Here is a 57,671-nt window from a genome sequence, read left to right on the forward strand (position 1 = left end):
CGGCACCGCCGAGCCCGGCAAGGACTACACCCCGGTCACCGGCACCGTCACCTTCCCGGCGGGCACCCCCTCCGGCACCACCCGCACGGTCGCCGTCCGCACGATCGAGGACAAGCGGGCCGAGTCCGCCGAGACCGTCCCGCTCCGGCTGACCGTCACCGGCGCCAAGCCTCCGTCCGAGACCCCGCAGGTCGTGGTCGACGCGCACGGACTGCCGTATCTGAACGCCGAGTTGCCGGTGAAGAAGCGCGTCGCCGATCTCCTGTCGCGGATGAGTCTCGCGGAGAAGGCCGGCCAGATGACCCAGGCGGAGCGCGGCGCGATCACCGCTCCCGGTGACATCGCCGCGTACGACCTCGGCTCGCTGCTCTCCGGCGGCGGCTCGACCCCGACGCCCAACACCCCCGAGGCGTGGGCGAAGATGATCGACGCGTTCCAGCTCCGGACGCAGGCCACCCGCTACCAGATCCCGCTGATCTACGGCGTCGACGCCGTGCACGGCCACAACAACCTGGTCGGCGCGACCGTCATGCCGCACAACATCGGCATCGGGGCGACCCGGGACCCCGGGCTCGCCGAGCGGACCGGCGCGGTGACCGCCGCCGAGGTCCGGGCCACCGGGATCCCCTGGGACTTCGCCCCCTGCCTGTGCGTCACCCGCGACGAACGCTGGGGCCGCTCCTACGAGGCGTACGGCGAGGACCCGGCACTGGTCGAGGCCATGGAGACGGTGATCCAGGGTCTCCAGGGCCGGGCGAGCGGCGCGGACCTGAAGGACGACGACAAGGTCCTCGCCACCGCCAAGCACTTCGTCGGGGACGGCGGCACCGGGTACGGCTCCTCCACGACCGGCTCGTACACCATCGACCAGGGCATCACCAAGGTCACCCGGCAGGAACTGGAGGCCGTCCACCTGGCGCCCTTCCGGACGGCCGTCGACCGCGGGGTCGGCACCGTCATGCCGTCCTACTCCTCGCTCGACATCGTGGGCGACGGCCACGGGCCGGTGAAGATGCACGCCCGCGCCGACCTGGTCAACGGCGTGCTGAAGGACCGTATGGGCTTCGACGGGTTCGTCATCAGCGACTGGGCGGCCATCGACCAACTCCCGGGCGACTACGCCTCCGACGTCCGTACGTCGGTCAACGCGGGCCTCGACATGATCATGGTTCCGTACGCGTACAAGGACTTCCACGCCACGCTGCTCGACGGGGTCGAGGCCGGCCGGGTCGGCGAGCGGCGGATCGACGACGCCGTGTCGCGCATCCTCACGCAGAAGTTCAAGCTGGGCCTCTTCGAGAAGCCGTACGCCGACACCGACGGCGCGTCCGACATCGGCTCCGCCGGGCACCGGGCCGTCGCGCGCAAGGCGGCCGCCGAGTCACAGGTGCTGCTGAAGAACTCCGGTGGGGTCCTGCCGCTGAAGAAGAACCAGAAGGTGTACGTCGCCGGCTCCAACGCCGACGACATCGGCAACCAGACCGGCGGCTGGACCATCACCTGGCAGGGCGCCTCCGGCGACATCACGCAGGGCACGACGATCCTGGAGGGGATGAAGAAGGCCGGCGGCGACGTCACCTACTCCAAGGACGCCTCGGCGTCGACGGACGGGTACGACGTGGGTGTCGTGGTCGTCGGCGAGACCCCGTACGCCGAGGGCGTCGGCGACGTCGGCAACGGCAACGACCTGGAGCTGACGGCCGCCGACCGGGCGGCCGTGGACAAGGTGTGCGCCGCGATGAGGTGCGCGGTGCTGATCGTCTCCGGACGGCCCCAGCTGATCGGCGACCGGCTCGGCGACATCGACGCGCTGGTGGCCTCCTGGCTGCCGGGCACGGAGGGCGACGGCGTGGCCGACGTCCTGTACGGCAGGCGGCCCTTCACCGGTCAGCTTCCGGTGACCTGGCCGAAGTCCCAGGCCCAGCTGCCGATCAACGTCGGCGACGCGGCGTACGACCCGCAGTTCCCCTACGGCTGGGGTCTGACGACGCTGAGCAGGGTGCCGGAGGGCGGCGTGGCGACCCTGAAGGGGCTGGCGGCCGCGGCCGCGGTGGCCGAGCGGGCCGGCGCCGACGAGGTGGGACGCACGCTGGTCGGGAAGGCCCGGCTCATCGTCCAGCAGAAGGTGGGCCAGGCCCTGACGGCGGCGGTCGCGAAGCCCTTCGCCGACGCGGACCACCTGCTGCTGACCGGCCGGTACGGAAAGGCGGTGGAGCAGCTGACGGCGGCGTACCGGGCGGCGTCCTGACCACCACGTTCCCGGCCATCCGAACAGACCGTTTTTGCTGGCTTTCGGGTAGTTTCGAAGTATGAAGGTCGCTCTATCGGCCCGAAGCTCTGCCGGATCGCTGATCGCACTGGCGCTCGCCGTCCTGACCGCTCTGGCGGTCCTGACGGCGGGCGCCCCGCGCGCCTCCGCGGCCACGAGCGTCTCGACGATCGCCGCGTCCCTCCGCGAGAGCCCCCTCTACGTCGATCCGGAGGCGAGCGCCCAGCTGTCCCAGGCGGAGGCGCACGCTCTCCAGAAGCAGATCGAGGGCGCCGACAAGCCCCTGTTCATCGCCGTCCTGCCCGCCGGCTACCCCACGGCGGACCTCTTCACGGACCTGCGCACCGCCACCGGCGTGACCGGCCTGTACGCGATCCGCCTCGGTGACCGCTTCGACGCCCGCGCCGACTCCTCGGTCCTGTCCCGCACGGCCGTCCGCAACCTGGTCGCCAGTGTCCAGGGTGAGGACGACGCCAAGACCCAGCTGACCGACTTCACCGACCGTGCCCTGGCCAACATGGGCGGCTCGGCTCCGAAGAGCTGGAGCTCCTCGGGCGGCGGCGACGGGATCTCCTCCACCGCGCTGATCACGGCGGGCGTGGTGCTGGTGGCGGGCGGGGCGGGCGCCTACACCCTCGTACGGCGCAACCGCCGGCGGCACGCGGCGGAGCAGCGGGCCGCCCTCGACCGGCTGCGGGTCGTCGTGGACGAGGACATCACGGCCTTCGGCGAGGAGCTCGACCGCCTGGACTTCCACCCGTCGGAGCCGGGCGCCGACGACCCCATGCGCGCCGACTACGAACGCGCCCTGGACGCCTACGAGCAGGCGAAGTCGCTCATGGCGGCGGCGGCGAGACCCGAGGACGTCCGGGCCGTCACCCAGGCGCTGGAGGACGGCCGCTTCTCCCTCGCTCAGCTGACCGCCCGCCGCGCGGGACGGCCGCTGCCCGAACGCCGGCCGCCGTGCTTCTTCGACCCCCGCCACGGCCCTTCGGTCACCGACGCCACCTGGACGCCGCCCGGCGGGGCCACCCGCGAGGTCCCGGTCTGCGCGGCGGACGCGACCCGCCTGGCCGACGGCCGCGACCCGGTGATCCGCGAGGTCGACAGCGACTACGGCCGCCGCCCGTACTGGGAGGCCGGCCCCGCCTACGGCCCCTGGGCGGGCGGCTACTTCGGCGGCGGCATCCTGCCCGGTCTCCTCGTCGGCACGATGCTCGGCGGCATCATGGCCGCCCCGTCCTACGCCTCCGACTACGGCAGCGGCTACGGCGACTTCGGCGGGGGCTACGAGGGCGGCGACGTCTCCGGCGCCGACTTCGACACCGGCGACTTCGGCGGCTTCGGCGGCGGGGGAGGGGACTTCGGCGGAGGCGGCGGGGGCGACTTCGGCGGCGGGTTCTGAAGCCCGGCCCGTTCCGGCCGGGCCCGCAAAGGCCACGGGCCCGCACGCGCCACGGGCCCGCACGCGCCACGGGCCCGCACGCGCCACGGGCCCGCACGCGCCACGGGCCCGCACGCGCCACGGGCCCGCACGCGCCACGGGCCCGGCGCGCAACGGCGCCGGGCCCGTGGACGTCGTACGACTCGCTCACGCCCGGTCCACAGGACCGGTGTGCGTCAGAGCGTGGCCGCCGCCGAGGCGATGGCCGAGGCGAAGGTGGAGACCTCGGAGTAGACGCCGGGGGCGTTGGCCCGGGCGCAGCCGATGCCCCAGCTCACGATGCCGACCTGGATCCAGGCGTTACTGGCGTCCCGGCGGAACATCGGGCCGCCCGAGTCGCCCTGGCAGGTGTCGGTGCCGCCGGCCGCGTATCCGGCGCAGATCTCGTCACTGGCGACGAGCCCGCTGTAGCCGCTGTACGTGCGACAGGTCGCGTCACTCACGAACGGCACGGTGGCCTTGAGCAGGTAGCGCTGCTGGGCGCCGCCCTCGGAGGCCGAGCCCCAGCCCGCGATGGTGAAGGTGCCGGTGTTGTACTGCGTGGTGGTGGCGATCTTCAGGGTGGACTGGGTGGTGATGGGCGAGGCGAGCTTGATGAGCGCCCAGTCCTTGCCGTTGCCGTTGTAGCCGGGGGCCCGGTACACGTAGGTCGACTTGACCTGGACCCGGCCGGTGGTGGACTGGAGGTCCACGACGCCGGCGGTGGCGGTGATGCTGGTGTTGGCGCCGGTCCCGCTGACGCAGTGCGCGGCGGTGAGCACGATCTGCTGGGTGTAGAGCGCTCCGCCGCAGCCCATCGAGAGCCGGACCATGAACGGGAACTCGCCCTGCGTGGCACGGGTTCCGCCGACGACGGGGGAGGGGGCGGCCTGTGCGGAGGAGAGGGGCTGAAGGCTGGCGATCGCGAGGGCGGCCGCGCCGACGGCGGCGAATCTCTTGAGCGCTGTGAGGAGCTTCTTCAAGGTGCTGCCTTCCGTGGGGGGTTGGCTTGACGTGGGCATGTCAACGCAAGTTGCGCACCGCAAAGAAATGTCCATGCGCTGGCATGGTCAGGTCAAATCTGTTGCTGGATTATGAGAACTCCGCAAGCCCTCACACAAGGGGGCTGATTCAGCCACATCCGTCCACCGGCGGCCGCGCCGCTCCACTGGGGCCGCACCCGTCCGCCGGGGGCCACGCCCGCCCACCGGCGGCTCCGCCCGTCCGACCGGCGGCCGCGCTCGCCGGGGCGCAGCCGGCCGCCAGTACGTCGTCAGCCGATGTCAGTCCTGGACCGCCGCCTTCGCGAAGCCGAGCAGCCCCTCGAAGTCGAGCGCCCCGGGATCCCCGTGCGCGTTCTCCGGCACGTGCATGTGCCCGCACACTCCCTTGAACGCGTTCCACCGCTCCCCGCTCATCCGCTGACCGCCCCCGTTCCCGGCGGACTTCGGGTACGCGGGCCAGAGTGCCGGTCCGCGCAGTGGGACACGGTGGTGGATGTGCATCCACGCCAGGTACTCGGCGACGGCGCGCAGCGCCCACTCCGGCGCTTTCGGCCAGTAGACGTGGGCCTGGTCGCGGGCCTTCCACTTGGCGTGCAGGTCGGGGTCGCAGGTGCCGACGAGTTCCGCCTGGCAGACGTTCAGCGTGTTCGTCTCGACGCCGCCGCGCTTGTTGACCAGCGCGCGCGAGGAGACGTCGATCTCGAAGTGCTGGTACCACTTCAGCTTCCTGGCGGCGAAGTCCGGCACGGCCGTCAGGTTGGGCGCGGCGGAGCCGCCCTGGTAGTCGGGCAGCGAACGTCCTTCAGTGGTGTGCAGGACGACGACGTTGACCTCCATGCGGTCACCGCCGAAGTCGTCCTGGTACCAGTGGTCGCGGTTCGCGCCGGGGTAGTGCTGGGGTCCGGTCCTGGTGCTCATGCCTCGCGACTGTGACACGGAACGCGGAAAGGGGCCGGGAGCTCTTCGCTTCCGACCCCTATTCGCCGTTTTCCACCGTATTCAGCCGACCGCTTACGCGTTCTTGATCGCCGAGATGTCGAAGTTCAGCTTGATCTTGTCCGAGACCAGAACGCCACCCGTCTCCAGTGCCGCGTTCCAGGTCAGGCCCCACGCCGAGCGCAGGATCTCGGCCTTGCCCTCGAAGCCGACACGCTCGTTGCCGAACGGGTCCTTGGCGGCGCCGTTGAACTCCAGGTCGATGCTGAGCGGCTTGGTGACGCCGAGGATGGTCAGGTCGCCGGTGATCCGGTAGTCGTCGCCGCCCAGCGCTTCCGCCGAGGTGGAGCGGAAGGTCATCGTCGGGAACTCGTCGGTCTTGAAGAAGTCGGCGGTCTTCAGGTGGCCGTCACGGTCGGCGGACCCGGTGTCGATGCTTTCCATCGTGATGTCGAGGGTGGCGCTGGACTTCGACGGGTCGGTGCCGTCCAGGTGCAGCGAGCCGGTGAAGTCGTTGAACTTGCCCTTGACGTTCGTGACCATCGCGTGGCGCGCGACGAAGCCCAGCGTCGAGTGAGCGGGGTCGATCGAGTAGTCGCCGGTCAGGGCGGCGAGCTCGGGGCTCACCGTGGCGTCGGCGCCGGCGGTGACGGTCTCGTCGGTGGTCTTGCGGCCGAAGATACCCATGACGTGCTCCTTGGGGACGGGAAGATCGATGATGTTTAATCTTCAACGAGGTCAACAAGGACGACCGTAGACCTATTCCGTTCAATGTTCAACATTAACCGGAACGTGTTCACTCGATTGCTCGACGTGATCGGCTTCCCTCATGCTGTTGACCCGTGGGGACTGCGACAGCGCGACCGCCGACCGTGTTCCATCTCTTCACCGTGCCGGTCCGGAAGGAGACCGAGGCAGCGCGGGAAGTCCTGCGCGCCGCGGGCGTGGACCACACCGCCCTGCACCCGTCGGGCGGCGCGTCCCGGACCGAGGTCGTACTGACCGGGACCGCCGGGACCGACATCCTCGCCGAGGTCGTCGCGGCGCTGCGGCACCGGCTGCGCCATGGTGTGGTGGTGCACAGGGCGGGACCCGCGGACATCGTCGTCCGGTCCGATCCCGGTGTCGCGCACGGGGTGATCGTGATCCGCGGACCGCACCGGGACGTGGAGGCACGGGACGCCGCCGGACTGCGTCGCGCGCTGAACATCGTTCTCGCGGAAGAGCCGGGACGACCGCCGGGCGGGTCGTCGGACGGGTCGTGGGATCGGTCGCCGGGCGGGGCGGATGGGCCGGATGGGCCGGGAGGGCCGGGCAGGTCGGGCGGGCCGGGCGGGGCGGATGGGCCGGACGGGCCGGGAGGGCCGGGCAGGTCGGATGGGCCGGGCAGGTCGGATGGGCCGGATGGGCCGGATGGGCCGGGAGGGCCGGGCAGGTCGGGCAGGTCGGGCGGGCCGGGCAGGTCGGGCAGGTCGGGCAGGTCGGGCGGGGCGGGCGGGGCGGGTGAGCTGGGGTCCGGCCCGTACGCGCCGAGCGTGCTGTTCCGGGAGAGCCAGGACCCGGCGCTGGCCGCCGAGGCGATCCGGCTGTCGCGTGTCTTCGCCGATCCGGACTTCGTCCGGGGCGCGCAGCCCGGCCGCGACCTGCTCGAGGACCTGTCCGCGCTGGCCGAGATCGCCGCGAAGCCGCGCGTCCTGCTCGACCTCCTCCTGCTCGCCCACGCCTTCTCCCGGACCGACGGCGGCGACCACCGCGTGAGCGAACTCCGGCTGCCGGGCATGGACGACGCCCGCCGGCTCGCCTCGACCGTGGAGGTCTTCGTCCAGCCGTCCACCGACCCGGAGGCCAGGACACTGACCCGGCCGCTGCCGGACGGCCGCCGGGGATTCCTCATCGGAGTGCCTCCGCAGACCGGTGAGTTGATGGCCAACCTCTCCTGGGTCCTGCCCACCCTCTTCCAGGTCGCGGAGGACGGCGGTGGCGGATCCGCCGCGCCGGACCGGGAGCGGGTCTGGGCCGATGTGGACGGCTCGGTCGCCTCCTACCTCCGGTCCTGGCGCCCGGGAAGAGGAGCCACCCTGCTGCCGCCCCAGCCCCTCATCCCGATGACCATGCCCGACGGAGAGGTCCGCCACGGTCCCGGGGACCCCTTCATGGTCTTCGACGCGTGCACCCTCTTCCTGATGGCCCGCGAGCTCGTCCCGATCCTGAACGGCAACCTCGGCGGCGAAGCCGCAGCCGGATTCCCGCTGCCGCCGTTCACCGCAGGCCTCCCGCGTGAGGTACGCCGTGAACTGGCCGCCGACTGCGGGGCGTACACGCTCACCATGAACGCCCTCCTGCTCGGCACCGGCGAGGACGGGCCCTTCCCGCCGGACATCGGCAATGTCAAACGCCACTTCCACGCCGGCCGGCTCAGCCGCTTCGGGCGGACCAGACGGCTGGAGGAGCAGGCGCGACACGACGCGGGGCTGCTGCTGCGGAGCGTGCACCGGACGACGGAGGCGGTCCTGTCCTACTACGCCGTCGTCGACATGTTCGCCGCGCTCGCCCGGGCGCGGGGCGACGGCCTCCTCGCCCGGCACCTGGAGGCGATCGCCGACCGTCGTGAGGCGGTCTGCGCGTACATGCTCTTCGTCAAGCGGACGGAGCTGCTCGCGGACTGGGGCGTGCGCACCTGGCGCGACGGGGAGGAGGAGGGGTGGGAGCGCCTGTGGGAGTACGTGCGTCACGCGCAGCGGCACCTGGTGCCCCTGCTCGTCGAAGAGTGAGCCGCCGATCCCTGTGCCGCAAGGGAGTCACGCCGTTACGGTGGGTGCATGAACGACATCACGGTCGGGGACGCCATCGACCACCTGCGCGCCGAGCTGACCGCGGCACGGGACCGTGCCGCGGAGGGCGGGATGCGTTTCGAACTCGGCGACATATCACTGGAGTTGACCGTCGAGCTGCGCCGGGAGAGCACGGGCAAGGGGTCCATCAAGGCCTGGGTGGTGTCGGGAGAGGCGGGCGCCACCCGCTCCGAGACGGCGACCCACCGGCTCGCGTTCACCCTGCGCGCGGTGGACCCGGACGGCCAGGGGGTCAGGATCGCCAACTCGGCCGCCCCGACAGGCGGTCTGGCGGGCGGCGGAACGCTGACGCGATAGCCGCGCCGCCCTTCGGCGCGATGCCGGCGGGGGATGACGGGGTGACCGGGGGACGGGGGTCCTTGGATGGAACTGGGCCGGATCGTGGCGGTCCTGCTGCCCGGCGTTTCGGGGTACGCGGGCAATGGAAGCGGCTATCTCCTCGGCCGCAGACTGGTGTTGACGGCCCGTCATGTCCTGGCCGGGCGCGACTCCTGCGAGGTTCAGGTGCCGGGCGGCGTCCCGGTCCGCTGCACGATCGTCTGGCGGGGCGGGACGCTCGACGGTGCCGATGTGGACGCGGCGTTGCTGCTCGCCGAGGCGGACGTGCGCGAGTCGGTGGCCCCGGTCCGCTGGGGTCGGCTCGTCACCGCCCGGCACCAGCCCTGCGACGTGGCCGGTTACCCCGAGGTGGGTCGGCGGGCCGACGGCAGCCTGGATCTCCAGCAGCCGCGTGCCACCCTCGCCCCCGGCACCGGCGCGCTCTCGCACCGCTACACGGCGGAGCTGGCCGGCGCGCCACCCCGTGACCCGGGCGGACGGACCCCGTCGCCCTGGAGCGGTCAGTCGGGCGCCGCGCTGTTCTGCGGCGCCCCGACCCGCGGGCTGTCGCTGCTGACCGGCGTGGTCGTGACCGACGTGACAGGCTGGGGGCTGCCGCGCTGGGAGGCCGTACCGGTGTACGCGCTGCTGGCCGACCGGGCGTTCACGGACCTCGTGACCCGGCACACGGGAGCCGCGCCCGTGTGGGAGCCGGTCGACCTCCAGGGCCTTGTCACCCCCGCCACCGGATGGCAGGTCCGCTCACCGGCCACGCTGCTGGACCAGCGCGCGGAAGTGGTCCGCTTCCACGGCCGTGCGGACCTGCTGCGGGAACTCGTCGAGGACTGGTGCGAGGGCGAGGGCGACGGCGGTGCGGGCGGTGGAGTCCGGCTGGCCGTGGTCACCGGCCCGGGCGGCGCGGGCAAGTCCCGGCTCGCCCGGGAACTGTCCGCCCGGATGCGGGACCGGCACGGCTGGGTCTGCGGCTGGCTGGACGACCGCGGTCCGGACGCGGACCACGCGGTGCTGGCCGAGGTCGACCGACCCCTGATCCTGGTGGCGGACTACGCCGAGCTCCGCATTCCGCAACTGACCGCCGTGCTCGGGGTCCTGGACCGGCGTCCCGAAGGCCGCCCCGCCGTACGACTGCTGCTGACCGCCCGTGGCCTGGGCGACGAGACGGGCGGCTGGTGGGACCAGCTCAGGACCCGCACCCGTGAGACCCGGGCCCTGACCTACGACGCCGTTCGCCATGAACTGCCGCCGCTGACGGACTTACCGGACCGCGCCGCCCACTACCGGGCCGCGCTGAGCGACCTGGCCCGACGGCTCCCGGAGGCCCTGCCCAGGGCGCTGCGCGAAGCGACCGGGGACTGGTCGGGGCGGGTCGGGCTCGTCGCCCCGCGGGATGTCGACGCACCCGGGTACGGCTCCGCCCTCACCCTGCACATGACGGCCCTCACCGACCTCCTGGCGACGCACCCCGCGACCCGCCCCCCGCACGACGCGAACCTCCTCGTGGAGGAGCAACTCCTGCTGCACGAGCGCGCCTACTGGGAGGACAGCGCGGCGGGCCGCCCGGCGCTCGCGTCCGCGGGACCCGTGGCGCTGGCCGACGCGGTCGGCACGGCCGTCCTCACCGCCGGGGCCGAACCCGCCCTGGCACGCCCGCTGTTGCGCTCCTCGCCGGGGTTCGCCACCGCGGACGAGGCCATGGTGGGGGAGGGCACCACCTGGCTGGCCGGCATGTACCCGGGGCCCGCCGGCAGTTGCTGGGGCGCGCTCCAGCCGGACCGGCTCGGCGAGTACCACGTCGGGGAACGGACCGGGATCGACGCGGAACTCGTCTCGTCGCCCCTGGTCACCCTCGCCGCCGGTGCCGGGCAGGACGTGCGGGGCGGAACGGACACGCTGCTCCTCGCCGCCCTGGTCACCGTCTCACGCGCGGGCGACCTGCCCCGCCACTGGGAGCCGGTGGCCCGCGCACTCGACAGGGCGTTCGCCCGTGCACCGTCCCTCGCCGCACGGGTCATGCAGGCCGCCACCCTGACGGACTGCCCGGAGCCCCTGGTGGAAGCCCTCCACCGGCTCACGGACGCCCCCGCCACCGACCCCGGGCTGCTGCTGGAACTGCTCGACCGGCTGGGCGCGGGCCGGAGCCGGGTGCTGGCCGGCTGGGCCACCCGTACCGCCGCCATCGCGGCGCGGGCCCTCCCGCCCTCGCAGCGGGCGGCCGCGCTCGTGCATGAGGCGGTCTGGCGTCAGACGGCCGGAGACCACCTGGCGGCCGTCCGCCGCTGTGAGGAGGCGCTCCGACTGCTGGAGTCCGGGCAGAGCGCCGCCCCGCCCACGACCCTCGTCGAGATCCTGACCCTGAAGGCCCGTTCGCAGCACTGGACGGCCGACTTCGACCCGGCCCTCGAAACCCTGCGTGCGGCCGAGGACCTGGTGGAGCGGCTTCCGGCCGCACCCGACCGGGACCGGGCGAGCGCGGAGATCCTCGGCGAGCGCGCCCGGATCCTCTTCAGGCGCGACGATCACGACGCCGCGCGCCCGCTCCAGGAGCGCAGGGTCACCCTGCTCCGGTCCCTCGCCGACACGGGCGACGCGGCCCTGCTCGAACGGCTCGCGGACGCCGAGGCGGAGCTCGCCCTCACCCTCGACCACCAGGGCAGGTTCCGGGAGGCCGTCGACGTCCTCTCGGAGACGACGGCCCGGTCGCTGAGCCGACTGGCCGAGGAGAGTCCCGACGCGGTGGACCTCGATGTTCTCGGCAGCATCGTCGGCCGCGCCAACCGGCTCAGGGCGATGGACCGGCTGGAGGAGTCCCTGGAGGTCCAGCGCGTCGCCCTCGCCGTGGCCGACCGCCCGGAGAGCCTGGGCACCCCCGTCGCCGCGGCCGCTCTGGCGCTCGTACTGAACAACCTCGGCGCGACGCTTGTGGCCCTGGACCGGCCGCAGGAGGCGCTGGAACCGCTCCGGCGAGGACTCGACATCCGCCGTGAACAGGCCGCCGACGCCGGAGAGCCCACCGAGTCGTTGTGGAGATCGCTGCTCCAGTACTCGGGTGTGCTCCGGGAGCTCGGGCGCCACGACGAGGCGCGGGAGGTCGCCGAGGAGTGTCTCGCCGTCGGCACGGAGCTGGCCCGTGTCGATCCGGCGCAGTGGCGGCTGGAGGCGGGGGCGCAGGTCGTCCTCGGCGAGATGCTGTACGTCACCGCCGCCGCGGAGCCCGAGCAGGACCATCGCGAGGACCTGCGCCGTGCGCTGAAGATGATCAACCAGGCGATCACCCGGTACCGCCGCCCCCTCAAGGACCAGCCCGGTGACCGACTGGTCGAGTTCACCCTCGCGCTGAGCGCGGGTGTGGAGATCCACCACATGCTCGGGCGAGACCGGTCGGCGCGCCACCTGTGCCGCATGTTGCTGGCCGCACGGCGGCTGCTCACCGAGCACGACCCCGAGCAGCACGGCGACGAGCTGGCTGCCGACCTGGCGGCCGCCGCCAGGCAGGAGCAGCGGAGCGGGCGCACAAGCCGCGCGGAGCGCCACCACGCGGAGGCCGTCGCGGTCCGGCGGATGCTGCTCTCCCTGCGCGGCGGGGGCGCTGACCGCATCCACCTGGCCGGAGCCCTCGCCGAGTACGCCGTATTGCTCTCCGCCGACGGGCGGCAGCGCGAGGCCCTGCCCCACCTGCGGGAGGCGCTGGAGCTGACCCATGAGGCGGAGCCGGACACCGAGCCGGGGCAGTACGCGCTCACCCTCGCCACCTGCCACTACAATCTCGCGGACACTCTTCCGTGGACCGGTGCCTTCGAGGAGGCGCTGCGGGAGGTCGACGTGTCCCGGAGCTGTCTGGCTCCGCTCGCCGACCTGGACCCGGAGCTGTACGCGCGGGAGACCGCCGACTGCGAGAGCCTGCGGGCGGAGATCGTCAAGGCGGCGGAGCACGGTCTGCCGGACCGGCCCGGACGGCGGCGGTGGCGCCGGTGAACCGCCGTCCGGACGCTCCGTTTCACTCCGGCGAGGGCATGTGCGCGCCCGGAATGTGAGGCGGGTCTCAGTCCCGGGGTTTGTGTGACCCCTACAAGCCCCGGCCCCTCTGAGCAGTCGGAACGGCTGCATGCCTGCCCGGTTCTGTTCAGGGCTACCAGGAAAACGCTCCGGAGACTGTACGGAGTCGACGTCCCTCTTTCCTTGGTGGGCTTCGTAAGGTCACTACATGACCGTTTTGGAAGAGACGACGGGCGAGCCGATCGCAGAGCCTTCGGAACCCACGGATGCGCGCGGCCGCGTGGCCGAGCTGCACGAGATCCGTGCCCAGGCGCTGGCCGGCCCGAGCGAGAAGGCGACCCAGGCGCAGCACGCCAAGGGCAAGCTGACCGCCCGGGAGCGGATCGAGCTGCTCCTCGACCCGGGGTCCTTCCAGGAGGTCGAGCAGCTGCGCCGGCACCGGGCGACCGGGTTCGGCCTGGAGGCCAAGAAGCCGTTCACCGACGGTGTGATCACCGGTTGGGGCACGGTGGAGGGCCGTACGGTCTTCGTCTACGCCCATGACTTCCGTATCTTCGGCGGCGCGCTGGGCGAGGCCCACGCCACGAAGATCCACAAGATCATGGACATGGCCATCGCGGCCGGTGCCCCGCTGGTCTCGCTCAACGACGGCGCCGGCGCCCGTATCCAGGAGGGCGTCTCCGCCCTCGCCGGCTACGGCGGCATCTTCCAGCGCAACACCAGGGCGAGCGGGGTGATCCCGCAGATCTCGGTCATGCTGGGCCCGTGCGCGGGCGGCGCGGCCTACAGCCCCGCCCTCACCGACTTCGTCTTCATGGTCCGCGAGACCTCGCAGATGTTCATCACCGGGCCGGACGTGGTCAAGGCCGTCACCGGCGAGGAGATCAGCCAGAACGGCCTCGGCGGCGCCGACGTGCACGCCGAGACCTCCGGCGTCTGCCACTTCGCGTACGACGACGAGGAGACCTGCATCGCGGAGGTCCGCTACCTCCTCTCGCTGCTCCCGCAGAACAACCGCGAGAACCCGCCGCGCGCCGAGTCCAGCGACCCGGCCGACCGTCGCGGCGACGTCCTGCTCGACCTGGTCCCGGCGGACGGCAACCGTCCGTACGACATGACCAAGGTCATCGAGGAGATCGTCGACGACGGCGAGTACGTGGAGATCCACGAGCGCTGGGCCCGCAACATCATCTGCGCGATGGCCCGGCTCGACGGCCAGGTCGTCGGCATCGTGGCCAACCAGCCGCAGGCCCTCGCCGGTGTCCTGGACATCGAGGCGTCGGAAAAAGCTGCGCGCTTTGTCCAGATGTGTGACGCTTTCAATATCCCGATCGTCACCTTCCTGGACGTCCCCGGATTCCTCCCGGGCGTCGACCAGGAGCACGGCGGAATCATCCGGCACGGAGCGAAGCTGCTCTACGCCTACTGCAACGCGACCGTGCCGCGGATCTCCCTGATCCTGCGCAAGGCCTACGGAGGTGCCTACATCGTCATGGACAGCCAGTCCATCGGCGCCGACCTCACCTACGCCTGGCCGACGAACGAGATCGCCGTGATGGGCGCCGAAGGTGCCGCCAACGTCATCTTCCGGCGTCAGATCGCCGAGGCCGAGGACCCCGAGGCCATGCGGGCCCGCATGGTCAAGGAGTACAAGTCCGAGCTGATGCACCCGTACTACGCGGCGGAACGCGGCCTGGTCGACGACGTCATCGACCCCGCCGAGACCCGCGAGGTACTCATCAAGTCGCTGGCCATGCTCCAGTCGAAGCACGCGGACCTGCCCTCGCGCAAGCACGGCAACCCCCCGCAGTAACCCGGCAGATCCAACGGGTAACCCACTGGATCCCCTGCGGAAACCTCATCCACGGAGACTTGCACCCATGAACGCTCCCGACATCCGCGTCGAGAAGGGCCACGCCGAGCCCGAGGAAGTCGCCGCCATCACGGCGATCCTCCTGGCCCGCGCGGCTGCCCAGTCGTCCCCCGTCGAGACCCACCGAGGCCGCCCCAAGGCCGGCTGGCGCCGCCTGGAGCGCGAGGGCGGCTTCCGCGCCCCGCACAGCTGGCACTGAACCCGTACGACGCGGAGAAGGGCCCCTCCACCCGGAGGGGCCCTTCTCTGTCGGTCGGCATTCCGGTCGGTCGGCACCCCGCCCGCCGCCCGGCAGCACCGCGCAACGGCGAAGGCCCCCTCCGGGTGGAGGGGGCCTTTCGGCTGTCTGCGGCCGGTGCTACCGGAGCCGGGCCATCAGCGCGTGCTCCACGAGCGTGATCAGCGCCGACTTGGCGTCCGCGCGGTGGCGGGCGTCGGTCGTGATGATCGGAGTGTCGGGGCCGATCTGAAGGGCCTCGCGGACCTCGTCCGGCTGGTACGGCTGCGAGCCGTCGAAGCCGTTGAGGGCGACGACGAACGGCAGGCCGCTGTTCTCGAAGTAGTCGACCGCAGGGAAGCAGTCGGCGAGACGGCGGGTGTCCACGAGCACGATCGCGCCGATCGCGCCGCGCACCAGGTCGTCCCACATGAACCAGAACCGGTCCTGACCCGGCGTACCGAAGAGGTACAGGATCAGGTCCTGGTCCAGGGTGATACGGCCGAAGTCCATGGCGACCGTGGTGGTCGTCTTGTCCCCCGTGTGGGTGAGGTCGTCGATCCCCGCCGACGCGGACGTCATGACGGCCTCGGTGCGCAGCGGATTGATCTCCGAAACAGCCCCGACGAACGTGGTCTTGCCCACGCCGAAGCCGCCCGCCACCACGATCTTCGCGGAAGTGGTGGAGCGGGACGGACCCCCGCTAGAGCTTGCGAAGTCCACTGAGCACCCTTTCGAGCAGTGTCACGTCTGGCTGGCCGCCGGCGCTCTCGTCGCCGCCGGGCTGATGGATGGCGACCAGTCCCGCCTCCGCCAAGTCGGCGACGAGGATCCTGGCCACGCCGAGAGGGATGGTCAGCAGTGCCGAGATCTCGGCGACCGACTTGATCTCTCGGCAGAGGTTGCAGATCCGCTGATGCTCGGGCAGTTGGCCCTGCATCTGGTGCGGCTGCGCAGTGGTGTGCACCAGCGCCTCGATGGCGAGCTGGTAACGCGGGCGGGTCCGGCCACCGGTCATGGCGTACGGACGCACCAGCGGGTTGTTCGACGCCCCCGCGGGCGCCGGCTCCGGGGTGCGGCGGTGCGGCTGTACGGGCTGGATGCGCGGGGCCGACGGCTGGTCGTACGGTGACGGCCCGGGACCCTGCGGACCCTGGGGCGTGTACGGCCGCTGCTGGCTGGGCGCGGAGGGGAAGTTGTAACGGTTCGGGTTCTGGGAACCGTCGCCCTGGCCCTGGGCAGGGCCGTACGACCAGTTGCCCGAATTCGATCCGCCTGGGGGTGTTGCCACTCTCTCTCCTCCTCCGATGTGCCTGGCACCCATCACGTGGAAGCCGCGTCCCGAAACCCTACGGCCTCGGGACGCCAATACGCACCGTTCGTTTGTTAGTTGAGAAGGCTCCCTTGGAGCTCCGCACGAAGGTCAGGGGTCAGGACCGAACCCGCTCGGTCCACCAGAAGGGCCATCTCGTACCCAATGAGGCCGATGTCCGCCTCGGGATGCGCAAGAACCGCGAGCGAGGAACCGTCGGAGATGGACATGAGGAAGAGGAATCCCCGCTCCATCTCCACAACCGTCTGGTTCACGCTGCCTCCCTCGAAGATCCGGGAGGCGCCTGCCGTCAGGGACGTCAGACCGGAGGCCACGGCCGCGAGCTGGTCGGCCCGGTCGCGGGGGAAGCCTTCGGACATCGCCAGAAGGAGTCCGTCGGCGGAGACCACCACCGTGTGGGACACCCCCGGGGTGTTGTCCACGAAGTTGGTGATCACCCAGTTCAGGTTCTGTGCCGCCTGGCTCATCGGGCTCACACTAACGCTCCTGGTTGTAGGTGCTGTCAGGACCGAGGCCCTGGCCGTTCGTTTCACTGCTGCCTGCGTTGCGTCCGCGCTGGACGCCCCGACGCAGGTTGCTCAACCTGCCTCGGACGTCCTCCGGGGCGCGGGAGACCTGAGGGCCTCCCTGGGGGGTGGTCTCGGCGGCGCCCTCGATCAGATTGGCCTTGGGCACCCGCCGCGGCAGGCCGGAGGAGGTGACCCCACCCGCCTTGGGCTTCTTCAGAGCGGAGGCCTGCTGCCAGCGCTCGTCGTTGGCCGAGCGCCAGGAGTCGCCGCCGCCGTTGCTCTCCGCGGGGGAGGCCGCCGGCTCCTGCTTCGCGGGCCGGGCGCCGTTCGCACCGCTTGCGGCGGAGCCGCGGCGGGGGAGACCGGCGTCGGTCAGCGCGTGGGAGGCGGAGGAGGTCGGTCCCGGACGGTCGAAGCCTACGCGGTTCTGCTCACCCGCGTCAGCGGCCTGCGCGGATTCCGCTTCCGGAGCGTACTGGTCCTGGTAGCCGTTCTGGTAACCGTTGGTGTGGCCGTTCTGCTGGGGCCAGTCGTCCTGGTAGGACTGCTGCTCCTGGTACGGCTGGAAGCCCTCGGACGCGGCGGCGGGGGCCGCCGTCCGCTCCTCCCGGCCGGGCTCCGCATACGCGGGGTCCGGGTAACCGCCGTTCGACGCGAATCCGTCGTTCTGCGGAAGGCCGCCGTTGCCGGAGAACGACTCGCCCTGCGGCATGCCACCGTTCGGCGCGAAGTACTGGTCGTCGTACGCCGGGCGCTGCTGCTCCTCGTACGACGTCTGCTGGTCGAACGCGGCGGGCTGCTCGGCGTACCCGGTCGCACTGTTGTCGTAGCCGGCCCCGGCACCCTGCTGGGCGGGGTCGTAGCCGTTCTGCCCGGCGTCGTACGACTGCTGCTGACGGGGTGCGTCGAAGCCCTCGGCGGACTGCTGCCCGGTCGGCTGACCCGGCTGGCCCGACTGGGTCTCCAGGGCCGCACGGCGTTCCTCGCGCATCAGCGAGCGGCCCACCGGGTCCAGGTCACGGATGTCGTCGGGGACCTCGTACTGGCTGTCGTCGAAGCCGAGCTCCGCGGCGGTGCGCATCGGCAGACCGTTGTTGAAGTCCTCGCCGCCACCGCCGTAGTTCTGCTCCGGGATGATCTGCGAGACGGTGAACTCGTCGCGCGGCTGCTGCTGTTCGCCGCCACCACCGTGGGTGATGGCGTCCGGCAGCATGACCAGCGAGGTGGTGCCGGCCTGCTCGCCCGAGGGGCGCAGCTGGACGCGGATACCGTGCCGGTCGGACAGCCGGCCGACCACGAACAGGCCCATGCGCTGCGAGATCGCGGCGTCCACCGTCGGCGGGTTGGCCAGCTTGTGGTTGATGTCCGCGAAGTCCTCGGCGGTGAGGCCGATGCCCTTGTCGTGGATCTCGATCATCACGCGGCCGTCGGGAAGACGGGTCGCGGTGACCCGGACCTTGGTCTGCGGGGAGGAGAACGTCGTCGCGTTCTCCAGAAGCTCGGCGAGCAGGTGCACGAGGTCGGTCACGGCGCGGCCGTGGATCTCGGCCTCCGGGACGCCCGACAGCTCGATGCGCTCGTACTGCTCCACCTCGGAGGAGGCGGCGCGCAGCACGTCGACCAGCGGGACCGGCTGGTCCCAGCGGCGGCCGGGCTCCTCGCCGGCGAGGACCAGGAGGTTCTCGCCGTTGCGGCGCATACGGGTGGCGAGGTGGTCCAGGCGGAAGAGGTTCTCCAGCTGGTCCGGGTCGGCCTCGTTGTTCTCCAGCTCGGTGATCAGGGTCAGCTGGCCCTCGATCAGGGACTGGTTGCGGCGCGAGAGGTTGGTGAAGATCGCGTTGATGTTGCCCCGGAGCAGAGCCTGCTCGGCGGCCAGTCGGACGGCCTCGCGGTGGACCTGGTCGAAGGCGCGGGCGACTTCGCCGATCTCGTCCCTGGTGTTGATGGGGATCGGCTGGACGCGGGTGTCCACCCGGCCCGGGTCGGTGCGTGAGAGCTGGTCGACCAGCATCGGCAGCCGCTGCTCGGCGATGCCGAAGGCGGCGTTGCGCAGCTGGCGCATGGCCTGGCTCATCTGGCGGGCCATGAGACTGGCGACGATGAACGCGGCGAGCAGGGCGATGATGACGATGGCGCCGTTGATGATGGCGTCGCGCTGCGCGTCGGAGGCGATCTCACCGGCGTCGGTGACCGCCCGGTCGATGAGTTCGCTCTCGACCTGGCTGTAGCCCTCGAACTTCAGCGTCGCGGCCGTCATCCAGGCCTTGGCGGTGACGCCCTGCTCGGCGAGCTTCGACGGAGACTGACCGCTGGCGATCGCCTGGATCATCTTGTCCATGGTCGGCGGCGCGGTGAAGTCCTCACCCGCGGCGTCGGCCTTGGCCTTCGCGTCGGCGGCCTGCTGCGCGCCCTCCTCGGTCTTCTCCTTCATGACCTCGGTGAGCCGCGCGGCGTCCTCGGTGGTGCCACCGGAGACGTACTCCTGCTGGGCGATGCCCTCGAGATAGGCGTACGAGGTGAAGGCGGTGAGCTGCTGGCGGAAGACCGTCTCGTCGGGGCTGGGCCGGACCAGCAGGTGCATGCCGATCGAGCGCTGGAGCGACTCGGCGCCCTTGGCCAGGGCGACCGCGTAGACGGTGCGGCCGTAGGCGGTGATGTTGCCGGTGCCGAGGCCGAGTTCGTTGGAGAACTCCATCAGCAGGTGCTCGACCGCGACGTAGCCCTCTTCGGTCTTCACCGGGTCCAGGGCCTTGGTGTAGGCGGCGGCGCGAATCTTCGTCAGAGTCGGCTCGGCCTCCTCCACCAGCTTCAGACGGCGCTTGAGGCCTTCCTTGTCCGGCATCCCGACGACCTCGTCGTGGAAGGCGGTGGCCTTCGCGTCGGTGGTGGCGCGGGCCGCCTTGACGTCGGAGTCGTCCTTCTTGGACTGGAGCAGCGGCTGGGCGCTGATGTCCCGCTCGTTGAGCAGGGCCTCGGCGTACTCGCCGGCGGCGGCCACGATCTTCGCCGTCTTCTCGGCGTCGCGGGCCTCCTGCCAGGTGTCGATCGAGTTCTTCACCTGGAAGCCGCCCATGACCAGGCCGACCACCACGGGTATGAGCAGGATCGCGTTCAGCCGGGTGGGCACCCGCCAGTTCCGCGGGGAGAGGCGGCCGCCGCTCTTCGCGGGTGCGGACGCCGGCTCCGAACCGGGCACAGGGGCGGGCGCCGCTCCGCGCGGCGGCGGGGTGAAGTTGCCCCGGGCCGCCGGCTCGGGACTTTGCTTGCTTCGCCTCACTCGACCAACAACCTCTCGGCGGTCGGCACCTTCGTCGTGCCGCAGTGTCTCAGAGCCCGGTCAGCCATCGACCATGAGTACGTCATTGACTATTGGGCAGTTCAGGCATTCCAGCACGACGACCAGCGCTCTTCCAAACATGGGAAAGCGCTGGTTCGATGTGATGTAAGCCCCAGATAAAACGGTCAAAAAGAACGAGCCCCGCCAAAAGGCGGGGCTTTCGTACGCGCAGTGAGACCAAGCGACCGCGACGCGTGTCGGTTCCTGTGGATTCCACTGCCGAAACGTTATGAACACCGGAGCCGACCGTGTCAAAGGCCACAGTCGGCTCCAGAGCGTCTACGACAACCGCCGTACGGCACCGGGTGCTTGAAAGTTACCGCAGTCGCGCCATCAGCGCGTGCTCGACCAGCGTGATCAGGGCGCTCTTGGCGTCCGAGCGGTGCCGGGCGTCCGTCGTGATGATCGGGGTGTCCGGTCCGATCTGGAGCGCCTCGCGCACCTCTTCCGGCTGGTACGGCTGCGAGCCGTCGAAGCCGTTGAGGGCGACGACGAACGGCAGGCCGCTGTTCTCGAAGTAGTCGACCGCAGGGAAGCAGTCGGCGAGACGGCGGGTGTCCACCAGGACGATCGCGCCGATCGCGCCGCGCACCAGGTCGTCCCACATGAACCAGAACCGGTCCTGACCCGGCGTACCGAACAGGTAGAGGATCAGGTCCTGGTCGAGCGTGATACGGCCGAAGTCCATGGCCACCGTGGTGGTGGTCTTGTCCCCGGTGTGGGTGAGGTCGTCGATGCCCGCGCTCGCGGACGTCATCACGGCCTCCGTGCGCAGCGGGTTGATCTCGGAGACGGCGCCCACGAACGTGGTCTTGCCCACGCCGAAGCCGCCCGCCACCACGATCTTCGCGGAGGTGGTGGCCCGCCCCCCGTCAGAGCTTGCGAAGTCCACTGAGCACCCTTTCGAGCAGCGTCACGTCCGGAGCGCCGCCGTTGTTCTCGTCGCCGCCCGGCTGGTGGATGGCCACCAGTCCGGCCTCGGCGAGGTCCGCGACCAGGATCCGCGCCACCCCCAGCGGCATGGCCAGGAGAGCCGAGACCTCCGCGACCGACTTCACCTCGCGGCACAGATGGCAGATGCGCTGGTGCTCCGGGAGCAGCCCCATGAGCGCTGCCGGGTCGGCCGTGGTGCTGATCAGTGCCTCGATGGCGAGCTGATAGCGCGGCCGCGTCCGACCGCCGGTCATCGCGTACGGACGCACCAGCGGCTGGTCGCCCTCATCCCCGTACGGCTCCGCGTACGGATCATGATGGGCGGTGGGCGGGGTCATGGATCCTCCGGGCGGGACAGCATTCGCGGTCAGTCGTGCCGTCCGTCGAGGCCGGTGGGGGGATTGTGTCGGCCGGACGGTGATTTCGTGAGGCGGGTAGTGCTGGGGCGGGTCAGTGGAGCAGACTGCCCTGGAGTTCGGCGCGCAGGTCGGGCGTGAGGACCGCGCCCGCGCGGTCGACGAGGAGAGTCATCTCGTAGCCGACGAGGCCGATGTCGCACTCGGGGTGTGCGAGAACGGCGAGCGACGAGCCGTCCGAGACGGACATGAGGAAGAGGAACCCTCGTTCCATCTCGACGACGGTCTGCGCGACGCTGCCGCCTTCGAAGATCCGGGAGGCGCCGGCCGTCAGCGAGGTCAGCCCCGACGCGACGGCCGCCAACTGGTCGGCACGGTCGCGTGGGAAGCCCTCGGACATCGCGAGCAGGAGCCCGTCGGCGGACACGACAACGGTGTGGGACACCCCAGGGGTGTTGTCCACGAAGTTGGTGATCAACCAGTTCAGGTTCTGTGCCGCCTGGCTCATCTGACTCAACTAACGCTCCTGCTGGTGAGTGGGGCTCGGGAAACTGCCGGTCTGACCGTTGCCGGCCTGACGACCCTGCGCGATGCCCCGACGGAGATTGGTCAGTCGGCCGCGTACGTCGTCAGGCGCACGCGAGACCTGCGGACCGGGTTGGTGCTGTTGCTGCTGAGCCGTGCCCGGGACGAGGTTCGCCCTGGGCACCCGGCGCGGCAGGCCGGATGTGGTGACGCCGCCCGCGGCCGGCTGCCTGACCCGCTCGGCCTGCCGGACGAGTTCGTCGTTCGGCGAGGTGCGCCAGGAGGCATTGGCGGCGGCGGGACGCTGGGGGGCAGCCGGAGCCTGCGGCTCCTGGTGCTGCTGTTGCTGCGGAGCCTGGGCCGCACCGCCCGCCTGCTGACCGTGGAACCAGTTGGTCTCCAGCGTGTCGTAGAGCGGGGTACGGCCGTCACCGGGACCCGCCGGCGGCAGTGCCTCCGGCTCGGGACGCCCGACCGGACGCTGGGGGCCGGTCGGCTGCGCCGGGGTGCCGTAGCCACCCGACTGCGGAGCGGCGAACTGGCCGGTGGACGAGGGGTCCTGGCGGCCGGGCAGTGAGTGCTGACCGGTCGAGGAGCCGTCGTAGCCGGGTGCGGCGAACTGGCCGGTGGAGCCGTTGTCGTACGCCTGCGGAGCGAACTGGTTCGGAGCCGCCGGGGTGTTCTGGCCGCCCGGGGCACCGAAGACGTCGGACCGGGTGAAGCCGTTCTCGTCCTGCTGGCCGCTGGTACCGGGGCGCTGGAACTGACCCGTGTCCTGTCGGCCGTTCGTGCCCGGACGCTGGAACTGGCCGGCATCCTGCCGTCCGCCCGGACCCGTCTGGGGGTTGCCCACGGCCGGGAACTGGCTCGTGCTCTGGAGACCGTTCGCGACGGGACGGCCGAAGTCGGCGGGGCCCGCCGGGCTCTGGCGGTCGTCGCTGCGCGGGATCGCCGGTATCTCGGCGGTGGCGCCGGGACCCTGCCGGTCGTCGAAGCGCGGGATGCGCGACGTCTGAGCGACGTCCGGCTCCTCGTGACCGCGCGGGGCGTCCAGCGGGCTGCGCGGGACCGGAGGCTGGGCGTTCTCGTCGCCCCAGCTGGTCACCCGCGGCTGCGGGTTGCCGCCCGGCAGCTCGGCGCGCGGACCACCGCGCGGCGGCAGCTGCGGCTGACGGCCGCGGCCGCCCTGATCGGCCTTGTTGCCCCGCTGCGGCGTCTGACGTCCGCCGAACATGTCCACACCCTGGGAGGCCGTACCGGCCGCCTGGAGACCCTGCGGCGCGCCCGGCGCCTGGCCGCCGAAGCCGGAACCCGCACCGGCCGGAGCCGGTCGGCCCTGCTGGGGGGAGGCCGGAGGCTGCTGCGGTCCGCGCGGCGGCTGACCACCGGGACGGCCACCGCCGTCACGGCCGGGCAGCGCGGCCCGGGGGCCCTGACCGGCGGCGAGCCGGCCACCGGCGCCGGGACCGGAGCCGAGGGCACCGCCCTGCGAACCGTTCTGCGAGCCGTTCTGGCGACGCGCGGCGGCGACGCCCGCGGCGGCCTGCGCGGCGGCGGGACCGCCCGCGACGCTGCTCTGGCCGGGCTTGGGCTGAGGCTTCTTGCCGCCCTGGGCGACGTCCACCGGCAGCATGACCAGCGCGGTCGTGCCACCGGAGTCGGAGGGACGCAGCTGGATGCGGATGCCGTGCCGCTGCGACAGACGACCGACCACGAACAGACCCATGCGTCGGGAGACCGACACGTCCACGGTGGGCGGCGAGGCGAGCCGCTCGTTGATCGCGGCGAGGTCCTCGGGGGAGAGGCCGATACCGGTGTCGTGGATCTCGATCAGGACGCGGCCGTCGGGCAGCGCGTGACCGGTGACCTTGACCTTGGTCTGCGGGGAGGAGAACGAGGTGGCGTTCTCGAGCAGCTCGGCGAGGAGGTGCACGAGGTCGTTGACGACCCGGCCGGCCACTTCGGTGGTCGGCACGGAGGCCAGTTCGATGCGCTCGTACTGCTCCACCTCGGACGCGGCGGCACGCAGCACGTCGACCAGCGGGACCGGACGGGTCCAGCGACGGCCGGGCTCCTCACCCGCGAGGACGAGGAGGTTCTCACCGTTACGGCGCATGCGGGTCGCGAGGTGGTCGAGCTTGAAGAGCGAGGACAGCTGGTCCGGGTCGGCCTCGCGGGACTCCAGTTCGGAGATCAGCGACAGCTGGCGCTGGATCAGACCCTGGGAGCGGCGCGAGAGGTTGGTGAACATCGCGTTGACGTTGCCCCGCAGCAGGGCCTGCTCGGCGGCGAGGCGGACCGCCTCGCGGTGCACGTCGTCGAAGGCCGCGGCCACCTGGCCGATCTCGTCCCGGGAGTGCACACCGACCGACTCCACGGACGTGTCGACGTCCTGCGGGTCGGACTCGGACAGCTGCTTGACCAGCTCGGGCAGCCGGTCCTGGGCGACCTTGGTGGCGGTCTCCTGGAGGCGGCGCAGCGAACGGATCATGGACCGGGCGACGACGAACGCGCCGACCAGCGAGACACCGAGCACGAGCAGGATGAGCGCACCGGAGATGATCGCCTCGCGCTCCGACTCGGCGCGCAGCTCACGCGCCTTCTGCTCCATGTCCTCGAGCAGCGTGAGCTCGATGTTGTTCATCTGCTTGATCTTGGTGGAGCTGGCGTCGATCCAGTCCTGGTACGACTGCTTGTCCAGCGACTCCAGGCCGTTGGGCGAGCTGAGCGCCCGGTTGGCGTAGGTGTCGGCGTCCTCGATGACCGGGTTGCCCAGCTCGACCGGCTTCAGCAGCTCCTCCGCGTCGCCGTTGCCGTAGATGCTGCGGAAACTCGCGAGCTCGGACTCCTGGTTCTCGAGCGCGGCCTCGGCGTACTGCCGGTCGTTCTCGGAGAGGTCGCCGTAGACGGTGTTGCTCACCGGCAGCGCCGCCGCGAGCACGGCGCGCTGGACTGAGGCGTACTCCTTGGCGGAGGAGAAGGCGGCCAGCGCACGCGTGCGCTGGATCATCTCCGGGTTGCTCGTGGCCTGCGCCATGTCCTGCGAGAGGTCGAGCAGGCTGGTGATGAGGCGGTGGTAGGCCTCCACCGTCTGGGTGGAGTTGTCCTTCTCCGCGTAGGCCGTCGTACGGACCTTGGCGAGGTTGCCCAGGTCGCTCAGCAGGCCGACGAGGCTGTCCCGGACGCCCTGGAGGTTGCCGTCCGCGGTGGCGCCGTCGATCTCCTCCGACGAGTCCTGGAAGGCGCTCAGCGCGCGGTCCGTCTTCTCGCGGAAACCCTTGATACCGGGGTCGGTCGCCTTGCCGTTGTGTGCCAGCGGGCCGGCCGAGCGGTCGCGCTCGTCCTGGAGCGCGACGGCCAGGTCGGTGGCCTGCTTCGTCATGTCCGTCAGCAGCTTCATGTTGTCGAGCTGCTGGATGTCGTCCATCGACTGGTTGATGCGCAGCGCGCCCAGCGAGGTGGCCGCGACCACGGGCAGGGTCAGCAGCGCCACCAGACGCGTGGAGATGCGCCAGTTGCGCAGCGCCACCCGGGGGCCGGGGCCGCTGGGGCCGGTCGGTGGCTTCGTCGGAGCCGGGGGAGGAGAACTCGGTGACGCGGACGCACCGGGACGCCCGGAGCGCTCACCGCCGTCGCCGGACGGATTGGGGCCCGGGTTCTGGGCGTGCTGGGGCGAGGAGCCGACTGCCATCGGGCCAGTCCCGCCGTGCGGCTCCGGCTCGGCCGAAGCGCTGCCATCCCTCTTGAAACGTCCCTGCACTAGCGTCGCAACCTCTGGACCAGGCGCCCCTCCGCGTGAACGGAAGGACGGTGTCGGCGTGTTGAGGGGCGTCCTGAATACGCCCCCCAATTGGTCGTGAGTAACCGGCGCTGGCTCCCCCTGTCTCGCCGCCACCGGGCGCGCTGAGCGCCCTCTGTGCGCCGGCTCGATCCCGCGGCGGTCCGAGGAATTCCAGCACAGTGCAGGATCTCCAACAAGGCCCGTTGGCCAGGCTGTGACATCCGTGACACGACGTGAGGGTCAAGTTACGGGATGTAGAAACCGATCCCATATAAGGCGGACATAAGGGGGTGAAGGGGTGGCGGTCGACCCGTGTCCCAGTCGCCATGATCAGGAGCGGAATGAGCGCTTCAGGTGGCCTATGTCCGTTTCGTAATGGTCATCCGACAGTCGGAAATGACCGCTTTGCCCAGTGATTCGTGAGCAAACTCACACGCTGATCATGCGACCTTCACGTCTTCACCGGGAATCGCGTGTTTAGCCTGACGCTTTACAGGGATGGCACATCCGACAAACCGCGTCTGTGCGGAGGCCCTTGAGGGTTTCCCGGACGCCCGAAACGACAGGGTCACGTACAACAGTGAAGACGACGACGATGTTCCACAAGATCGCCAACCCTCGGCGTACGACCCTGGCGCACCTCACGGACGCCGACGAACTCCAGCTCCCGGAGCAGCAGGAGCACTCCGTCGAACTTCCCGCCCAGACTGCGAACCCCAAGCGCACCATCCTCATGGAGGTGCCGGTGGCAGCCTCCGTCGCGGAGTAGATCTTCACGCGGAGATACGGGCACCGGCCGCCGAATGCTCAAGGCGGCCACCCACGGATGTCAAGGGCGTCCCCGGCCGGGGGCGCCCTTCCGCGTTAGCCTGGGGCGTCACACTCCAGCCAGCTCAGTCAAGGGGCCAACCAACCCGTGCGCATCGCCAGGTTCTCCATCGACGGGAACGTCGCCTTCGGCGCGGTCGAGGGCGACAAGCCGGACGAGCTCGTCCTCGACATCATCAAGGGCATCCCGTTCACGGACTTCGAGCTCTCCGGCACCAAGGTGCCGCTGAGCAAGGTCCGGCTGCTCCCGCCCGTCCTGCCCAACAAGGTCGTGGCCTTCGGCCGCAACTACGCCGAACACGCGCGCGAGCTGGGCAACGAGGTGCCGGACGCCCCGTTCGCCTTCTTCAAGCCGTCCACCTCGGTGATCGGCCCCGGCGACGCCATCCAGTACCCGGCCTTCTCCGAGGAGGTCCATCACGAGGCCGAGCTCGCCGTGGTCATCGGCCGGCTCTGCCGCGAGGTCCCCCGCGAGCGCGTCAAGGACGTGATCTTCGGCTACACCTGCGCGAACGACGTCACCGCCCGCGACGTCCAGAAGCGCGAGAAACAGTGGGCCCGGGCCAAGGGCTTCGACACCTCGTGCCCGCTGGGCCCCTGGGTGGAGACCGGCCTGGACCTCGAGACCGCGGGCGACCTCACCGTCCAGTTGACGGTCAACGGGCAGCAACGGCAGCTCGGCCGCACCAGCGAGATGATCCACTCGATCGAGGATCTGATCGTCAACATCACCGAGGCCATGACGCTGCTCCCCGGCGACGTGATCCTCACGGGCACCCCGGCAGGGGTAGGCCCCCTGGTCGTCGGCGACGAGGTCGCCGTCACCATCGAAGGCATCGGCACTCTCACCAACAAGGTTGTCAAGCGTGGCTAGCGCACCCGGCTCCCCCGTACGCGTCCGTTTCTGTCCCTCGCCCACCGGTAACCCCCACGTGGGCCTGGTCCGCACCGCCCTGTTCAACTGGGCGTTCGCCAAGCACCACCAGGGCACGCTGGTCTTCCGCATCGAGGACACCGACGCGGCCCGTGACTCCGAGGAGTCCTACAACCAGCTCCTGGACTCGCTGCGCTGGCTGGGCTTCGACTGGGACGAGGGCCCCGAGGTCGGCGGCCCGCACGCGCCGTACCGCCAGTCGCAGCGCATGGACCTCTACGCCGACGTCGCCCGCAAGCTCCTCGACGCCGGCCACGCCTACCACTGCTACTGCTCCCAGGAGGAGCTGGACACCCGCCGCGACGCCGCCCGCGCCGCCGGCCGGCCCTCCGGCTACGACGGCCACTGCCGCGACCTCACCGAGGCGCAGGTGGCGGAGTACCGGGCCCAGGGCCGCACCCCGATCGTCCGCTTCCGCATGCCCGACGAGACGATCACCTTCACGGACCTGGTCCGCGGCGAGCTGACGTTCACCCCGGAGAACGTGCCCGACTTCGGCATCGTCCGCGCGAACGGCGCCCCGCTGTACACGCTGGTCAACCCGGTGGACGACGCACTGATGGAGATCACGCACGTCCTGCGCGGTGAGGACCTGCTCTCCTCGACCCCCCGCCAGATCGCCCTCTACAAGGCGCTGACCGAACTGGGCATCGCCCAGGGGACCCCGCACTTCGGTCACCTGCCGTACGTGATGGGCGAGGGCAACAAGAAGCTGTCGAAGCGGGACCCGGAGTCCTCGCTCAACCTCTACCGCGAGCGCGGCTTCCTCCCCGAGGGCCTGCTCAACTACCTCTCGCTGCTCGGCTGGTCGCTCTCGGCCGACCAGGACATCTTCACGATGGCCGAGATGACCGCGGCCTTCGACATCGCGGACGTCAACCCCAACCCGGCGCGCTTCGACCTGAAGAAGTGCGAGGCGATCAACGCCGACCACATCCGGCTGCTGGACGTGAAGGACTTCACGGAGCGCTGCCGCCCGTGGCTGAAGGCCCCCTTCGCCGCCTGGGCCCCGGAGGACTTCGACGAGACCAAGTGGCAGGCGATCGCCCCGCACGCCCAGACCCGTCTGAAGGTGCTGTCGGAGATCACCGACAACGTCGACTTCCTCTTCCTCCCGGAGCCGGTCTTCGACGAGGCCAGCTGGACGAAGGCGATGAAGGAGGGCAGCGACGCACTGCTCACGACGGCCCGCGAGAAGCTGGCGGCGGCCGACTGGACCTCGGCCGAGTCCCTGAAGGAGGCCGTTCTGGCCGCCGGCGAGGCGCACGGCCTCAAGCTCGGCAAGGCCCAGGCGCCGGTCCGCGTCGCCGTCACCGGCCGCACGGTCGGCCTGCCGCTCTTCGAGTCCCTGGAGATCCTGGGCAAGGAGAAGACGCTGGCCCGCGTCGACGCGGCCCTGGCGAAGCTCGCCGCGTAGCCTCAGCCGCGCCCGAGGGGCGGCGCCCGGTGTCCCGGGTGCCGCCCCTTCGGCATCTCCCGGACAGGGCGACCGCCTCCGCGTTACCGTTGGATCATGAGCATCCTCGCCGTGGTCTGGGACGTGGACGACACCCTCTTCGACTACACGACCGCCGACCGTGAGGGCATGCGGTCCTATCTGACGGCCGAGGGGCTGCTCGACCGGTTCGGTACCGCGGAGGAGGGGCTCGCGCGGTGGCGGGAGGTCACCGAAGAGCACTGGGCCCGGTTCTCGGCGGGCGGGATCACCTTCGAGGACCAGCGCCGGGACCGGGTACGGGCGTTCCTGGACCGAGAGATGGCCGACGCGGAGGCCGACGACTGGCTCCTGCGGTACCACGCGCACTACGAGGCGGCCTGGTCGCTCTTCCCGGACGTCCTGCCCGTGCTCGACGGCCTCGCCGCCAGCCACCGCCACGCCGTGCTCTCCAACTCCAGCATCCACGTCCAGGACCACAAGCTGCGCGCCCTCGGCGTCCACGACCGCTTCGAGGTCATCCTGTGCGCGGCGGAACTGGGCGTCTCCAAGCCGGAGGCCGGCGCCTTCCTCGCGGCCTGCGAGGCCCTGTCGCTGGCCCCGCACCAGGTGGCCTACGTCGGTGACCATCCGGAGATCGACGGACGGGGCGCCGCCGACGCCGGGCTGCTCTCCGTGTGGATCGATCGCTACGGCACGGCCACTGTCGAGCTCCCGTCCGGACGCCACCGGATCGTCTCGCTCGCCGAACTGCCCGCGATCCTCGGCCCCGATACCCGTTTTGGAGCCCGGTCCACCTTCGGGTAATGTTCTTCCTGCGCCGCCGGGGAGCGGGCCGAAAGGCCGGAAAACCGGAGGAGCAACGCTAGAACAAGAACCCCTACGGGGCTTGCGTTCCAGTGGCCTATGGTGTAATTGGCAGCACGACTGATTCTGGTTCAGTTAGTCTTGGTTCGAGTCCAGGTAGGCCAGCTCGCAGAGCTTATCTGCGCCTGTGGAGATCTACTCCACGAAGCCCCCGTTGTGTAGCGGCCTAGCACGCTGCCCTCTCAAGGCAGTAGCGCCGGTTCGAATCCGGTCGGGGGTACAGATCCTTCCCGCGAGGAGAGCTCGGGTAGCTCCCTCTCACCTCGATGCAGGATCGCTAGGGCCCCCGTTGTGTAGCGGCCTAGCACGCCGCCCTCTCAAGGCGGTAGCGCCGGTTCGAATCCGGTCGGGGGTACGCTTTTCATTGAATCACCTTGGTCTATGGTGTAATTGGCAACACTACGGTTTCTGGTACCGTCATTCTAGGTTCGAGTCCTGGTAGACCAGCTCTGATCTGCGGAAACGCATGATTTAGGCCCCCGTTGTGTAGCGGCCTAGCACGCCGCCCTCTCAAGGCGGTAGCGCCGGTTCGAATCCGGTCGGGGGTACGTGATCGGAAAGCCCCTCGCTTCGGCGGGGGGCTTTCCGCGTATCCGGACTCTTCTGGTGTGTCCGGCCTCATTCGAAGCCGTACCGCCGCGCCGACTCCTCCTCCTGCGCCAGCCGGTGCAGCGCCTGCATCATCGGCTCGACGAGGATCGCGCCCAGCACCGCCGCCTCGATCCGCTCCGGTTCCGACTCCCGGGTCTCCACGAAGTCCAGGTCCAGCACGGCGGCCCGGTGCATCAACCGGGCGTAGGACACGAGAAGTTCGGCGTTCCAGTCGTAGCCGAGCCGGCGCAGCGCGGCCACCGCCACCACCAGCGAGCGGTAGGCGGGGGAGATGGTCGTCAGCAGCCGGGCGTTCGACCAGCCCAGGGTGCCCAGCAGTTCGTCCGCCTCCAGGTGGGCGGCGCGCACGTACTCGTCCTCCGCGTCCGGCTCGGGGACCTGCGGCAGCGCCCACAGGGCCGCGCCGAGCCGGATCGTGCGGCCCAGGGACTCGTCGTCGACGTGGCCGAGCACATCGCGGACCGTGGCCACCGGCAGCCCGCCCACCTGGATCATCGCCCGCACCAGACGCAGCCGGCGCAGATGCTCGTCGTCGTACTCGGCGGTCCTGGCGTTCACCTGGCGGCCGGGCGGCACGAGCCCCTCGCGCAGGTAGTACTTGATCGTCGCGGTGGACACACCGCTGCGTTCGCTCAGTTCGGCCAGCCGCATGCCTTGTGCCCTTCATTGGTTAGCGGCACTATCCAAGCATGCCCTTCACAGCCAACCGCACCACCGCGGACGCCCGGGGAGACGTGGTCGTCCTGCTGATCGGGATGCGCGTCAACCACTTCTGGGCCGTGCACCAGTGGGTGCCGGTCATGCTGGCGATGTTCCGCATGCTGGCGGAGCTGAAGAAGGATCCGGGCCGCGGTCTGCTCTCCCGGGTGCTCCTGACGGCCTCGCCGCGGACGTACTACGTCGTCCAGTACTGGGAGTCGAAGGAGAAGCTGTACGCCTACGCGAGCGCGCCCGACGCGTTCCACCACGAGGCGTGGGCGAAAATCAACCGCATGGAGCGGGGCGGGAAGATGCGGGGGCACGTGGGGATCTGGCACGAGACGTATGTCGTGCCGGAGGGGTCGTACGAGGCGATCTACGGGGATATGCCGGCGTTCGGCCTCGCGGCCGCTCATGGGCAGGTGCCGTTGGAGCGGCGGGGGCGGTATGCGAAGGACCGATTCTCGTATCGGTCCGCGCCGTGAGGGCTTCTGCCGTGTGTCGGGTGCGGTCCGTCGTGGCTTGTCGCGCCCGCGCGGCGGAGCCGCACATCGGCACAGCCCCGCGCCCCTGGGGTGAGTGACCTTGCCGTACGGGAAAGGGCCGCCGCGGCGTTGAGGCTGCCCTTTCCTCCTGGCGTCAGCCGGTGCGGCGCAGGGCCTCGGAGAGGCGGCCCGCCGCGTCGATGACCGCCTGGGCGTGCATGCGGCCGGGGTGGCGGGTCAGGCGCTCGATGGGGCCCGAGACGGAGACGGCGGCCACCACGCGGTTGGAGGGGCCGCGGACGGGAGCCGACACGGACGCGACGCCCGGCTCGCGCTCACCGATGGACTGGGCCCAGCCGCGGCGCCGTACGCCCGACAGGGCCGTCGCCGTGAAGCGGGCGCCCTGGAGGCCGCGGTGCAGACGCTCGGGTTCCTCCCAGGCCATGAGGATCTGGGCCGAGGAACCGGCCTTCATCGTCAGCGTGGAACCGACCGGGACCGTGTCCCGAAGGCCGGACAGGCGTTCCGCCGCGGCCACGCAGATGCGCATGTCGCCCTGGCGGCGGTAGAGCTGCGCGCTCTCGCCCGTGATGTCACGCAGATGCGTCAGCACCGGGCCGGCGGTGGCGAGGAGGCGGTCCTCGCCGGCGGCCGCGGCCAGCTCGGCCAGGCGCGGGCCGAGGATGAAACGGCCCTGCATGTCGCGCGCCACCATACGGTGGTGTTCCAAAGCCACGGCCAGTCGGTGAGCCGTGGGTCGAGCGAGTCCGGTGGCAGCGACCAAGCCTGCGAGGGTGGCCGGACCGGACTCCAGGGCGCTCAGGACAAGGGCTGCCTTGTCCAGAACGCCGACGCCGCTACTGTTGTCCATGCAACGATACTCCCGTCTCACTCTGTGAAACGCAAGTTCATTTTTCCGTGAGACGCGCAACCCTTGGACGCATGGTGGCCCGCGGACCAACGGGCCTGGCGGCGGGTGCCCGGGAACAGGGGCAACGGGCGTCGCCTCCACAAGATCTCTAGTTGGGCCGGTGCGTCATTGCCGGCCGGAGGGAAAGCGATGGGTAGGACACTCGCGGAGAAGGTCTGGGACGACCACGTCGTCCGGCGCGCCGAGGGCGAGCCCGACCTCCTCTTCATCGATCTGCACCTCCTGCACGAGGTGACCAGCCCGCAGGCCTTCGACGGGCTGCGGCAGAACGGCCGCCCGGTGCGCCGTCTCGACCTCACCATCGCGACCGAGGACCACAACACCCCGACCCTCGACATCGACAAGCCGATCGCCGACCCGGTCTCGCGCGCCCAGCTGGAGACGCTGCGCAAGAACTGCGCCGATTTCGGCGTGCGGCTGCATCCGCTCGGCGATGTCGAGCAGGGCGTCGTGCACGTCGTCGGCCCGCAGCTGGGTCTGACCCAGCCCGGCACCACCGTCGTCTGCGGCGACTCCCACACCTCCACGCACGGCGCGTTCGGCGCGCTGGCGTTCGGCATCGGCACCTCGCAGGTCGAGCACGTGCTGGCCACCCAGACGCTGCCGCTGGCCCGCCCCAAGACCATGGCGATCACGGTCGAGGGTGAGCTGGCCGACGGCGTGACCGCCAAGGACCTGATCCTGGCGATCATCGCCAAGATCGGTACCGGCGGCGGCCAGGGCTACATTCTGGAGTACCGGGGCTCCGCCATCGAGAAGCTCTCGATGGAGGCCCGGATGACCATCTGCAACATGTCGATCGAGGCCGGCGCCCGCGCGGGCATGATCGCCCCCGACGAGACCACCTTCGCGTACATCGAGGGCCGCGACCACGCCCCCGAAGGCGCGGACTGGGACGCGGCGGTCGAGTACTGGAAGACGCTGAAGACGGACGAGGACGCCGAGTTCGACGCCGAGGTCGTCATCGACGGTGCCGCGCTGTCGCCGTTCGTCACCTGGGGCACCAACCCCGGTCAGGGCGCGCCGCTTTCGGCCGCCGTCCCCGACCCTGCTTCGTACGAAGACGCTTCGGAGCGCCACGCCGCCGAAAAGGCCCTGGAATACATGGGGTTGGAGGCCGGGCAGCCGCTGCGCTCCATCAACGTGGACACCGTCTTCGTAGGTTCGTGCACCAACGGTCGGATCGAGGACCTGCGGGCCGCCGCCGCCATCGTCGAGGGCCGCAAAGTCGCCGACGGCGTACGGATGCTGGTCGTCCCCGGCTCGGTGCGGGTCGGTCTCCAGGCCGTCTCCGAGGGTCTGGACGTCGTCTTCAAGGAGGCCGGCGCCGAATGGCGGCACGCGGGCTGCTCGATGTGCCTCGGCATGAACCCCGACCAGCTGGCGCCGGGTGAGCGCTCCGCGTCCACCTCCAACCGCAACTTCGAGGGCCGGCAGGGCAAGGGCGGTCGTACGCACCTGGTGTCGCCGCAGGTCGCGGCCGCCACGGCCGTCCTGGGCCACCTGGCCTCCCCGGCCGACCTGTCCGACGCCGAGACCCGTACGCCCGCTGGAGTCTGATCAGTCATGGAAGCATTCATCTCGCACACCGGCCGGGCCGTCCCGCTGCGTCGCTCCAACGTCGATACCGACCAGATCATCCCTGCTCACTGGCTCAAGAAGGTCACGCGGGACGGGTTCGAGGACGGGCTGTTCGAGGCCTGGCGCAAGGACGAGACCTTCGTCCTCAACCGCCCCGAGCGGCAGGGCGCGAGCGTTCTGGTCGCCGGCCCCGACTTCGGCACCGGTTCCTCCCGTGAGCACGCCGTCTGGGCACTCCAGAACTACGGCTTCAAGACCGTGATCTCGTCCCGCTTCGCCGACATCTTCCGGGGTAACTCGCTGAAGAACGGCCTGCTCACGGTGGTTCTGGAGCAGAAGATCGTGGACGCGCTGTGGGAACTCACCGAGAAGGACCCGCAGGCCGAGATCACGGTGGACCTCGAGGCGCGTGAGGTGCGGGCCGAGGGCGTCACCGCCTCCTTCGAGCTGGACGAGAACTCCCGCTGGCGGCTGCTGAACGGGCTGGACGACATCTCCATCACCCTCCAGAACGAGGGCGACATCGCCACCTACGAGGCCAAGCGCCCGACGTACAAGCCGAGGACGCTCCAGCTCTGACCCCGGGGCCCGAGAAGGCCCTGAGCAGGTCGAGTTTCGGCCACCGCGACACCCCCGCCGTACCCCCGATCGGTCCGATCGGGGGTACGGCTGTGTCTGCACCCGTTCGGCCCCGTGAATCTTCGCCCTTCCTCCCAACTTCCCACGTTAGAGGGGTTGTTGCCGGGGTACGCGCCTTGTGCGGAAGCGACCGCCGGAAGTGCCGGGGCGGCCGTTTGAGGCGGCAGTTGCCCCCTGGGCGGGCGACAACTCGCCCCAGATGGCACAATCTGTGCATGGAACACGACGGCCAACTCGAGCTCTATACGGCGGTCGCGAACCAGCTCAAGGAAGCGCACACAAGAGTGCGTGCACTGCAAGTCCCGGAGGGCGTACGGATGGCGCTGACCCGGAAGCTGCTGGTCATTACGGCCGCGGCCAAGCACGATCTCGCCGATGCGACAAGGCGTCTGGAGCGGTTCATGGCGGACCTCGACGAGGGGCGAATGCCCGAAGGGGAGCGTTGATCGTCTCCGGAGCAGCCGATTTCGTTGCGGCACAAGGGTGATTAGCCCGTTTCGTGTTTGATTTGCGGTATATATCTGCCTAACGTGCGAAAAAGCTTGAACAGTTTCGTTCCGGCTAATGTCTCCGAAGGGGAAGACGTGAACAAGGCGCAGCTCGTAGAAGCGATTGCCGACAAGGTGGGCGGCCGCCAGCAGGCCGCCGAGGCGGTCGACGCGGTCCTGGACGCCATCGTCCGCGCGACGGTCGCGGGGGACCGGGTCTCGGTCACCGGCTTCGGTTCGTTCGAGAAGGTCGACCGGCCGGCCCGCTACGCTCGCAACCCCCAGACGGGCGAGCGGGTTCGGGTCAAGAAGACGTCCGTGCCGCGATTCCGCGCGGGACAGGGCTTCAAGGACCTGGTCAGCGGCTCGAAGAAGCTCCCGCGCGGTGGCGAGGTCGCCGTGAAGAAGGCCCCCAAGGGCAGCCTGACCGGCGGCGCTTCCGCCACGGTCAAGAAGGCCGCCGCGAAGAAGGCCGCCCCGGCGAAGCGGGCGTCGGCCGCCGCGAAGAAGACCACGGCCACCGCCAAGAAGACGACGGCCGCCGCGAAGAAGACCACGGCCACCGCCAAGAAGACCACCGCGAAGAAGGCCACCAGCAAGACGACCGCGGCCGCGAAGAAGACCACCACCGCGAAGTCCGCCGCCGCCAAGAAGACGACGGCCAAGAAGGCCCCGGCCGCGAAGAAGGCGACGGCGACGACCAAGGCCCCCGCCAAGAAGTCGACCGCGCGCAAGACCACCGCCAAGAAGACCACCGCCCGCAAGGCGTAGGACAGCAGGGGCACTCACGCGCCGGGCCGGACTCCCTCTCGGAAGTCCGGCCCGCGGCGTTACGGGCGAATGCCGGGCGAATGCCGGGCGAATGCCGGGAGGGCGCTCTGCGAGGAGCCCGAGCCCTCAGAAGGTGTACAGCGTCACCAGGGTGATCCGGGGACTGTCCTTCGGCCCCTCCACCTCGATCCGCACCCGCTGTCCGGGCCGCAGCAGCCGCAGCCCGCCCGCGTCGAACGCCGGCGCGTCGAAGGGCACCGGGGTGCCGTCGTCCAGCAGCACCTGTCCGCTGCGGGTGTCGGGGTCGTACGTGTATGCGGTCGCCTGCATGGCGGCAGCCTACTGCCCCGGAATCAACAGATGCGCCGCCGCGGCCGCCGTCCGGGGACCCACCCCCAGGGACAGTGCCGCGCGCAGATCCTCGCCGGTGTCCACGTCCTGGCGAACGGAATCCACCCCCTCCGGGCGGAGTTCCACGGCCCCGGAGGAGCGGTGCCGGGCGCGGGAATCCGTGCCGAATGCGGGAAGCAATTCACGGCCGGCGGCGACGGCGAGAAGCGTGGTGCCGATCGCGGCCGCGTCCGGGAGAAAAGAGCGCGGGAATTCCCCGGCCGCGTCCAGTACCCGGGCCAATTCCGACGGGCGCAGGGCCGGCAGATCGGCGTTGAGGGCCGCGAGCGGGGAATCGGGACGGAAGGCGCGTACGGCGGCGGCCCCGTGGGTCAGGGCGGCGTTGAGGCCCCCGCGCGGCTCGTCGGTGACGATCCGGGCGCCCAGGGCCGCCAGGACCCGCCCGGCCAGGGCGTCGTCCGTGACTACTGCCACATCCCGCACCGCAGGGGAGGCCAGCGCGGCCGCCACGGTGTCCTCGGCGAAGGCGAGGGCGAGGCCCGGGCGCAGCCCGTCGGTGGCGGTGTCCGCGAGCCTGCTCTTGGCCAGCGCCAAGGGCTTCAGGGGTATGACCAAGGTCCACTGCACCGGCGTACCGTCCCTCTCGTGTCGCGGCCATTGTCACCCGGCCCATCCGTCGGCCGGACGCGCGGGCGTACCGTGTTCTCGACAGACCGGCGGCCCGGGGCGACACTTGTCCGGCCCCCAGGCCCCGGAGCAGGCCATGGGAAGTCCTAGAGGAAGGTGTCCGCGTGCCCCGCCGCAGAATCGGCTTCTGGTACCGCTTCGCTGCGGTCCTCTGCAAACCCTGGCTGGTGGTTCTGATCAAGCGGGACTGGCGCGGAATGGAGCATATTCCGGCCGACGGCGGTTTTATCACCGCGGTGAACCACAATTCGCATGTCGATCCCTTCGCCTACGCGCACTTCCAGTACAACAGCGGACGCGTGCCGCGATTCCTGGCGAAGAGCGGTCTTTTCAAGGAGGGATTCGTCGGCGCCGCGATGCGCGGCACCGGGCAGATCCCCGTCTACCGCGAGAGCACGGACGCGCTGAGCGCCTTCCGGGCCGCGATCGACGCCGTGGAGCGCGGCGAGTGCGTCGCGTTCTATCCCGAGGGCACCCTGACCCGCGACCCCGACGGCTGGCCGATGACCGCCAAGACCGGTGCCGCGCGCGTCGCCCTCCAGACCAAGTGCCCGGTGATCCCCGTCGCCCAGTGGGGCGCCAACGAACTGCTGCCGCCGTACGCCAGGAAGCCCAACCTCCTTCCGCGCAAGACCCACCACGTGCTCGCGGGCCCGCCCGTGGACCTCACGCGGTTCTACGGCCGGGAGATGACCCCGGAGCTCCTCAAGGAGGCGACGGAGGTCATCATGGCGGCCGTCACCGCCCAGCTGGAGGAGATCCGCGGCGAGAAGGCGCCCGAGATGCCCTACGACCCGCGCCGCGAGCGGATCGAGCAGCGCCGCCGCACCCGGGCGCAGACCGGTGCGGTATCCGGCGCGGAGGCCCGTGTGGAATCCGGTGCCGAGACCGCTGCGGAGATCGACGGCGCGGCGTCCGGACGCGCGCAGACCAGCCACGCGCAGACCAGCCACGCGCAGACCAGCCACGCGCAGACCAGTCACGAGGGGGAGAACAGCAAGTGAGCAAGTCCGTGAAGGCGGCCGTCTTCGGTACCGGATCATGGGGGACCGCCTTCGGCACGGTCCTCGCCGACGCGGGCTGCGAGGTGACGCTGTGGGCACGCCGCCCCGAGCTCGTCGACGCGGTCAACTCCACGCGCACCAACCCCGACTACCTCCCGGGCGTCGAACTCCCGCGCAACCTGCGCGCCACCGCCGACGCGGCCGAGGCCGCCCGGGACGCCGACTTCACCGTCCTCGCGGTCCCCTCGCAGACCCTGCGCGCCAACCTCGCCGACTGGACGCCGCTGCTCGCCCCGAACACCGTCCTGGTGTCGCTGATGAAGGGTGTCGAACTCGGTACGACCATGCGGATGAGCGAGGTCATCGACGACGTCGCCAAGGTGGGCCCGGGCCGGATCGCCGTCGTCACCGGGCCCAACCTCGCGAAGGAGATCGCCTCCCGGATGCCCGCCGCGGCCGTGGTCGCCTGCACCGACGAGGCCGTCGCCCAGAGGCTCCAGGCCGCTTCCCACACGCCGTACTTCCGCCCGTACACCAACACCGACGTGGTGGGCTGCGAGCTGGGCGGCGCGGTCAAGAACGTGATCGGCCTCGCGGTCGGCATCGCGGACGGCATGGGCCTCGGCGACAACGCCAAGGGTTCGCTGATCACGCGCGGCCTCGCGGAGACCACCCGGCTGGGCCTGGCGATGGGCGCGGACCCGCTGACCTTCGCCGGACTCGCCGGGCTCGGCGACCTGGTGGCGACCTGCTCCTCGCCGCTCTCCCGCAACCACACCTTCGGCACCAACCTCGGCAAGGGCATGACCCTCCAGGAGACCATCGCGGTCACCCGGCAGACCGCCGAGGGCGTCAAGTCCTGTGAGTCGGTGCTGGATCTGGCCCGCCGGCACGGAGTCGACATGCCCATCACCGAGACGGTCGTCGGCATCGTCCACGAGGGCAAGCCTCCGGTGGTCGCCCTCAAGGAGCTGATGTCGCGCAGCGCGAAGCCCGAGCGACGCTGAGCGAACCCGGTGGGCGGACGCTGACTCCCGGCCCTACCACCGGGTACTCTCAAGCCGATATGAGCACCGAGAACCTCCCCCAGAGCCCTCAGCAGCCCGTCCGCAAGCCGCGGGTGGCCGTTGTCTTCGGCGGTCGCAGCTCCGAGCACGGGATCTCCGTGGTCACGGCCGGCGCGGTCCTGCGGGCCATCGACCGGACCAAGTACGAGGTCCTGCCGATCGGCATCACGCGCGAGGGCCGCTGGTTCCTCACCGCCGACGCACCCGAGCGCATGGCGATCACCGACCGCCGTACGCCCGACGTGGACGAACTCGCCGAGTCGCGGGACGGCGGCGTGGTGCTCCCCGTCGACCCCGCCAACCGCGAAGTCGTCTACTACGAGCCGGGATCGGTACCGAAGGCACTCGGCGAGGTCGACGTCGTCTTCCCGGTCCTGCACGGCCCGTACGGCGAGGACGGCACCCTTCAGGGTCTGCTGGAGCTCTCCGGCGTCCCGTACGTGGGCGCGGGTGTGCTCGCCTCGGCCGTGGGCCAGGACAAGGAGTACATGAAGCGGGTGTTCACCTCCTTCGGGCTCAAGGTCGGCCCGTACGTGGTGATCCGGCCGCGCGAGTGGGCGCAGGAGGAGGCGGCCGCCCGCAAGAAGATCATCGACTTCGCCGGCGAGCACGGCTGGCCGCTCTTCGTGAAGCCCGCGCGCGCGGGCTCGTCCATCGGCATCACCAAGGTCGACGACCTGTCCGGGCTCGACGAGGCGATCGCCGAGGCCCAGCGTCACGACCCGAAGATCCTGGTCGAGGCGGCGCTGCGGGGCCGCGAGATCGAGTGCGGTGTCCTGGAGTTCGAGGACGGCCCCCGCGCCTCCGTCCCGGCCGAGATCCCGCCGCCGGACGCGCACGCGTACTACGACTTCGACGCCAAGTACATCGACTCGACCCCGGGGATCGTCCCGGCGCCGCTGACGGACGAGGAGACGGCGGAGGTCCGCAGGCTCGCGGTCGAGGCCTTCGAGGCGGCGTCCTGCGAGGGCCTGGTCCGGGCGGACTTCTTCCTCACGGACGAGGGCGAGTTCGTCATCAACGAGATCAACACGATGCCCGGATTCACCCCGATCTCGATGTACCCCCAGATGTGGCAGGCGACCGGAATCGGCTACCCCGAGCTGGTGGACCGCCTCGTCCAGGCGGCCCTGCGCAGGTCCACGGGACTGCGCTGACCCGGGCTCGATCCAGGACCCGTCCTAGTCGGCGATCCCTTCGGGGATCGCCTTCTTGACGGAGGGCGCCAGGTCGACGAGCGGCGCCATGCCGTCTCCCGTGCGGTCCTTCGGGATCGTCACTTCGACGTACGCCCTGCGCAGGGTGGTGGTGAACCGGAACGCCCCGCCGTCCTGCTCTTCCAGCAGCCACCCCACGCCGTCCACCTCGACCCCGTCCGCGTTCTCGTCGCTCATCTTGTCGGGTCGTTCGACACCGCAGCGCAGTATGATCGCCGGGTTCCCCCAGCCCGCGGTCAGCGCGGACGCGGGTGAGGGATCCCCGCGGCCGAGGTCGTCCACGGTGGACGGCAGCGCCTCGTCCAGGTTTCGGCACAGCTTGGTGACCGATGCCGAGGGGCTGGGAACCGCCGCCGACGTGTCACCGTCTGCTGAGGAGCAGCCCACCGCAGCGAGCAGGAGGGCGAGCGAGGGCAGGCCGACGGGCCGGTGACGGAAAAGGTTCACCGGCCAAGGTTAGACGGGGGCTACAGATGCACGACCGGGCAGGTCAGGGTGCGGGTGATCCCGTCCACCTGCTGGACCTTGGCGACCACCATGCGGCCGAGGTCGTCCACCGTGTCGGCCTGGGCCCGCACGATCACGTCATAGGGTCCCGTCACGTCCTCGGCCTGGACGACGCCAGGGATTTTGCCGATCTCCTCGGCGACGGTCGACGCTTTGCCGACCTCCGTCTGGATCAGGATGTACGCCTGTACCACGGAACCTCCAGGGCGGCCACGAGGATCATGTGGGGAAAAGGAACGCCACGGTATCGCGTCGCCGCTTCCCGCGGGGAGACCTGCGGGAACCACGGCTTGCGCGCCGGGGTGCAGGCACGACAGAAGTTGACGGCTGACTCGACCGTATCGAGGACACTGGTTACGCGCGACCGGGCACAGACAGGCACAGAAGGGGCGAAAGGGCAATGAAGGGCACTGTTGGTGAGCTCGGGGAGTTCGGGCTCATCAGGGAGCTCACCTCCCGTCTCACCACCACCCCCGCGGTCCGGGTCGGGCCCGGCGACGACGCCGCGGTGGTCGCCGCGCCCGACCGCCGGGTCGTGGCCAGCACCGACATCCTGCTGGAGGGCCGGCACTTCCGCCGCGACTGGTCCACGGCCTACGACGTCGGCCGCAAGGCCGCCGCGCAGAACCTCGCCGACATCGCCGCCATGGGCGCGGTGCCGACGGCCCTGCTGCTCGGCCTCGTCGTGCCCGCCGAACTGCCGGTCACCTGGCCGTCCGAGATGATGGACGGACTGCGCGACGAGTGCCAGGTCGCCGGTGCCTCCGTGGTCGGCGGCGACGTCGTACGGGGCGACACGATCATGGTGTCGATCACCGCGCTCGGCGACCTGCGCAACCAGGAACCGGTCACCCGGGGCGGCGCCCAGCCCGGCGACCTCGTCGCGGTGACCGGCTGGCTGGGCTGGTCCGCCGCCGGGTACGCGGTCCTCTCCCGCGGCTTCCGCTCGCCGCGCGCCTTCGTCGAGGCCCACCGCCGCCCCGAGCCGCCGTACCACGCGGGTCCGGCGGCCGCCGCGCTCGGCGCGACGGCGATGTGCGACGTCAGCGACGGGCTCATCGCCGACCTCGGGCACATCGCCGAGGCCAGCAAGGTCCGGATCGACATCCGCTCCGGCGCCATCGACATCCCGACCCAGATGAACGACATCGGGCAGGCCGTCGGCGTCGACCCGATCCAGTGGGTGCTGACCGGGGGAGAGGATCACGCGATCGTGGCGACCTTCCCGTCGGACGTGAAGCTGCCCGCCCGCTGGAAGGTGATCGGCGAGGTGCTCAACCCGTCCGCCCTGCCCCAGGTGACGGTCGACGGGGCGCCCTGGACCAGCAAGGGCGGCTGGGACCACTTCGGGGACATGGAGTCGTGAGCGCGCTCGGGACTCCGCCCCGGGTGCTGACCGTCGCCGGCTCCGACTCCGGCGGCGGGGCCGGGATCCAGGCCGACCTGAAGACGATGCTCGCGCTCGGCGTGCACGGCATGAGCGTGGTCACGGCGGTCACCGCGCAGAACTCCCAAGGTGTGCAGGGGGCTTGGGAGCTGCCGGTGGAGGCGGTACGCGCCCAGTACCGCAGCGTCGTCGACGACATCGGCGTCCAGGCGGTGAAGACGGGCATGCTCGCATCCGCCGAACTGGTCGAGACGGTCGCCGAGTTGCTCGCGGGCACCGGCGCTCCCGTCGTCGTCGACCCGGTCGGGGTCTCCAAGCACGGGGACCCGCTGCTGGCCGCCTCCGCGCTGGACTCCGTACGGACGAAGCTGTTGCCGGTCGCCACCGTCGCCACCCCGAACCTCGACGAGGTGGCCCAACTGACGGGTGTGCGGGTCGAGTCGGAGGAGCAGTTGCGGGACGCGGCGGCCGCCGTGCTGGCGTACGGGCCGCGCTGGGCGCTGATCAAGGGCGGTCATCTCCCCGGTGCCGCCGTCGACCTGCTGACGGACGGCCGTGAGGAGCACTGGCTGCGGGCGCCGAGGTACGACAACCGGCACACGCACGGCACGGGCTGCACGCTCGCGTCCGCGATCGCGGCACAGCTGGCGAAGGGGAGCCCCGTACCGGAGGCGGTGGCGGCGGCCAAGCGTTACGTCACCGGGGCGATCGCCGCCGGGTTCGCACTCGGCGCCGGCATCGGTCCCGTGGACCACGGGTGGGATCTCAGCCGGGGTACGGCCGGAGCCTGATGTCGGTCGCCGCCTTCTCGGTGAGCCGCTTGAAGACGCCGGCCAGCAGACGCGAGCCGAGCAGCCGGTACATCCGGTCCCGGCTGCGGATGCGCCGCTCGGTCGGCGGGGCGAAGAACGGGCCGGCGTTGCCGGAGATCTTCTGGCAGCCCTTGGCGAAGGACCGGATCCTGCTCTCGTACTCGGCGAACGCCCTTCGGTGGTCGCCGCCCGCGAGGGCCAGCTCACCGGCCAGGACATAGGCGCCGACGATGGCCGCGCCCGTCCCCATGCCGCCCATGGTCGCGCCGTACCCGGCGTCCCCCAGCAGGGCCACCCGGCCCTCGGCGAGGCGGTCGACGTGGATCTGCGCGATCGCGTCGAAGTACAGCCGGTCGGCGTCCGTGAGCGCCTCGAGCACCCTCGGCGCCTCCCAGCCCATCCCCGCGAACCGCTCGGCGAGGATCCGCTTCTGTGCGGCGATGTCCTGTCGGTCGTAGGCGAGTTGCTCCGACCGGAAGACCAGCAGCGCGCCGGCGCGGTCGGGGTCGCCGTCGTAGTTGCCCAGGGCGATCGCGCGACCGGGCTCGCTGTACAGCCGGCCGGTACGGTCCAGGCCCAGGTCGTTGGGGACCTCGAAGGCGGCCACGTAGTGATCGAAGAAGCGCAGGTAGCGGGACTCGTCGCCGAAGACCAGCCGGCGGGTGTTCGAGTGCAGGCCGTCGGCGCCGATCACGAGGTCGAAGCGGCGCGGGGCGTTCTCCTCGAAGGTCACGTCGACACCCGCGGCGGTGTCCGTGAGGGTGGCGATCGAGTCGCCGAAGACGTAGTCGACGTGGTCCCGGGTGCGCTCGTACATGATCTGCGCGAGGTCGCCGCGGAGGATCTCGACGTCACCGCTCATCATCTCGGCCGGCAGGTCCACGCGCGGCGAGCCGTCCTCGGCGACGACGATCTGGCGGCCCATGTGGGTCTGGCGGGCGTGGATCTCGTCCCAGATGCCCATGGAGGTGAGGATCTCGCGGTGGACGTGTCCCCGGAAGTCCACGGCGAAGCCGCCCGCGCGCAGATCCGGGGACCGCTCGACGACGGTGACGCGGGCGCCGTACCGGACGAGGTGGAGCGCGAGCGCCGGACCGGCGACGCTCGCGCCGGAGATCAGGACGGACAGGTGGCTGAGGCTGCTGCGGGTCTTCGTCATGCGCAGGAGCCTCGCGGCGACCGCTGACCGTCCCCTGACCGCCCGCCTACCGCCCGCCTACCGCCCGTCTGCCGCCCGTCTGCCGTCCCGCTACGGTTCGCCGACCGCCGCCGATCGCCGGCTGCGGCCCAGCGCGAAGGCCGTCTCGTACGCCTGCGGGGACAGCCTTCCGCGGACGTCGTTCACCGTGCGGACGACATCGGGGTCGCCGAGGAGGACCGTGCCCCGCAGACCGGCGGCGGCGCCCAGGAGCTCGGCCGCGCGCTCGGGTCGCGCGGCGACGGAGGCCAGGGCGTCGGCCAGATCGGCCAGCGCCAGGACGTCGAACGACTCCAGCGCCGGTGCACGGGCCTGCTCGAACCACTCACGGGCCGTCTCGACCTGCCCCTCCGCCGCGGCCGTGCGCCCCAGCCCGACGAGGAGCCGTACCGTCTCGCTCGTGCTGAACCAGGTGGCGGTGCACAGCTCCAGACCGCTCTCGTAGTGCACGCGCGCGTGGGCGGTGTCGCCGGACAGCCGGGCCACGTCGCCGAGGCCCCGCCGTGCGCCGGCCACCTTGTCGGGCACACCCGCCGTGCGGGCCAGGGCCGCGGAGCGGGTGAAGAGCGCGGCCGCCTCCTCGGCGGCACCCCGGTGCAGCAGCACGGCCGCGCGGGAGCGCAGCAGGTCCGCGATCTCCTCCGGCGCCTCCAGCTCCCGCACGTACGCCAGTCCCTCGTCCAGCAGCTCCAGCGCGCGCGTGTGGTCGCCGCGCCCGTCGGCGAACAGGGCCAGCGGATCGAGGCAGTTCGCCATGCCCCAGCGGTCGCCGGTGGCCCGGAAGCCCTCCAGCGAACGGGCGAAGGAGGCCTCCGCGGCGGTCGCGCGGCCGGAGTAGAGCTCCTGGTAGGCCAGGCCGAGGTCGAGCAGGGCGTGACCCCACGGCTCCTCACCGACCTGGACGCGGACATGCTCGTCCGCGGCGAGCAGGGGGCCGCCGGTGAGCGACCACACGATCACGGTGAACGGCAGCCGCAGCGGCCGGTCCAGGGACCGCATCACGGCCACCGCGCTCGCGATGCGCGCCGCCTCGCCGGGGTCGTCGCCACGCCCCGCGACGGTGTTCATCAGGCAGAGCGCGTACTCCTCGGTCGGCTCGCCGGGCGGCTCGTCGCCCACGGCCGCCAGCAGCGCGCGGGCCTGCGGCAGCTGCTCGCCGTGCAGCCCGCGCAGCCGCCGGAACCAGGTGAGTGTCGCCATGAGCCGCAGCGCGGCGGCGGGATCGGTGGCGGTCAGGAGGCCCATGGCCGCGTCCAGGTTGTCGTGCTCGGCGTCCAGCCGGGCCAGCCAGGGAAGCTGGTCCCGGCCGCGCAGATACGGTTCCGCCCGCTCGGCCAGCCGCAGGAAGTACCGGGCGTGTGCGTCCCGCAGGGCCGGCTCAGCGGCGCATCCCTCCGCGGCGAACACCCGGATCGTCTCCAGCATGCGGTACCGGCTCTCGGCCGTCGCCGGGCTCTCGGTCACCTCCAGGAAGGACTTCTCCACCAGCGAGGCCAGCAGGTCCTCCGGGTAGGGCAGCCCGCACACCGTCTCCACCGCGTCCAGCGTGGCACCCCCGGAGAACACCGTGAACCGGCGGGCCAGCTCCCGCTCCTCCTCGTCCAGCAGGTCCCAGCTCCACTCCACGACGGCGCGCAGGGTGCGGTGCCGGGGCGCCTTGGACCGGTCGCCGCGGGACAGCAGCCGGAACCGGTCGTCGAGCCGGTCGGCCAGCTCGTCCGGGGTCAGCGTGCGCAGCCGGGCCGCCGCCAGCTCGATCGCCAGCGGCAGCCCGTCGAGGGCCGCGCAGACGGCGGGCACGCGCGCGTGGCCCTCGAAACCGGGCCGCACGGCACGCGCGCGGTCCAGGAACAACCGCAGCGCGGGATCCGGCGGGAGCGGCGGCACCGGGACGAGCACCTCGCCGGTGATCCCGAGCGACTCCCGGCTGGTCGCCAGCACACGCACCCCGGGGCAGGACGCGAGCAGCAGGGCCGACAGCCGGGCCGCGTCCTCGACCAGGTGCTCGCAGTTGTCGAGCACCAGCAGCAGCTCCCGGTCCTCCAGTACCGCCGACAGCCGGCCCGCACCGTCCCCGGCGGGCGTACGGAACCCTTCACGCACCCCGAGCGCCGCGAGCACGGCGTACGGGATCCGTGTGCCGTCGGCGAGCGGCGCCAGCTCGACGAAACACACGTCCTCAGGAGTCGCCGAGGAGGAGGGGAGGTGCGGCGCCTCGGTACGCGCGCGTGCCGCCTCGATCGCCAGCCGGGTCTTTCCGGCGCCGCCCGGCCCGGTGAGGGTGACGAGCCGCGCCTCGGACAGCGCCTCGGCGATGCAGGCCAGTTCGCTCTCGCGGCCGATGAAGCGGGTGAGCTGCACGGGTACGGAGGACCGCCCGGGTCCGCCGCCCCGGAGGAGTTCCAGGTGGAGCGCGGCCAGCTCGGGCGACGGGTCGGCGCCCAGCTGGTCGGCGAGGGCATGCCGGGCCTCCTCGAACACCGTGAGCGCCTCGGCCGGCCGCCCGTCCGCGTGCAGGGCCCTCATCAGCTGCCCGTACAGCCGCTCGCTCAGCGGGTGCGCGGTCAGCAGGCCCCGCAGCTCGGGCACCAGGTCGGGCCCACCGCCGAGCAGGAGATCCGCATCGACCCGGTCCTGTACGGCGCTCAGCCGCAGTGCGTCGAGCCGGGCCCGCTCGGCGTGCGCGTCGGGGAGGTCGGGCAGCGCCGGGCCGCGCCAGAGGGCGAGGGCCTCGCGCAGCAGGGTGGCCGCCGTGGCATGGTCCCCGGCGGCGAGAGCGGCCCGCCCCTGCCCGGTCAGCCGCTCGAAGCGGTGGAGGTCGACGGCGTCGGGCGGGACGGCCAGCCGGTAGCCGGCGGGAGTGGCCTCGATCTCCGCGTGCGGGGCCAGGCGGCGGCGCAGCCGGGAGACCTGGGACTGGAGCGCGTTGCCCGCTCCGGAGGGCGGCTCGGTGCCGTACAGACCGTCGGTCAGGCGCGCCAAGGAGACGCCACGGCCGGCCTCGAGCAGCAGGAGGCTGAGCAGGGCGCGGGGACGGGGGCCGCCGGGGTCGACGGGGGTGCCGTCGTCGGCGCGGAGGTCGAGGGTGCCCAGGATGCCGAAGCGCATTCCCCGGAGTCTGGCAGGCGGCGGGAGCCCGGGCGCCCGGAACTTGGGCACGGGGATCTTGGGCACCGGGATCTTGGGTGCAGCAGAAAGCCGGCCCACCTGGGTGGACCGGCTCTATGCAGCGAACCAGCAGTGGCCGCGCGCGTTGGGGGTCCCCCCGGCTCGAACGGAGTCGAGAGTGGGGGGATATGCGTCAGCGCGAGACCTTGCCGGCCTTGATGCACGAGGTGCAAGCGTTCACGCGCTTCGGCGTCCCGCCGACCACGGTACGGACGCGCTGGATGTTGGGGTTCCAGCGACGGGACGTACGGCGGTGCGAGTGCGAGATGTTGTTGCCGAAGCTCGGCCCCTTGCCACAGACGTCGCAGTTGGCAGCCACGGGTCACTCCAAAGACTTCAGATGCACTTACGGATGATCCCGGCATGCCGGGATCAGGATCTAGGATCTGAGTGGCGCTGCCAGGGGGATGGCCCGATGCGGATCGGGCAACCGGAGCAGCATACAACGACTGCGCCAGTGCAACGAAACTACCATGGCTGCTCAGGGCCCTGCCCCCCGCCCTGGTCGGCCTCCGCCCGCTCTGTCCGGCCCGCTTTCCGGCGGACACCGGCCCGGGGTCTACGCTGCGTCCAGTCCAGCAGCCCGAGGAGGCGCAGGTGGCGCAGGTGCCGCAGACATTCTTCGATGCTCTCGCGGTGCGCACCTGGTGCGGCCTGGCGCTCACGGCGCTGGGCCGGGCGCGCGAGGAGATCGACGCGATCAACGTCTATCCCGTCGCGGACGGGGACACCGGCACCAACCTGTATCTGACCGTCGAGTCCGCGACGACCGCCGTCGAGGCGGTGTTCGCCGGGTACGCGGCCGGTTCCGGTGCCGGCTCCGCGCCCGCCGGGAAGCCCTCTCTCGCCGACGCCGCGCGCGCGATGGCGCACGGCGCGCTCATCGGGGCGCGCGGGAACTCGGGGACGATCCTCGCGCAGCTGCTGCGCGGCATGGCCCAGGTGCTCACCGCCGAGGGTGAGACCCCTCACACCGACGGGGACGGGCTGCGCCTGGCCCTCCGGCACGCGGCCGACTCCGCCCGCCAGGCCGTCGCCCACCCCGTCGAGGGCACCGTGCTGTCGGTCGCCTCGGCCGCCGCCGAAGCGGCGGAGGGAGCCGAGGGGGACTGCGGGACGGTCGCCCGGGCGGCCTACCGGGGGGCGTGCGCGGCGCTCGCCGCGACCCCGGGCCAGCTGGCCGTCCTGGAGCACGCCGGAGTGGTGGACGCGGGCGGCAGGGGGCTGGTCGCGGTCCTCGCGGCGCTGGTGGAGACGTTCACGGGGGAGGTGCCGGAGCTCTCCGGCGCCGTGTCGGCAGCCGCTGCCGCTGCCGCAGCCCACGGGCGCGTGGAAGCCGTGCACATGGCGGACTGCGCCGACGACGGGCCGGACGGTGCGGGCGGCGAGGACGGCGAAGGCGGTCCCGCGTTCGAGGTGATCTATCTGCTGGAGGCCGAGGACACGGCCGTGGCGCGGCTGCGGCAGCGGCTGGACGCCCTGGGCGACTCGCTGGTCGTGGTCGGCGGCGACGGCCTGTGGAACGTGCACGTGCACGTGGACGACGCGGGCGCCGCCGTGGAGGCGGGCGTCGAGGCGGGCCGGCCGTACCGGATCCGCATCACCCACTTCGGCGCCGACGACGCGCACACGCGCGGTGGTGAGCGTCCGCCGCGCGAGCGCGTCCAGCGGGCGGTCGTCGCCGTCGTGCCCGGCGAGGGCCTGGCCGGGCTGTACACCGAGGCGGGCGCGACCACCGTGCTCGCGCGCCCCGGGGAGCCGCCCGCCAGTGGAGAGCTCGTCGAGGCCGTACGACGGGCACACGCGCGTGAGGTCGTGCTGCTGCCCAACGACGCCGATCTGCGGCACACCGCCGCCGCGGCCGCCGAGCAGGCCCGCACGGAGGGCATCCGGGTGGCGCTGATCCCCACCCGGTCCGCGGTCCAGGGGATCGCGGCGCTGGCCGTGCACGAGCCGGACCGCCGCTTCGACGAGGACGTCGTCTCCATGACCTCGGCGGCGGGCGCCACGCGTTACGCCGAGGTCACCGTCGCCGAGCGCCAGTCGTGGACCATGGCCGGCATCTGCCAGGCCGGTGACGTCCTCGGGCTGATCGACGGCGACGTGGCCGTCATCGGCTCCGATGTCACCGCCGCCGCCGAGACCGTCCTGAACCGCATGCTGGCGGCGGGCGGCGAACTCGTCACCCTCGTGCTCGGTGACGAGGCGCCCGAAGGTGTCGCCGAGCACCTGGAGGCACGGGTGCGGGAGGCCTACCTCGCCGTGGACACGGTGGTGTACCGGGGAGGACGGCAGGGTGCGCTGGTGTTGATCGGGGTGGAGTAGTCGGGGTGGAGTCAGGGGGTGAAGGGGGCGATGGGAGTGAAGGGGGCGTTGGGATCGTTCAACGATCCTTCTGTTCCTCCGTCGCGTGCAGCAACTGCTCCGCCTCGGCCCGCCGCGCCCGCGCCGTCTCGTCCTCCGCCTCCTCGCCGCCGAGATCGGCAGCGGTGTCGGCATCGTCCTCGGCGTCGGCGTAAGCCCGCAGCACCGCACGCGCGCGTGCCGCCGCCGCCACGGGGCGTCCCAGGTCGGTCTCCAGCCAGCCCGCGGCCAGCTCCGCGCCGGTCCGGGCGTGCACGGCGTCCTCGCCCAGGGCGACGAACACCGCGACGGCCTCGGACATCTGGGAGAGCGCCTCGTCCAGGGTGGCCCGGATCGAGTCGTCGTCGGCGTCCTCGGCGGCGGAACGGGCGAGCAGGTCCCCGAACTGACGGTGGGTGTGGCCGAGTTCGGCAACGAGCCGCAGGCGCGCCTCGTCGTCGTCCGCCGCGTCGAACGCGTCCGCGCACTCCTCCACGGCACTCGTCATCAGGTCGCGTGCCGCGTCCGTCCCGTCCTCGGTGCGCAGGGCAAGCCACGCGCGGGCGCGCAGCGAGCGGACGAGCCCGTGGACGTTGCCGAGGCCGCGCCACAGCTCGCCCGCGCGCGCGTAGGCCTGGTCCGCCTCGGTGCGCAGACCGGCCTGGCCGAGCGACTCGGCGGCCAGGTGGGCGAGGGTCGCGTGGTCGTGCTGCTCGGGCCAGTGCCGGGCGATCTCGGCGGCCTGGAGCCTGCGTTCGGCGGCGTCCCGGTGTTCCCCGAGCTCGCTCAGACAGTCACCCAGCCACCACTGCGTCTGGACGACCGCGCCGTCGCCGTGCGTCTCGGCGGTCAGCTCCGCCAGCGCGGACTCCAGCACCTCCGCGGCCTCGGCCCAGCGGCCCTGCCGCACCAGGAACCCGCCGAGCTGGTGCCGCGCCCACGCGCCGAGCGTGGGGCCCGCACCCGCCTCGTCCGCCCAGTGCGCCGCCTCCAGGGCGTGCTCCGCGGCCTCTTCGGCCTCTCCCCGGCCTCCGACGACCTCGGCGAGCTGGAGGTGCAGCTGGGCCCGCCCGACCGCCTCCAGATACGGTCCGCCGTGCTCCAGGGCCGCTCGCAGGGCCCGCTCCGCCTCCCTCATGTCGCCCAGCTGATGGGCGAGACCGGCCAGCCGGGCCTCGTACTCCACGGCGAACCACGGCAGGCCCGTCTCGATGAACTCCGCCGCGGCCCGCGCGAACAGCTCCGCGCCCGCCTCCGGGTTCCCGGAGTGCGTCGCCAGCTCCGCGAGCATCGCGTGCCCCTCGGCGACCCGGGCGGCGAGCCGTACGTCGTTCCCCGCGCGCCCGTCGACGAGCGCCAGAAGCTCCCGTACCGCCGCCTCCGCCTCCGCCAGAACCGCCTCGTCGACCACCTCCCCCTCGGCCTCGTGGACGCGCCGCATCAGGATCCGCGCCCGGCCCATCAGCACACCCGCCGCCTGCGGCACCTCCGTGTCGCCCTCGGCGTACAGCGCGAGCACCCGGTCGTACGGCTCGGCGACCGCCGCGAGCGCCTCGTCGATCTCGCCGGCCAGCGCACGGACGTACGCCGCACGTGCGCGTGCCGCCAGGGCCTCGCCGGGGTCGCCCGCCTGCGCGTACAGCTCGGCGGCGTGCTCGAACGCTTCGGCGCCCTCCGGGCCGAGACCTATCGCCTCGTGGTCGGCGATCTCCGCGCGGTCACGCGCCTCCAGCTCGACGCCCTCCACCTCCTCGGCCAGCCGCGCCACCCGCGCCCACGCCTCGACGGCATGCGGCTGGAGCGTGTCGGACAGCCGCTGGGCCTCGGCGAGCAGGACCGCCAGGTCCGGTTCGACGGCCTCCTGGACCGCGGCCGGAGCCGGAGCTGTGGCCCCGGGCGCCGCCGCCGCGGCGGCGGGGCGAGCCGCCCGTACCCCCAGCGGCAGCCGCTCCACCAGGGGCCGCTGTGCCATACGCGCGCGTGCCCGCCCGCTGACGTACGACGTGCCGTTGCGCTCGTCGAAGCGCGCGGCCAGCGCGAGGGCCTCCGCGCGCGCGTGCCCCGCGAGTTCCACCGCCGTCCACTCCCGCCCGGCCGGCCCCGGCACCCGCTGACCGGCGAGACCCAGCTCGGACAGACGCTCCATGAGCAACACCACCACGCTCAGGAACTCCAGCTTGCTGTGCGGATGCCCCTCGTCCGTGAAGTACGCCGGCCGCTCCGCGAGCAGCTCCAGGCCCCGCGCCTCGTTGCCGGTCAGTGCGCAGAACTCGACGTGGTCGGCGTAGGCGCCCCGCATGCTCTCCATGGACCGCACCAGCCGGAAGCCCCGCAGATGGTGGGCGCGGGCCTCCTCCACGCGGCTCAGCCGCAGCAACGGAAGCAGGGACGACGCGAGCACCGTGTGCGGCTCGTGCGCGCACGTGTACTCGCCCTCCAGGACCGGCGCCCACACCGCGAGCGCCTCCGCGTCCCGGCCCCGCTCCGCCTGCCACCAGCCCTGCCCGTGCAGCTCGCACGCGTGACAGTCGGCCATGGTGTCCCGGTCCGCGGCCAGCCACGCGGTGAACGCCCGCTCCGCCCGCTCCACGTCGCCCACGTGCGCGGCCACGCTGAACTCGGCGCTGCGCACCGCCCGCGCGGAGTGCCCGGCGAGCCGGTAGCGGTGCTCCATCTCGCCGAGCCACTTCTCCACCGACGCCAGCGGCACGTGCGGCTGGTCGAGCATGCCGGCCGACATCCACTTGAAGACCCAGTGCAGCGAGTGCGTCTCGTACTCGTCGAAGTCCTCGGGCCGCTCGTCCCACATGCGCAGCAGCCGCGCGAACGGGACGAACATCTTCGCCTTCTCGGAGCTGTAGTTGTAGACCTTCAGCTGGTGCCCGAGCGCCTCGATCACGGCGAGCGGGATGTCGAGCCTCTCGGCCTCCAGCAGCAGCTGTTCCGCGCGCGCGTTGCGGGCCGGGCCCTCCGGCTGCTCGCCGTTCTCCGCCATCGCCCGGCGAAGGGAGTCGAAGTCCGTGATCTCGCTCATCAGTGACCGCCCTGTTCCTCTGTCGGCTCCCCGTGTGCCGACTCCCCGTGCGTGGCCCATTCCAGGAGGCCTATGAACGCCCGGTTCAGCAGCGCCGAGTCCGCGGGCCGCAGCGGGCGCTGCGCCATCAGCAGCGCCTGCCCGTACAGCGACTCCGTGGCGGTGCCGATCAGCTCGGGATCGTTCAACGAACTGATCCGCCGTATCAGCGGGTTGAGATGGTTGAGCACCAGACGCGCGCGCGGCGCGCTCCCGCGCAGCGAGCCCAGAATGCCCGCCCACAGGTCGTCGGCCTGCGCCTCGGCCTGCGCGCGTGCCTGCTCGTGCCGGGCCCCCCGGTCGTCGAGATGCAGCGCGGGCACCGACAACGGGAGAAAGGCCCGCAGGACGACATCGCAGCCCAGCGGGTCGAGCTTCGCCCGCGCGGCCGCCAGGAAGCCCGCCAGCGCCAGCTCGTCGGCCGCGGCGACGGTGTCCAGGTGGGCGGTCACGGTGTCCGCGTCCAGCTCGGCGACCACCGTCCCCGGCCGCACCGACGGCAGCGCCTCGACCAGCTCGCTGTCGTACGTGTAACCGCCGTTGACCACCCCGATGCCCTGCGCGGACGCGATGGGCGCGACCTGCCGGTACTCCTCCACGGTCCGCGTGAAGTGCACCACCGGGTGCCGCTGCGCGAACTCCTCCAGCGACAGCCGGCCGTCGGTCGTCTCGAAGGGCAGCCACGGCAGCATCGTGCGCAGCATCTCCTCGTCGTGCCGCGCCAGGGACTTCACGCCCAGGTGGTGCACCTCCAGGAAGGCCGCCAGCCGTTGCGGATCACCGGCGGCCAGGCCCGTCAGCCACGACCGGATCCTTTCGCCCAGCGCCTCCCGTACCGCCGCCAGCGTCTCGTCCTCGTACAGCGACTCCCGTGAGGCCGTCGGCCGCAGACTGTCGGTGTCCAGGACACAGCGCACGAAGAACGCCCAGTCGGGCAGCAGCTGTTCGCCCCGCTCGGTCAGCAGCATCCCCTTGAGGTGCACCCGGTGACCGGCACGCTGCGCCGGGCTGACCGCCGACGGCAGCACGTACGCCACCCCGCGGACCCCCGCCACCGGCAGGTCCAGCTCGACCGAGTCCAACGGCGTGAACCCGAACAGCTCGTGACAGTGCCGGGCCAGCGCCACCCGCCGGTTGGCGGGGGAGGCGTAGGACCGGTTCCAGGGCGCCGGCAGATCGGTGACCGCCTCGTCGCCGACCCGGACGTCGTACGGCAGCAGCGACCCGAAGTCCCGGGCCAGCGCCAGCACCCGCGGCTCCGTGAGCCACTCGCCGGCACCGGCCCGCGCCACCAGATGCACGGTGGTGCCCGGCTCGGGGCGCTCCTCGTGGGGCAGCGTCCGCACCGTGTAGGAGCCGTCGTCGCGCGCCGTCCACTCCACGGGCGGCGCGTCCGGCGTGCGGGCGCTGCGGCTGACCACGCGGATCCGTTCGGCCACCACGAAACAGGCCAGCAGCCCGATGCCGAACTGCCCGAGGAAGTCCGAACGGACCTCCTGGAGCCCCTCGGCGCGCTTGGAGCTGCGCCCGATCGTCGCCAGCAGGTCGTGCACGTCGGCCTCGGTGAGCCCGACGCCGGAGTCCTCCACCCGCAGGCCGCCGTCCGCCGCGAACAGCCGCACGCGCGCCGGGGCGTCGGGCTCCTCGGCCCGCCGGGCGGTGATCGCGTCCACGGCGTTCTGAAGCAGTTCGCGCAGGTAGACCTTGGGACTGGAATAGAGGTGATGGGACAGCAGGTCCACCAGACCACGCAGGTCGACCTGGAACGTGTGAGGCTGCTGGGATGCCTGGGATGACTGTGAGGTCTGGGAGTCCATCGCTGCTGCGCCGCGGGCTGGGGGAGGAGCACGGCGCGGGGTCGGGCGGTCCCGGTGGGGCGGTGACCGCGGATGATGGCCGGAGCGCGTCATCCTAGAGCCCGAACGAGCCGCCTGACCAGGGGTTTCGGGACACATATACGGCAATGTCAGTGGTGTGGTGTGCAATGGATCTCGTGCCCGCACTGAAAGAACCACTGGAACAGCCACTGAAGTCAGTGCTCGGCCCCGCCACCGCGAAGGTGATGGCCGAGCACCTCGGCCTGCACACCGTCGGCGACCTCCTGCACCACTACCCCCGCAGATACGAGGAGCGCGGCCAGCTCACCCACCTCGCCGACCTCCCCATGGACGAGCACGTCACCGTGGTCGCCCAGGTCGCCGACGCCCGTCTGCACAGCTTCGCCTCGGCCAAGGCCCCCCGGGGCAAGGGGCAGCGCCTGGAGGTGACCATCACCGACGGCAGCGGCCGGCTCCAGCTGGTCTTCTTCGGCAGCGGCGTCCACAAACCCCACAAGGAGCTCCTGCCGGGCACGCGCGCGATGTTCTCGGGCAAGGTCTCGGTCTTCAACCGCCGCCTCCAGCTGGCCCATCCGGCCTACGAACTGCTGCGGGCCGACACCGACGAGTCGGTGGAGACCTGGGCCGGCGCCCTCATCCCGCTCTACCCCGCCACCGCGAAACTGGAGTCCTGGAAGATCGGCAAGGCGATCCAGACCGTCCTGCCCACCGCGCAGGAGGCACTCGACCCCCTCCCGGACTCGCTGCGTGACGGCCGCGGCCTGGTCTCCCTCCCCGAGGCCCTCCTGAAGATCCACCGCCCCCACACCAAGGCGGACATCGCCGACGCCCGCGCCCGGCTGAAGTGGGACGAGGCGTTCGTCCTCCAGGTCGCCCTCGCCCGCCGCCGCCACGCCGACGCCCAACTCCCGGCCGTCCCCCGCGTACCGGCCGCCGACGGCCTGCTGACCTCCTTCGACGCCCGTCTCCCCTTCACCCTCACCGAAGGCCAGCAGAAGGTCTCGAAGGAGATCTTCGACGACCTGGCGACGGACCATCCGATGCACCGGCTGCTCCAGGGAGAGGTGGGTTCGGGCAAGACCTTGGTCGCCCTCCGCGCCATGCTCGCCGTGGTCGACGCCGGCGGGCAGGCCGCCATGCTCGCCCCCACCGAGGTCCTCGCCCAGCAGCACCACCGCTCCGTCGTCGAGATGATGGGCGAGCTGGCCGAGGGCGGGATGCTGGGCGGGTCCGAGCGGGCCACCAAGGTCGTGGTGCTGACCGGGTCCATGGGCACGGCCGCCCGCAGGCAGGCACTGCTCGACCTCGTCACCGGAGAGGCCGGCATCGTGATCGGCACGCACGCGCTGATCGAGGACAAGGTCCGCTTCCACGACCTCGGGCTGGTAGTCGTCGACGAACAGCACCGCTTCGGAGTCGAACAACGCGACGCTCTGCGCAGCAAGGGCAAGCAGCCCCCGCACCTGCTCGTCATGACGGCCACGCCGATCCCGCGCACCGTCGCCATGACCGTCTTCGGCGATCTGGAGACGTCCGTCCTCGACCAGCTCCCGGCCGGCCGCTCGCCCATCGCCAGCCATGTCGTCCCGGCCGCCGACAAGCCGCACTTCCTGGCCCGCGCCTGGGAACGGGTCCGCGAGGAGGTCGGCAACGGCCATCAGGCGTACGTCGTCTGCCCGCGCATCGGCGACGACGCCGACGAGGCGGCCGACGCGAAGAAGGCCGGCAGGACCAAGAAGAAGTCCCCCGAGGACGAGGCGGAGAAGCGGCCGCCGCTCGCCGTCCTGGACATCGCAGAGCAGCTCGCCAAGGGCCCCCTGCACGGCCTCGGGGTCGAGGTCCTGCACGGCCGCATGCCCCCCGACGACAAGGACGCGGTCATGCGCCGCTTCGCCGCGGGCGACACCGACGTCCTGGTCGCCACGACCGTCATCGAGGTCGGCGTCAACGTCCCGAACGCCACCGCGATGGTGATCATGGACGCCGATCGCTTCGGCGTCTCCCAGCTGCACCAGCTGCGCGGTCGCGTCGGCCGGGGCTCGGCGCCCGGTCTGTGCCTCCTGGTCTCCGAGATGCCGGAGGCGAGCGCGGCCCGCCGGCGCCTCGACGCCGTCGCCGCCACCCTCGACGGCTTCGAACTCTCCCGGATCGACCTCGAACAGCGCCGCGAGGGCGACGTCCTGGGCCAGGCCCAGTCCGGCGCCCGCTCCAGCCTGCGCGTACTCGCGGTCATCGAGGACGAGGAGGTCATCGCGGAGGCGCGCGAGGAGGCGGCCCGGCTGGTCGCCGCCGACCCCGAGCTGGAGACCCTGCCCGGCCTGCGCACGGCCCTGGACGCCCTCCTCGACGAAGAGCGGGAGCAGTACCTGGACAAGGGCTGAGGGAGGCCGCCCCGGACGCGGGGCGGCCCCGGTGCGCGGCTCCGCCGCCGGGGTGCGGCGACCCACGGCCCGCGGCCGCTCCCGCCGGAGCGCACCCGCGCACCTCCGCCTGCCAGACTGGACGGGTACCCGCCCCCGAACAAGGACCCCGAGATGACCCGCGTGATCGCCGGCGCAGCCGGTGGACGTCGCCTGGCGGTCCCGCCAGGCACCGGCACCCGCCCCACCTCCGACCGCGCACGCGAGGGTCTCTTCTCCACCTGGCAGTCCCTGCTGGGCGGCCCCCTCGGCGGCGAACGCGTCCTCGACCTGTACGCGGGCTCCGGCGCCGTGGGCCTGGAGGCCCTCTCCCGGGGCGCGGGCCACACCCTCCTCGTCGAGGCCGACGCCCGGGCGGCCCGCACCGTCCGGGAGAACGTGAAGGCTCTCGGCCTGCCCGGCGCCGAGGTCAGGGCCGGCAAGGCCCAGCAGATCATCCAGACACCGCCGGCGGACCCGTACGACCTCGTCTTCCTCGATCCCCCGTACGCCGTCTCGAACGACGATCTTCGGGAGATTCTGCTCACACTCCGCTCGGGGGGCTGGCTCGCGGCCGATGCTCTCGTCACCGTGGAGCGCAGCACCAGAGGCGGGGAGTTCCCCTGGCCGGACGGCTTCGAGGCACTTCGGGCCCGTCGCTACGGCGAGG

46 protein-coding genes and 5 tRNA genes (2 of these 51 running past the window's edge) are annotated in these 57,671 nt (G+C 71.6%); 29 read left to right on the forward strand and 22 right to left on the reverse strand.

Annotated elements, in window-relative coordinates; all coding sequences use genetic code 11:
- Together G9272_RS31310 and G9272_RS31315 are read left to right on the forward strand one after the other, a co-directional pair.
- Positions 1 to 2,248, forward strand: the 3' portion of a protein-coding gene (locus G9272_RS31310) for a glycoside hydrolase family 3 protein (protein ID WP_171399612.1). 779 nt of this gene lie to the left of the window's left edge; 2,248 of the gene's 3,027 nt are visible here — the last part of the coding sequence; its start codon lies off the left edge, out of view; its stop codon occupies positions 2,246 to 2,248.
- Positions 2,249 to 2,309: 61 nt separating this feature from the next.
- Positions 2,310 to 3,674, forward strand: a complete 1,365-nt coding sequence (locus G9272_RS31315) for a hypothetical protein (protein ID WP_171399613.1) — start codon at positions 2,310 to 2,312, stop codon at positions 3,672 to 3,674.
- A 215-nt stretch (positions 3,675 to 3,889) separates the two neighbouring features.
- On the opposite strand, the gene G9272_RS31320 is transcribed toward G9272_RS31315, so the two are convergent.
- The 3 genes from G9272_RS31320 to G9272_RS31330 all read right to left on the reverse strand — a co-directional run bounded on the left by G9272_RS31320 (position 3,890) and on the right by G9272_RS31330 (position 6,319).
- Positions 3,890 to 4,675 carry a S1 family peptidase gene (locus G9272_RS31320; RefSeq protein WP_171399614.1) on the reverse strand — a complete coding sequence of 262 codons (786 nt, stop codon included), beginning with the start codon at positions 4,673 to 4,675 and terminating at the stop codon, positions 3,890 to 3,892.
- Positions 4,676 to 4,975: 300 nt separating this feature from the next.
- Complete coding sequence (locus tag G9272_RS31325) at positions 4,976 to 5,614, reverse strand: hypothetical protein (RefSeq protein WP_171399615.1); 639 nt, start codon at positions 5,612 to 5,614, stop codon at positions 4,976 to 4,978.
- Between the two features lie 93 nt (positions 5,615 to 5,707).
- Positions 5,708 to 6,319 (reverse strand): YceI family protein, encoded by a 612-nt coding sequence (locus G9272_RS31330; protein WP_171399616.1) that lies wholly within the window; start codon positions 6,317 to 6,319, stop codon positions 5,708 to 5,710.
- Between the two features lie 155 nt (positions 6,320 to 6,474).
- On the opposite strand from G9272_RS31330, the gene G9272_RS44795 reads away from it, so the two are divergent.
- From G9272_RS44795 to G9272_RS31360, 5 genes are all read left to right on the forward strand, one after another.
- On the forward strand, positions 6,475 to 8,403 hold the full coding sequence (locus tag G9272_RS44795; protein WP_216377841.1) for a hypothetical protein: 1,929 nt from the start codon (positions 6,475 to 6,477) through the stop codon (positions 8,401 to 8,403).
- A gap of 48 nt (positions 8,404 to 8,451) precedes the next feature.
- Positions 8,452 to 8,781 carry a trypco2 family protein gene (locus G9272_RS31345; protein WP_171399618.1) on the forward strand — a complete coding sequence of 110 codons (330 nt, stop codon included), beginning with the start codon at positions 8,452 to 8,454 and terminating at the stop codon, positions 8,779 to 8,781.
- A 66-nt stretch (positions 8,782 to 8,847) separates the two neighbouring features.
- Positions 8,848 to 12,795: a tetratricopeptide repeat protein gene (locus G9272_RS31350; RefSeq protein ID WP_171399619.1), complete on the forward strand. Its 3,948-nt coding sequence runs from the start codon at positions 8,848 to 8,850 to the stop codon at positions 12,793 to 12,795.
- Positions 12,796 to 13,024: 229 nt separating this feature from the next.
- Positions 13,025 to 14,629 (forward strand): acyl-CoA carboxylase subunit beta, encoded by a 1,605-nt coding sequence (locus G9272_RS31355; RefSeq protein WP_171399620.1) that lies wholly within the window; start codon positions 13,025 to 13,027, stop codon positions 14,627 to 14,629.
- A gap of 67 nt (positions 14,630 to 14,696) precedes the next feature.
- The gene (locus G9272_RS31360) at positions 14,697 to 14,888 is read left to right on the forward strand and encodes an acyl-CoA carboxylase subunit epsilon (protein WP_171399621.1); all 192 of its coding nucleotides are present in this window, start codon (positions 14,697 to 14,699) and stop codon (positions 14,886 to 14,888) included.
- A 159-nt stretch (positions 14,889 to 15,047) separates the two neighbouring features.
- Here G9272_RS31360 and G9272_RS31365 read toward each other — a convergent pair whose 3' ends face one another.
- From G9272_RS31365 to G9272_RS31400, 8 genes are all read right to left on the reverse strand, one after another.
- Positions 15,048 to 15,629, reverse strand: a complete 582-nt coding sequence (locus tag G9272_RS31365; RefSeq protein WP_054239772.1) for a GTP-binding protein — start codon at positions 15,627 to 15,629, stop codon at positions 15,048 to 15,050.
- Entirely contained in the window at positions 15,610 to 16,197 is a 588-nt protein-coding gene (locus G9272_RS31370) for a DUF742 domain-containing protein (protein ID WP_028807404.1), read from the reverse strand. The genes G9272_RS31365 and G9272_RS31370 overlap by 20 nt, the downstream gene beginning before the upstream one ends.
- Before the next feature lie 95 nt (positions 16,198 to 16,292).
- A complete protein-coding gene (locus tag G9272_RS31375; RefSeq protein WP_037737006.1) occupies positions 16,293 to 16,706 on the reverse strand; it encodes a roadblock/LC7 domain-containing protein in 414 nt (137 codons plus the stop codon).
- A 10-nt stretch (positions 16,707 to 16,716) separates the two neighbouring features.
- Entirely contained in the window at positions 16,717 to 20,025 is a 3,309-nt protein-coding gene (locus G9272_RS31380) for a sensor histidine kinase (RefSeq protein WP_171399622.1), read from the reverse strand.
- 376 nt (positions 20,026 to 20,401) lie between these two features.
- Positions 20,402 to 20,977, reverse strand: a complete 576-nt coding sequence (locus tag G9272_RS31385; protein WP_054239771.1) for a GTP-binding protein — start codon at positions 20,975 to 20,977, stop codon at positions 20,402 to 20,404.
- Positions 20,958 to 21,356, reverse strand: coding sequence for a DUF742 domain-containing protein (locus G9272_RS31390; protein WP_009190816.1), 399 nt, complete (start codon positions 21,354 to 21,356; stop codon positions 20,958 to 20,960). Before G9272_RS31390 ends, G9272_RS31385 begins: the two co-directional genes overlap by 20 nt.
- A 112-nt stretch (positions 21,357 to 21,468) precedes the next feature.
- Entirely contained in the window at positions 21,469 to 21,882 is a 414-nt protein-coding gene (locus G9272_RS31395; protein WP_020128762.1) for a roadblock/LC7 domain-containing protein, read from the reverse strand.
- A gap of 9 nt (positions 21,883 to 21,891) precedes the next feature.
- A complete protein-coding gene (locus G9272_RS31400; RefSeq protein WP_171399623.1) occupies positions 21,892 to 25,659 on the reverse strand; it encodes a sensor histidine kinase in 3,768 nt (1,255 codons plus the stop codon).
- A 601-nt stretch (positions 25,660 to 26,260) separates the two neighbouring features.
- On the opposite strand from G9272_RS31400, the gene G9272_RS31405 reads away from it, so the two are divergent.
- The 9 genes from G9272_RS31405 (at position 26,261) to G9272_RS31445 (ending at position 30,292) form a co-directional block, all read left to right on the forward strand.
- Complete coding sequence (locus tag G9272_RS31405; protein WP_171399624.1) at positions 26,261 to 26,449, forward strand: hypothetical protein; 189 nt, start codon at positions 26,261 to 26,263, stop codon at positions 26,447 to 26,449.
- Between the two features lie 147 nt (positions 26,450 to 26,596).
- Positions 26,597 to 27,382, forward strand: a complete 786-nt coding sequence (locus tag G9272_RS31410) for a fumarylacetoacetate hydrolase family protein (protein ID WP_020128759.1) — start codon at positions 26,597 to 26,599, stop codon at positions 27,380 to 27,382.
- Positions 27,375 to 28,859: a glutamate--tRNA ligase gene (gene gltX / locus G9272_RS31415; protein ID WP_171399625.1), complete on the forward strand. Its 1,485-nt coding sequence runs from the start codon at positions 27,375 to 27,377 to the stop codon at positions 28,857 to 28,859. The genes G9272_RS31410 and gltX overlap by 8 nt, the downstream gene beginning before the upstream one ends.
- Before the next feature lie 96 nt (positions 28,860 to 28,955).
- The gene (locus G9272_RS31420) at positions 28,956 to 29,684 is read left to right on the forward strand and encodes an HAD family hydrolase (RefSeq protein ID WP_171399626.1); all 729 of its coding nucleotides are present in this window, start codon (positions 28,956 to 28,958) and stop codon (positions 29,682 to 29,684) included.
- A 93-nt stretch (positions 29,685 to 29,777) separates the two neighbouring features.
- Positions 29,778 to 29,849: transfer RNA gene (locus G9272_RS31425), tRNA-Gln, on the forward strand.
- A gap of 42 nt (positions 29,850 to 29,891) precedes the next feature.
- Positions 29,892 to 29,964, forward strand: a tRNA-Glu gene (locus tag G9272_RS31430).
- 62 nt (positions 29,965 to 30,026) lie between these two features.
- Positions 30,027 to 30,099, forward strand: a tRNA-Glu gene (locus G9272_RS31435).
- Positions 30,100 to 30,119: 20 nt separating this feature from the next.
- Positions 30,120 to 30,191: transfer RNA gene (locus tag G9272_RS31440), tRNA-Gln, on the forward strand.
- A 28-nt stretch (positions 30,192 to 30,219) separates the two neighbouring features.
- Positions 30,220 to 30,292, forward strand: a tRNA-Glu gene (locus G9272_RS31445).
- A 70-nt stretch (positions 30,293 to 30,362) separates the two neighbouring features.
- Here the strand turns inward: G9272_RS31445 and G9272_RS31450 are convergent.
- Positions 30,363 to 31,007, reverse strand: coding sequence for a MerR family transcriptional regulator (locus G9272_RS31450; protein WP_171399627.1), 645 nt, complete (start codon positions 31,005 to 31,007; stop codon positions 30,363 to 30,365).
- Between the two features lie 38 nt (positions 31,008 to 31,045).
- Here G9272_RS31450 and G9272_RS31455 point away from each other — a divergent pair, with 38 nt between their 5' ends.
- Positions 31,046 to 31,540: a DUF4188 domain-containing protein gene (locus G9272_RS31455; RefSeq protein WP_171399628.1), complete on the forward strand. Its 495-nt coding sequence runs from the start codon at positions 31,046 to 31,048 to the stop codon at positions 31,538 to 31,540.
- Between the two features lie 154 nt (positions 31,541 to 31,694).
- On the opposite strand, the gene ndgR is transcribed toward G9272_RS31455, so the two are convergent.
- Positions 31,695 to 32,411, reverse strand: a complete 717-nt coding sequence (ndgR, locus tag G9272_RS31460; RefSeq protein ID WP_028806673.1) for an IclR family transcriptional regulator NdgR — start codon at positions 32,409 to 32,411, stop codon at positions 31,695 to 31,697.
- A gap of 189 nt (positions 32,412 to 32,600) precedes the next feature.
- On the opposite strand from ndgR, the gene leuC reads away from it, so the two are divergent.
- The 4 genes from leuC to G9272_RS31480 all read left to right on the forward strand — a co-directional run bounded on the left by leuC (position 32,601) and on the right by G9272_RS31480 (position 35,950).
- Positions 32,601 to 34,031: a 3-isopropylmalate dehydratase large subunit gene (gene leuC, locus G9272_RS31465; RefSeq protein WP_171399629.1), complete on the forward strand. Its 1,431-nt coding sequence runs from the start codon at positions 32,601 to 32,603 to the stop codon at positions 34,029 to 34,031.
- A 6-nt stretch (positions 34,032 to 34,037) separates the two neighbouring features.
- The gene (leuD, locus tag G9272_RS31470; RefSeq protein WP_171399630.1) at positions 34,038 to 34,631 is read left to right on the forward strand and encodes a 3-isopropylmalate dehydratase small subunit; all 594 of its coding nucleotides are present in this window, start codon (positions 34,038 to 34,040) and stop codon (positions 34,629 to 34,631) included.
- 275 nt (positions 34,632 to 34,906) lie between these two features.
- Entirely contained in the window at positions 34,907 to 35,137 is a 231-nt protein-coding gene (locus G9272_RS31475) for a hypothetical protein (protein ID WP_028806672.1), read from the forward strand.
- A 138-nt stretch (positions 35,138 to 35,275) separates the two neighbouring features.
- Positions 35,276 to 35,950, forward strand: a complete 675-nt coding sequence (locus G9272_RS31480) for an HU family DNA-binding protein (protein WP_171399631.1) — start codon at positions 35,276 to 35,278, stop codon at positions 35,948 to 35,950.
- A 126-nt stretch (positions 35,951 to 36,076) separates the two neighbouring features.
- Here the strand turns inward: G9272_RS31480 and G9272_RS31485 are convergent, their stop codons facing one another.
- A complete protein-coding gene (locus G9272_RS31485) occupies positions 36,077 to 36,280 on the reverse strand; it encodes a hypothetical protein (protein WP_171399632.1) in 204 nt (67 codons plus the stop codon).
- Positions 36,281 to 36,289: 9 nt separating this feature from the next.
- Positions 36,290 to 36,928 carry a 2-phospho-L-lactate guanylyltransferase gene (gene cofC, locus G9272_RS31490; RefSeq protein ID WP_171399633.1) on the reverse strand — a complete coding sequence of 213 codons (639 nt, stop codon included), beginning with the start codon at positions 36,926 to 36,928 and terminating at the stop codon, positions 36,290 to 36,292.
- Between the two features lie 164 nt (positions 36,929 to 37,092).
- Between cofC and G9272_RS31495 the strand changes: the two genes are divergently transcribed.
- From G9272_RS31495 to G9272_RS31505, 3 genes are read left to right on the forward strand one after another with little or no spacing between them, the layout of a single operon-like run.
- Positions 37,093 to 37,992, forward strand: coding sequence for a lysophospholipid acyltransferase family protein (locus G9272_RS31495; protein ID WP_171399634.1), 900 nt, complete (start codon positions 37,093 to 37,095; stop codon positions 37,990 to 37,992).
- Entirely contained in the window at positions 37,989 to 38,999 is a 1,011-nt protein-coding gene (locus tag G9272_RS31500; RefSeq protein WP_171399635.1) for an NAD(P)H-dependent glycerol-3-phosphate dehydrogenase, read from the forward strand. Before G9272_RS31495 ends, G9272_RS31500 begins: the two co-directional genes overlap by 4 nt.
- A gap of 59 nt (positions 39,000 to 39,058) precedes the next feature.
- Positions 39,059 to 40,216, forward strand: coding sequence for a D-alanine--D-alanine ligase family protein (locus tag G9272_RS31505; protein WP_171399636.1), 1,158 nt, complete (start codon positions 39,059 to 39,061; stop codon positions 40,214 to 40,216).
- 24 nt (positions 40,217 to 40,240) lie between these two features.
- Here the strand turns inward: G9272_RS31505 and G9272_RS31510 are convergent, their stop codons facing one another.
- Together G9272_RS31510 and G9272_RS31515 are read right to left on the reverse strand one after the other, a co-directional pair.
- Entirely contained in the window at positions 40,241 to 40,723 is a 483-nt protein-coding gene (locus G9272_RS31510; RefSeq protein WP_171399637.1) for a DUF3515 domain-containing protein, read from the reverse strand.
- Positions 40,724 to 40,743: 20 nt separating this feature from the next.
- Complete coding sequence (locus G9272_RS31515) at positions 40,744 to 40,977, reverse strand: Lrp/AsnC family transcriptional regulator (RefSeq protein WP_020128743.1); 234 nt, start codon at positions 40,975 to 40,977, stop codon at positions 40,744 to 40,746.
- Positions 40,978 to 41,183: 206 nt separating this feature from the next.
- Here G9272_RS31515 and G9272_RS31520 point away from each other — a divergent pair, with 206 nt between their 5' ends.
- Complete coding sequence (locus G9272_RS31520; RefSeq protein ID WP_171399638.1) at positions 41,184 to 42,149, forward strand: thiamine-phosphate kinase; 966 nt, start codon at positions 41,184 to 41,186, stop codon at positions 42,147 to 42,149.
- The gene (gene thiD, locus G9272_RS31525) at positions 42,146 to 42,961 is read left to right on the forward strand and encodes a bifunctional hydroxymethylpyrimidine kinase/phosphomethylpyrimidine kinase (RefSeq protein WP_171399639.1); all 816 of its coding nucleotides are present in this window, start codon (positions 42,146 to 42,148) and stop codon (positions 42,959 to 42,961) included. Before G9272_RS31520 ends, thiD begins: the two co-directional genes overlap by 4 nt.
- Here the strand turns inward: thiD and G9272_RS31530 are convergent.
- From G9272_RS31530 to rpmB, 3 genes are all read right to left on the reverse strand, one after another.
- A complete protein-coding gene (locus tag G9272_RS31530; protein WP_171399640.1) occupies positions 42,936 to 44,141 on the reverse strand; it encodes an FAD-dependent monooxygenase in 1,206 nt (401 codons plus the stop codon). The two genes, thiD and G9272_RS31530, sit on opposite strands and share 26 nt — an antisense overlap.
- Positions 44,142 to 44,231: 90 nt before the next feature.
- A complete protein-coding gene (locus G9272_RS31535) occupies positions 44,232 to 47,288 on the reverse strand; it encodes an ATP-binding protein (RefSeq protein WP_171399641.1) in 3,057 nt (1,018 codons plus the stop codon).
- A gap of 193 nt (positions 47,289 to 47,481) precedes the next feature.
- The gene (gene rpmB / locus G9272_RS31540; protein ID WP_013000438.1) at positions 47,482 to 47,667 is read right to left on the reverse strand and encodes a 50S ribosomal protein L28; all 186 of its coding nucleotides are present in this window, start codon (positions 47,665 to 47,667) and stop codon (positions 47,482 to 47,484) included.
- Positions 47,668 to 47,945: 278 nt separating this feature from the next.
- Between rpmB and G9272_RS31545 the strand changes: the two genes are divergently transcribed.
- A complete protein-coding gene (locus tag G9272_RS31545) occupies positions 47,946 to 49,673 on the forward strand; it encodes a DAK2 domain-containing protein (protein ID WP_171399642.1) in 1,728 nt (575 codons plus the stop codon).
- A gap of 58 nt (positions 49,674 to 49,731) precedes the next feature.
- On the opposite strand, the gene G9272_RS31550 is transcribed toward G9272_RS31545, so the two are convergent.
- Positions 49,732 to 52,725, reverse strand: coding sequence for a tetratricopeptide repeat protein (locus G9272_RS31550; protein ID WP_171399643.1), 2,994 nt, complete (start codon positions 52,723 to 52,725; stop codon positions 49,732 to 49,734).
- Positions 52,725 to 54,581, reverse strand: coding sequence for an HSP90 family protein (locus tag G9272_RS31555; RefSeq protein WP_171399644.1), 1,857 nt, complete (start codon positions 54,579 to 54,581; stop codon positions 52,725 to 52,727). The genes G9272_RS31550 and G9272_RS31555 overlap by 1 nt, the downstream gene beginning before the upstream one ends.
- A gap of 167 nt (positions 54,582 to 54,748) precedes the next feature.
- Between G9272_RS31555 and recG the strand changes: the two genes are divergently transcribed.
- Together recG and rsmD are read left to right on the forward strand one after the other, a co-directional pair.
- Positions 54,749 to 56,983: an ATP-dependent DNA helicase RecG gene (gene recG, locus G9272_RS31560; RefSeq protein WP_171399645.1), complete on the forward strand. Its 2,235-nt coding sequence runs from the start codon at positions 54,749 to 54,751 to the stop codon at positions 56,981 to 56,983.
- A gap of 153 nt (positions 56,984 to 57,136) precedes the next feature.
- On the forward strand, positions 57,137 to 57,671 hold the 5' portion of the coding sequence (rsmD, locus tag G9272_RS31565; protein WP_171399646.1) for a 16S rRNA (guanine(966)-N(2))-methyltransferase RsmD. It continues 50 nt past the right edge of the window; only the first 535 of its 585 coding nucleotides appear in the window; its start codon is at positions 57,137 to 57,139; its stop codon lies beyond the right edge, outside the window.

The sequence above is a fragment of the Streptomyces asoensis genome (genome assembly GCF_013085465.1).
Classification (GTDB): Bacteria; Actinomycetota; Actinomycetes; order Streptomycetales; family Streptomycetaceae; genus Streptomyces; species Streptomyces cacaoi_A.

Bases quoted from the DNA above. Each gene is read 5' to 3' on its own strand.
- G9272_RS31550 (WP_171399643.1), bottom strand. From the start codon at position 52,725: ATGAGCGAGATCACGGACTTCGACTCCCTTCGCCGGGCGATGGCGGAG.
- G9272_RS31520 (WP_171399638.1), top strand. From the start codon at position 41,184: ATGAAGGGCACTGTTGGTGAGCTCGGGGAGTTCGGGCTCATCAGGGAG.
- G9272_RS31555 (WP_171399644.1), bottom strand. From the start codon at position 54,581: ATGGACTCCCAGACCTCACAGTCATCCCAGGCATCCCAGCAGCCTCAC.
- G9272_RS31330 (WP_171399616.1), bottom strand. From the start codon at position 6,319: ATGGGTATCTTCGGCCGCAAGACCACCGACGAGACCGTCACCGCCGGC.
- G9272_RS31455 (WP_171399628.1), top strand. From the start codon at position 31,046: ATGCCCTTCACAGCCAACCGCACCACCGCGGACGCCCGGGGAGACGTG.
- G9272_RS31475 (WP_028806672.1), top strand. From the start codon at position 34,907: ATGGAACACGACGGCCAACTCGAGCTCTATACGGCGGTCGCGAACCAG.
- G9272_RS31395 (WP_020128762.1), bottom strand. From the start codon at position 21,882: ATGAGCCAGGCGGCACAGAACCTGAACTGGTTGATCACCAACTTCGTG.
- G9272_RS31390 (WP_009190816.1), bottom strand. From the start codon at position 21,356: ATGACCCCGCCCACCGCCCATCATGATCCGTACGCGGAGCCGTACGGG.
- G9272_RS31485 (WP_171399632.1), bottom strand. From the start codon at position 36,280: ATGCAGGCGACCGCATACACGTACGACCCCGACACCCGCAGCGGACAG.
- G9272_RS31420 (WP_171399626.1), top strand. From the start codon at position 28,956: ATGAGCATCCTCGCCGTGGTCTGGGACGTGGACGACACCCTCTTCGAC.
- G9272_RS31450 (WP_171399627.1), bottom strand. From the start codon at position 31,007: ATGCGGCTGGCCGAACTGAGCGAACGCAGCGGTGTGTCCACCGCGACG.
- G9272_RS31505 (WP_171399636.1), top strand. From the start codon at position 39,059: ATGAGCACCGAGAACCTCCCCCAGAGCCCTCAGCAGCCCGTCCGCAAG.
- G9272_RS31375 (WP_037737006.1), bottom strand. From the start codon at position 16,706: ATGAGCCAGGCGGCACAGAACCTGAACTGGGTGATCACCAACTTCGTG.
- leuD (WP_171399630.1), top strand. From the start codon at position 34,038: ATGGAAGCATTCATCTCGCACACCGGCCGGGCCGTCCCGCTGCGTCGC.
- ndgR (WP_028806673.1), bottom strand. From the start codon at position 32,411: ATGGACAACAGTAGCGGCGTCGGCGTTCTGGACAAGGCAGCCCTTGTC.
- G9272_RS31345 (WP_171399618.1), top strand. From the start codon at position 8,452: ATGAACGACATCACGGTCGGGGACGCCATCGACCACCTGCGCGCCGAG.
- G9272_RS31530 (WP_171399640.1), bottom strand. From the start codon at position 44,141: ATGACGAAGACCCGCAGCAGCCTCAGCCACCTGTCCGTCCTGATCTCC.
- G9272_RS31355 (WP_171399620.1), top strand. From the start codon at position 13,025: ATGACCGTTTTGGAAGAGACGACGGGCGAGCCGATCGCAGAGCCTTCG.
- G9272_RS31350 (WP_171399619.1), top strand. From the start codon at position 8,848: ATGGAACTGGGCCGGATCGTGGCGGTCCTGCTGCCCGGCGTTTCGGGG.
- leuC (WP_171399629.1), top strand. From the start codon at position 32,601: ATGGGTAGGACACTCGCGGAGAAGGTCTGGGACGACCACGTCGTCCGG.
- G9272_RS31315 (WP_171399613.1), top strand. From the start codon at position 2,310: ATGAAGGTCGCTCTATCGGCCCGAAGCTCTGCCGGATCGCTGATCGCA.
- recG (WP_171399645.1), top strand. From the start codon at position 54,749: ATGGATCTCGTGCCCGCACTGAAAGAACCACTGGAACAGCCACTGAAG.
- G9272_RS31325 (WP_171399615.1), bottom strand. From the start codon at position 5,614: ATGAGCACCAGGACCGGACCCCAGCACTACCCCGGCGCGAACCGCGAC.
- G9272_RS31535 (WP_171399641.1), bottom strand. From the start codon at position 47,288: ATGCGCTTCGGCATCCTGGGCACCCTCGACCTCCGCGCCGACGACGGC.
- G9272_RS31360 (WP_171399621.1), top strand. From the start codon at position 14,697: ATGAACGCTCCCGACATCCGCGTCGAGAAGGGCCACGCCGAGCCCGAG.